Below are 43,502 nucleotides of genomic sequence, written 5' to 3'. Positions count from 1 at the left end.
GGGGTATCACCGGGATGAAGCCAAAATTCCCCCACGAAACACAGTAAATCATTGATTTATATGGATTTACATGAAATATGCTAGGACAGCAGATCAGGGCTTATCGTGGGGGTGGGTTTCGATGTGCAACTTGAGTTCGAACGTATTAAATATTCAGCAAAACCCATAGATTTTTTGCAGTTGTAGCGAATAAATAATGCGGTTAGCAGTCGAAGAACCGCCGTCACGCTTTCATTTATCGCGCCGGCGCTGATCCATCCAGGCCAACCAGCCTACCCGATGGGCTTGGGCGTCGTACAAAGCATGGTGCCAGGGGCGTGCCTTCGTGTGGTATTCGCAACCGCTCGGTCGAAGACCCCGGTGTCAATCAGGGGCCGCAGGTCGAACCATCCGGCTAGGTTGTTCGGCCACTCGCCATCTAACGCATCGGCCAGCAGGTCGCGATCATGCTGAGAGTCACAGGCGATCGTCACGCTGCGCGGCAGCGTGGCAAACCAGTCTCGCAACCGGGCTTGCACGTCCACCTTGCGTACGATGGCCTCCTCGATGCGGCCGAGCTGCGACCATACGGCCGATTGGACGAAGGCATTGCACTTCGATCGGTCGAAATCCTGCACTTCCAGGTACAGTTCGTGCCTGCCGTCTTCGCCAACCATGCCGATGCTGATCAGCTCACAGTCGATGAAGTCGGTGAACTCGGTGTCCAAAAAGATCAGCATCGGCATATCCAGATAGGGTCATCAGCTTGCCCCTGCCGGGGCATGGACTTGGCTCCGCCGATCACACCGGCAGTCCATGTTCTATTGCACGGATGATCCGCCGCACTTGTGCGGTGCCGATCGCCGTATCCACCAGCGTGATCGGCCGGCATTCCAGCTCGTCGTGATGGCACGTCAGCCATTCGACAGCCCGTTCCTTGCTACCCAGCGCTGTTTGCATTTCGCCCACCAGTGTCACCAAGCGTAACAGCCGCTCGCTGGCGGCTGAATCAAGCCGTCCTTCTTTGGTAAGTTGGCGTGTGAATGTTCGCTCCGCCACGCCAATGACCACGCACAGCTCCTCGAGCGGCAACCCCAAGTCTTCCTGCACGGCGGCCAAGTCCGCCGTGGACAAACCTTGGCGAATAGCAGCTACCTGCATCGCGGGCCCCGCCTTCACCAGTTCACACACCGTCCCTTGCATTCTCGTCTCCCTTCGATCATGTCGTTTTTTTTTTTTACGGCTTACCGTTTGGATCGATGGCGCGGTCCGCGCCGTTAAACAGATCCATAGTGATCTCACCCTCGTTGCCCTGCGTGTTAGGGATGACCGATTCAGATTTGCCTTGGAGTAGTTGCCACAGCTCGTCGCGACTGGCACTGAGCTGCTGTAGACGTTCGTTCAGTGTAGCAACACTCGTCTCCAGATGAGTGGCGTGCCCCTGAAGCACGTCGCGTGCCTTGCCAGCGTTCTCCGCTGCCTGCTCGCTGCGGCGTAGCTCCTTGCGGGTGGCCACCAGCTCGGCACCGGTACGGGCCGCGTCCTGGTAGGCGTGAGTCAGCTCGTTCTGCTTCACGATCAGCGTCTGGTTCAGCGTACGCAGTTCGGCCTGCAGCTGCTGCACCTGCTGTTCGTGCCGGCGCTGCTCCTGCTCGCGCTGCTCCTTGACCGACTCGCGGTAGTGTTCGAGCGCTTCGCGCGCGTGGCGGTGCTTGTCTTCGAGCGATTGCCGATGTGCTGCGTTTTCGGCCAGTCGCTCCTTGAGGTCGGCTACCTGTTGTTCGAGTTGGGCATTCAACAGTGTGGCGGCCTGCTGTGCTTGGCGGGTTTGCTCGTGCGCCGCTTGCTCGGTCTGCAGGGTGGCTTCGGTACGCTGCAAGTGGCTGCTGAGCCCTTCTATTTCCTGTTTCAGCTTGGCCACCGCCTTGTCGTGCTGCGCGAGCTGCTCGACATGGCGAGCTTGAAGCTCGCTGACGCGCGCCTCGGCCTCTTCGTGCAGCCGTGCGGCGAGCCGCCCGACCAGGTCCTGGATGGCCTCACTGACGGCGACGCCGCGGCCGAAGCCGGCGCCTTCCTCCTCCTCGAGCTCTTTCAGATAGCGGTGGATCGTGGTCTTCGAGCCGGTATTGCCTAGCTCGGCGCGCACCGCGTCGATTGAGGGGTTGATGCCTTGTGCCAGCAAGGCATCACGCGCTTTTTGGACTTCGGACTTGTAGATGCCGGCTCTGGCCATGATGCCACCTCTGACTCGAATTTCGTACTGTGGTACGTACCATGTAAATACATACCAATAGCCCGGCAATTTCAAGGTGATTCTGGCACAAAATAAGGCGTGATAATCAGGACTTATCACGCCTTAGCCTAAAAACTACCTGGCTCCCCACCGCATGGCGGTGTACTGCCTAGTTCGTAACTATGTCACATGGTCGAATACCAGCCCGATCCCGATACGCCTCCATCCAGTGTTCCGATAGCCTGACGGGTATCGCCATCGGCGATGTGGACACAGCCGCAGTAGCTGCACCGCATGGCACCAGCCGCTTCTTCGACCCTCTTCTGGGCATCTATGCTGAGCCTCATCAACTGGCCCACCGACAACGCACTTTGCCGATTCGCTCCGCCACCGGAACAGCTCCGCGGACAATGGGCATGCATAGCTATTTCTCCAGTCGGGCCATCAAGCGCCGCACTATCTCCATGGTATTGGCGAGAGCGCTCGCTTCATCGCAGTTCAGCCACTCCAGATACTGCTCAGCCCATGTCTTGGGCAACGAGTCTGGCAAGGGTGGACTCGCTGGCGCCGAGGCACCGATTACCGGCTGCCAGTAAAACGTCAGCCCATGGCTCGACGCATCCTGCAAAAAAATACTCGGGTTAAGCATCTGATCCTTGATCACCTCGTATTTCATGTGGATGCCGGTTAGCCAGCGGGCTACCCATACTTCCTCGCCCATGTCGGGCAATCGCTTGGACGACTTGATCCAGCCGTCAGCCGCTGCCCAGTCAGAGTGCTCAAATTTATAGCCCATGGATGCCGCTTTTCCTGCTTATTGCGAAAGGTCATGAATGCCTGCGGTTAGCTCCTTACCGATGAGATCGGTCAAGGGCTGGGCCACACGGAGCACTTCCAGTAGCTCAAGGAAGGTATTAGCGACCAGTGTGGCAAACAAGGAACTCTGACCAAAAATCTCAATGTAATATAACGGTTTACCTTTCTGCAGGGCGCGGTCAAAAGCACGGTACAGGCAAATGCTGGACTGGGCCCACCCCGTTTCCGGCTCCGTCGTCAGTTCCAGGCCGTAGCCATTGGCGACGATATTGGTGTGTGCATCCGCATGTTCTGGGTAAATCTCGATGGGGCATGCAATTTCCACCAAGGTCCCATTTTTCAGTGCATAGCATTCGTTATGGTTGACGACAGTAGTGATGGCTGTTTCGTTCATTACGTGTTCTTTCGTCTTGATTGGTTAAAGCGGCTATGCCGTTTTGACACTCTGTTTTCGGGACGGAGTCATGCCGAATTGGGCGAGGTCCATGTGGTTAGTCAACAGCGAGCTGAAAATCGTCTACCTGTACTCACTCTCGTGCCAGCACATCGATGATCGGGCATGAGGTCTCGCCATCGCCCGCATGGCACTGTTGTACCAGCCCGCCCAAGACATCCCGCATGGCGGCCAGGTCGGCGATCTTCTGTTCGATCAGCGCCAGCTTACGGAGAGCCAGTGCCTGCGTTTCCGCACAGGCGCACCCCCCATTCAACTGAAGGAGCCCGCTGACTTCGGTCAGCGTGAAGCCCAGTGCTTGTGCCCGCTTGATGAAGCGTATCCGTTTCACCTGATCTGTCGTGTAGCGCCGATGACCTCCCTGCGGCTTGGCAGGTTCATCCAGCAGACCACGCCGCTGGTAATAACGGATCGTCTCGACATTGACTCCTGCCGCATCCGCCAACTTGCCGATCGTCAGGTCTGCTACCATCAAAATACCCCTTGATTCCGTACCTTAGTACGGAATTTATAGTAACACTATCAAGGTGAGTTTGAAGGAAACAGGCATGGCACCGAGCAATGGGAAAGGTCCCCTCATCGCCGGGGTACTGGCCGCTATCGGTGGGTCGGTGTGCTGCATCGGGCCGCTCGTGCTGCTGGCGCTGGGCATCGGCGGGACGTGGGTCGGCAGCCTGACGGCGATGGAACCGTACCGGCCCATTTTCATCGGGTTGACGCTGCTGTTTCTCGGGCTCGCCTGGCGCAGGCTCTATCAGATGCCGCGGGCCTGCGACCCGAAGACGCCTTGCGCTAATCCACGCACGATCAGACGGCAGCGGCTCACATTCTGGATTATCTCCGTGTTGCTGCTCGGCCTACTCGCCGTGCCGTCCTTGGTACCGCTGTTCTACTGAAAGGAGCTTCCCATGCTCAATCGTCTGACTGCTGCACTTATTGCCCTTCCCGTTGCAGCATTGGCCGCGCCCCCGAAGACCGTCACGCTCGAGGTGAAGAACATGACGTGCAGTCTCTGCCCCATCACGGTCAAAAAGTCACTGGAGAAGGTGTCCGGGGTGAGTGACGTCAAAGTGGATAGCGACAAGAAGACGGCCATCGTGACCTTCGACCCCGACAAGACCCAGCCGGAGGTGCTGACCAGAGCGACCACGAACGCGGGCTATCCCTCCACCCTGCAGAAGTGAGACTGCGATGAGTGCTATCGTTCTCGAATCCGTGCTGACCTGCCCCCACTGTGGCTTCGCCAAACGAGAAACCATGCCCATGGAGGCCTGCCAGTTCTTCTACGAGTGCAGCAGCTGCAAGGCCTTGCTACGCCCCCATCCGGGTGACTGCTGTGTGTTCTGTTCGTTCGGCTCGGTGAAATGTCCGCCGATCCAGGCGCAGCGCGGGTGCTGTGGGTAGTTGTCAAACCACGCCGCCGGCACCCCGAGCCATCTTTGATAACGGCAAGGCGGATGAAACAGCCGGCGGCGTCCGAACTATGAGTCGGTATCCCCGGCGGGAATGGCATCACAGGAGGAAGGATGCACGAGGATGCTGCAGGAACGTCCACGGCAACATTTCTCGTCAAGAACCGCACCAGGTCATTATTCGTCTGGAAATTGGCCCAGCAATAAACGAACCAGCTCTGCTGCCGGGATTCCACCAAGCCAGCTTGGCTGGACGCCTTGAGCTGGAAGGATATCGTCGCTCGTTATCGCAGGCTCAGACCCTGAAGGGCACCTCGAAAAACTCCAGTTCATGGCATGATGGAGACATGCCCCTTCGGACCGTTCTCGCATGATCAAGAACAGCCTTTTTGCCGGACAAGAACGAGAAGCCAAGCTCGACAGGCTCGGAGATGTACTGCGTACCCTGCAAGAGCATGTCGACTTTGCCGCCTTGGCCGCCGAGATCGACCGTGCCGCACCTCGCCCCAGTCGTGAACGAGGTGGACGCCCGCCGTTTCCCACCGAACTGATGGTGAGGATCCTGCTGATTCAGCAACTGTTCAATCTCAGTGACGAACAGATGGAATTCCAGCTGCTGGATCGCCTGAGCTTTCAGCGTTTCGTCGGCTTGCGTGACAGCAGCCAGATCCCGGATCGCACCACAATCTGGATCTTCAAGGAACGCCTGATCGCCGCCAACGCCAGCGAAACCATCTTTGCTGCCGTTAATCGGCAGCTCAATTAGCATGGCTATATCGCCCGCGGTGGCCAGATGATCAATGCCAGCATCGTCCCCGTGCCGCGCCAGGGGATTACCGCCGAAGAGAAAGAGCTCGTTCAGCAGCAGGCCACTCCGGCCGACTGGCCGCCAGCCAAGCGTCGGCAGAAAGACACCAACGCCAAATGGACCAAGAAGCATGGCAAGTCCTACTTCGGCTATAAGCTATCCGCCAGCACCGACAAGCGCTACAAGCTGATCCGGCGCATCGTGGTTGCCACTGCCAGCGAGCACGACACCCTACACTTCGAGGCGGTGCTCGATCCGGGCAATACGGCCCGTGATGTCTGGGCCGACAAAGGCTACGTCGGTCAGCAGCGTGAAGCCCGCCTGACCGGCCAGAGCTGGCGTCTTCACATCCAGCGCAAAGCCCAGAAAAAGTGCCCGCTGTCCGAGTGCCGGGAAGGGAGAAACCGCCGCATCGCCAAGACCCGCGCCCGTATTGAGCATGTCTTTGGCGCCCTCGAACAGCAAGGCGGCAAGGTCCTGCGCAGCATTGGTCTGGCCAGCGCGACCTTGCATCTGAACTGGAAGGTGGCCAGCTACAACCTGCGCCGGCTGTGCTTCCTGAAAACGGCAGGCGTGACGGCCTTAACGCCCAAATGGCGCCTGCGGTGGCTCAAATGGCCACCGGGGCGCAAAAATTAAGCAATAACTGGTGCTAAAACGCATTGGCCTTGCCTCAAGTGGCGGGTTTGTACGTCACGCTCCGCCAAGAATTGGATAATTCGAGGTGCCCAACAGTCTATTCAAACAGAGCTACATTTTTTTGTTATTGCCTACTCATCTAAGACGCAGTTGATGCTTCTTATTCAGCAGTACAAGGTACGCTCAGAAAGTATGAATACAAGCGCTCTGAAGACCAATCTCTGGAACTGAGGGGAAAAACACCCTAAGCTCAATATGGCATAGTGCTATTAAATACGACGTTTTTTGGGCGGGCGACAACCGTTATGTGGCACCGGCGTTACGTCAGAGATACTGATTATGCTGAAACCTTGCTTATTAAGCGAACGGACAGCAGATTCACGACCTGGGCCAGGGCCTCTGATACGAACAGCGAGGTTTTTCACACCATATTCTTTGGCAACGTTACCGGCATGTTCGGCCGCAATTTGCGCAGCAAAGGACGTGCTCTTACGCGAACCCTTAAAGCCAACGCTGCCAGAAGTTGCCCAAGACAGTGCATTGCCGTGTCTATCGGTGATCGTAATGATCGTGTTGTTGAATGATGCATGTACGTGCACAACCCCATCGCTTATCATCTTACGAATTTTTTTACTTACTCGAACAGTCGACTTTGATTTAGCCATTATCTGTATTCCATTATATTTTGCATGGGCGTACCTATTGTAATATTATACGCCAATCTAGATGTATTTAACGGAGTTGAATGACCATCAAGAATTGATATATAAAAATCATCTATCGCATCAAAATAGTCCAGCTCGCCATATTTTACTCACCAAACTATGTCAATGGTGAACATGGCTACTGCCACTAAATTTCTCTCCACAGACGCTTACTTCGCGGGTTGCATTGCATAGTTTTTTGGCGCAATTTTATGTAGCCTACTAAACTCGCTTGATGGCAATGGTTGCATTTGTCCCTCCGAAACCAAAGGAGTTGGAAATGGCGACATCAATTTTCATTTTTCGCGCCTCATTTGCGCAGCAATCAAGATCACACAATTTGTCCTGATTAAAGATGTTGATGGTAGGAGGTGAAACCTGATTGTAAACAGCAAGAGTTGAAAATACTGACTCAATACCACCAGCCGCACCTAACAAATGCCCTGTCATTGACTTGGTCGAATTAATAACCAACCTCTTTGCGTGGCCATCAAATGCACGTTTGAGTGCAATAGTTTCCGCCCTGTCACCGAGTGGCGTTGAAGTACCGTGAGCGTTGACATACTGTACGTCCTGTGGATTCAGTCGAGCATTATGCAATGCGTTGTTAATACATCGCGCTGCTCCATCTCCATTTTCGCAAGGAGCCGTCATGTGGCTTGCGTCAGCACTCATTCCGAAACCAGCCAACTCGGCATATATTTTGGCGCCACGCGCTTTGGCATGCTCGTATTCTTCAAGTACCACGACCCCAGCTCCCTCTCCTAGTACGAAACCATCACGATCCCTATCCCAAGGACGACTTGCCGTTTTCGGGTCATCATTGCGAGTAGAGAGTGCACGTGCAGCACTGAACCCACCAATTCCCAGCGGGGAAATAGTACATTCAGCCCCGCCAGCTATCATGATGTCAACGTCACCATATTCGATTAAGCGACCGGCATCACCAATGCAGTGCGTGCCTGTCGAGCAAGCGCTGACTAACGCGATACTAGGCCCTTTAAATCCATACATGATCGATAGGTTGCCTGATATCATATTTATGATTGAACCAGGAACAAAGAATGGAGAGATTTTTCGTACCCCAGCCGCTACGAATTCATCACGAGTGGTTTCAATCATAGGCAAACCACCAATACCGGAACCAATCGATACACCAATACGTTCGGCATTGAATGGTTGAGCTTCAATCCCAGCATCTTTGATCGCCTGAATGCCCGCAGCCATACCGTAATGGATAAAAGTATCCATGCGGCGGGCATCTTTCGTTGATAAGTACTGGGTGATATCAAAATCTTTGACTTCACCTGCAATCTGCACCGGAAGAGCGGAAGTGTCGAAACGTGTTATCCGATCAATCCCGGATTGCCCAGCAAGTATATTTTGCCAGGCTTGTTCGACAGTATTGCCGACTGGGGAAATAATCCCCAATCCGGTTATTACAACTCTGCGACGTGCCAATTTATTCTCCAATCAGGGTAAGATAAGTGATATTCATAGAAAACTCTGAAAAATATTTTCTCTTGCGATTAATGAGGCTCTCAATGACTTAGCAAAAATTGACGATCTTGCCAGTCAAAATCTCTGGAATTTTGAACGCTTTCACTAATCGATAAACCATTAAAACTCAAGCAATACAGCTCCCCAAGTGAAACCTCCGCCAACACCAACAAACATGACTTTCTGTCCTCGCTGAATGCGCCCATCACGAACCGCTACATCAAGAGCTAAGGGTATGGATGCAGAGGATGTATTACCATGACGATCAACTGTCACAATGACATTCTCCATTGGAAGCCCGAGTTTCTTTGCTGTCGATTCAATAATTCTGGTATTCGCTTGGTGAGGAATTAGCCAGTCAACGTCAATTGATGAAAGTCCTGCCATTTCAAGACACTCAATAGCCACGTCGGCTAATGCGTTGACCGCAAACTTGAATACAGCTGGCCCATCCATGCGCAAAAATGGATCACCGATAATTTTTCCATTGCTGACATTGCCTGGGGCTGATAATATTTTATGATACGAGCCATCAGCATGTGACGCAGTAGCAATAATGCCTGGATTCTCGGAAGCTTCGAGAACAACCGCGCCGGCACCATCACCAAATAGTACGCATGTAGCACGATCCTCCCAGTCTAGAGTCCGTGAAAATACTTCGGCACCTACCACTAGAACTTTTTTATGACTGCCAGAACGAATAAATTTTTCCGCGATGCTTAAAGCGTAAACAAAGCCACTGCATACAGCCTGAACATCGAAAGCCATAGCTCCATGATTACCAAGTTTTGCCTGTAGTAGGCAGGCGGTACTTGGGAAGATAAAATCTGGCGTCGAGGTCGCAAGAATGATCAGGTCAAGTTCTCCAGAATGAATTCCTGCCGAGAGCAACGCTCGATGGCTTGCCTCTAGTGCCAGGTCACTAGATGTACAGCCTATCTCTGCTAGGTGACGTGACTTTATACCCGTTCGAGAGACGATCCACTCGTCAGTAGTATCGATACCTCGTCGAATAAGTGAATAATTACTTACGGGTTGCCCTGGTAGATAACTACCTACCCCGGTGATGCAAGCAAACATAACAATGCGCCCTCTTGGAATCGGTAATGGAGTTATTTCAAATAGTGTCATCCAGCGCCACCGGCACAAGGCAGTCGATTTCACCCGGCGCAGCATTTTCACCTTCGAACGAGTGGTCGGCGTCCTGTTGGCTACTTTGATGCGCTCCCTCCAGGTCGAACTGGATCAGTTCTTCGCCAATGCCTCCCTTCCAGATGGGCGGATGGCACGCAAGTGGCTGAACGCCTCCGCGTTTACCGAACTCAACCAACAGATCGTGGCCGAGGTGCCAACCCACGCTCGATGGCACGGCGACCGCTTCCTGGCGGCCGATTCCACCACCCTGAAACTCCCCGCAACTCACCCCGATACGCGCTCGGAGGAGAAGGGGTTCAACTGCTATCACCACCCCAACGGGGTCTACAGCCTGGCACGCGGCGCCGGTTTATGCGACACCGCAACCGGCCTGATGCGGCGCGCCGACATCGCCGCCGACGCCAAAGGGTAGCGCGAGATGCTGGTCGAACAATTGGACAGCATGAACCGCGACGACTTGTTAGTGCTGGATCGTGGCTATCCCGCCTAATGGCTGTTTGCCCTGCTCAACCAGCGTGACCGGGCCTTCTGTATGCGGCTCGCCACCTCGTTTAGCCCGCAGGTCCGTGCCTTTGTGGCCTCTGGCCACGCCTCGGCGGACGTGATCGTCCAACCGGTTAGCACTGTGGACTGCCCGGATTCCTGTAAGGATTCCTACCTGGGAACTTCAACTTCCAATGCTTTCAAGGCGTACCTTCCCCTGCAATTCAAAGCTGAAATGTGTTCTAGATGCACATATAATGTGTATATTTCGAACTAGGAACCTTATCCCAACATGGAAACCAAGACTGCTCGCCTGACGGTGCTCATTGATCCGGTCAAGAAGAAAGCCTTCGAAGAACTCTGTGCAGCACAAGATCTTACGCCGTCTCAGGTTGTTCGCCAGCTGATTCGTAACTATCTCGAACAGCATCAAGTCGAATACGCAACCAAGAGTCGTTACAATGCCAATAAGTTGATTGAGTCGAAGTGACGCAAGCTACTCTCGATCAGAACGGAGGTATCTGCTGCTGACCTTGAGGACGTTTGCTGCATGCTCACTCAAATGAACGTGACAGGATAGTGAGTCCCCGAACAGGGCTATCGTACTTGCATGTTTCAGTAATGTTGAAAATTCGTCGGCATAATCTTCGGGTTTGATGAACTCCAGGATGCCGACTTTCCAAAGCTTGGCTCTGACTCTATGGTTGGCTTCGCATATCATGACGCGTACATGCCGCTTCTTCAGCTTGCCAATCACTTCATCGAGAGTTTGCAAGCCCGTGATGTCCATAAAAGGCACCCTACGTAGCCGCAAGATCAAGATGCGAGGGTCGGTGTGAGTTTGCAGTAGGGCTCGTTCAAAGTTTTCTACAGCCCCAAAAAAGAACGGCCCGTCAATTTCGTAGACCAAAACTCCGGCCGGTAAGTTGGTCAATCCTTGATCGAGCAGTTCTCTTTTAAGCTTCTCTTCCCCCATCTGTTGTACTTCTACCGCCGCCGCCATTCGACGCAAGAACTGCAGGATTGCCAGTATTACGCCGATGTTAACAGCGACCACCAGGTCCGTGAACACGGTTAGCAGGAAAGTAATCAGCAGGATCACCACATCCGCCCGAGGGGCACGCTTAACGATATGGGTGAAGTGCTTCAGTTCGCTCATGTTGTAAGCGACCACAAAGAGGATGGCAGCAAGAGATGCAAGTGGGATGTTGGCAGCCATGGGTGCAAAGAACAGGACAATCAGCGCCAGGGTCAGCGTGTGGGTGATGCCCGCCAAGGGGCTCGTACCACCATTGCGGATGTTAGTGGCTGTCCGTGCGATGGCTCCGGTTGCCGCAAAACCGCCAAACAGGGGGGCTACGATGTTGGCCAGTCCTTGGCCAATCAGCTCCTGGTTCGAGTCGTGCCTAACCCCTGTCATCCCATCTGCAACTACGGCGGAGAGGAGCGACTCGATCGCCCCCAGCATGGCAATGGTAAACGCAGGCCCCATCAACTCAATGACGCGTTCGGGTGTCACGGAGGGAAAGGAAAAATTTGGCAAACCTTGTGGTATGCCGTCAAAGGCGCTTCCAATCGTTGCAACGCCTTTAAAGTGAAAGATCGACTGCAAAAAAGTGGCCGCCACCATGGCCACCAGCGGCCCGGGAACACGTTGCAAGCCACGGATTCGGGAGGAGAACATCACCAGCAGCAGGCTGAAAAGGGCTACCCCAGTCGTGGCAATATGCAGATGCGGCAGCGCCAGTAGTAACTGCCAAAGCTTCTCGTGGAAATGGTCGCCAGAAATCTTTGGCAGGCCCAAAAAGTCACGCCACTGTCCAACCCAAATAATGACTCCGATCCCCGTGGTAAACCCGACGATTACGGGGGCGGGTATGAATTTAATCACTCCACCTAGCTTGGCCATCCCCATCAGCACCAGCATCAGCCCGGCCATCAACGTTGCAATCTGCAGTCCATCGATGCCATACCTTGCCGTCACGCCCGACAAGATGGCAATAAATGCACCGGTAGGACCTGCGATTTGAACCCGGCTGCCCCCTAATGCAGACACCATAAAGCCGCCGATGATGGCGGTGTAGAGCCCCTGTTCAGGACGGGCGCCGGAAGCGATCGCAAAGGCCATTGCGAGCGGGAGCGCCACCACGCCGACGATGACGCCGGCAATGATGTTGGGCAATAACTTGCCCCGCCCGAATTGCCCCGCCCGTTTGGCTTCAAGAATTGTAATCATCCTGCCCCGCAACAGTTTTGTCACACTTAGTCATGTGCATGCTATGTATTTTAAACACATACAGTATTATAATACAATTATAACAAAATGCACTGCCAGCATGTAGATACGTCTTCGAGCCAAAGCGGAGGCGCTCCTGCGGCACAGGAGGATCTACTGATGTCCCCCATGCCGAGTCGACTCGCTGGGTAAGATGCTTGTTCGGCCGACATTGCGGCCGTTTGGTTCTGAAGGCGAACGTTCTAGTTGGCGGAAGAGGACACAAATGGACGTTGTTGTACGAGAGATGTGTGGCGCCGATTACCCGGCCTGCTTGACTTTATGGAACCGGTGCGAAGGATTGGTGCTGAGGGAGCAGGAAGGCCCTGCCTCAATACTCCGCTTTTTAAAGCGTAACCACGGGATGAGCTGGGTTGCCGTTAGCCAGGGGGGGCTGATTGGCTGCATCCTGTGTGGCCATGACGGTTTAACAGGGTATCTATATCACTTGGCCATTGATCCAATGAGCCGACGACAGGGTGTCGGCGCTGTACTTGTCAAGCATGCCATTGATCGACTCGCCAACCAAAAGGTTGCACGAGTCAAGGTTTTTGTCTCAGCCAATAATATTGCGGGACAGTTGTTCTGGGCGCAGCAAGGATTCAACAAAGGTGATAGTGTTGATATTTATAGTCAAGAAATCAGCACACGTGTGAAGTGGTGGAACAATCCGGCTAGCTGGCAATAATAATATTGTAGGCCAGGCAAGAAAGATTAAGGAAAATGAAAGACTTCGCGCTGAAAGATTTTATTAGTGCAATGATTAAAAACCAAAGCGCACCAGGGGCGCCTTTTGTTTTTGAACACAATGATTCATTGTCTTTGCATTTTGACCTGTGTGCGATACAGAGTCAGATGTCATTTAAAGAACCAGACCGATTGGTGCTAAGTTATACAAGAACAATGATGGGCTTTTTGCTGCTCAATGCCTCCCCAAAACGAATAGGCATGATCGGACTGGGAGGTGGCTCGATGCCTAAGTATTGTTACCGGCACCTTCCCGATTGCCATGTCACGATCGCCGAGATTAATCCTGATGTAATTGCGTTGCGTGAAAAGTTTCAGGTGCCGCCCAATAATAGTCGCTTTGAAGTGCTCTGCATGGATGGGGCGGCCTATGTACACCATCAGAGCGGTTCGCTGGATGTGTTGATTGTCGACGGTTTCGAGGGGAGTTGTGTTCCGTCTCAGCTTAGCAGTCAGTCATTCTACGACGACTGCTATGAATGCCTTGAAGACGGCGGCGTTATGGTGGCGAATCTTTGCAGGGAGGATGCAAAATTTAGCGCCTATGTTGAGCGAATCAGAAAGTCTTTCGAAGGGGCTGTTACAATCGTTCTTTCGGAGGATTGCTTCAATAGGGTTATATTTGCCAGAAAAGGGAGTGGGTTGTTTTTGAATGAAGAAGCCCTGATCGAGCGTGCGGAGAAGCTGGAAATGATGCATGACCTTCGCTTCCTGTATATTGCCAAACAGATAATCCGGAACAAGTCGATCAATCTCTCCGTCGTGCAGTAATAGTATTTTGCTCAATACCGTCCAACCCATTAAGGTCGTTATCAGATTAGTATGAGTGCCGATTCCCAGCTTTACAAGATAACAATAACAGGAATGCTAGATAAATGCTGGTTTCCCTACGCTCTTGCCAGGAAAGCCTTTCATGATGGGTTCATCTTGGCGGATGCACAACATGCACCAGATAGATCGGTGGTTGTTGTGAAATGCTCTGGTGATATTGCTGCTCTTCTCGACTGGCTAATACATGGGGCAATACCGGCAACCAAAATAGCGAATGCTCACAAGGTTAAGCTATCTAAGGATGAAGCCAAAACCCTTGCCGTTGAGGCGTAATTTTAAGTTCAACGTTATTTTGTATGTATATTAAGTCAAAAAACATAGCTCGCTGGGAGAAGGGCACCAAATATTACATGACCTGGATCCAGCAGGATCTCTTTGGGGATTGGTATGTTTTTAGGGTGTGGGGAGTAAAAAACTCATTGAACGGGGAGGAATGCTATGACTGGGCTGAAAACGAGGCTGCGGCAAACAGGCGGCTAGATTCACTTATGAGAATGAGATTGCGAGATGGGTATCATTTGGCAAGCCCATAAGGCACGGCGATAAACTCATACGTCCCCATTGATTGGGAGAAAATGCTGCGACAACATTCTTCAATAAATGTTATCGCAGCGAATTTTTATTTGAATTTTATTATATGCTCCTCCTCTGGGCTTGTTATTTCACTAGCTGTGCGTCAACACAGGCCAGTGCAACCATATTGATGATGCGGCGAACAGAAGAAATGGGCGTGAGGATATGAACTGGCTTCGCCATGCCCATCAGAATCGGGCCGATCGTCACGCCATCGGCCGCCGAGACCCGCAGCAGGTTGTAACTAATATTTGCGGCTTCCACGTTTGGCATGATTAAGAGGTTAGACGAGCCCTTGAGCGTCGTCTCGGGCATGATCTGCTGACGAATCGTTTCTACTAGAGCTGCGTCTCCCTGCATTTCTCCATCGACTTCCAAACCAGGCAGGGCTGTTTGGATCAACGCCAGAGCTTCACGCATCTTAGACGCAGAAATAGTTCCCAGACTGCCAAAGCTCGAGTTAGACAGCAACGCAGCTTTCGGTTCAAGACCAAACCGCTTCATTGAATCGACTGCTAGAGCAGTAATCGTGGCCAACTGTTCTGCGTTCGGGTCAGCATTGACATAAGTGTCCGTAATGAAAATGTTGCCGGCCGGCAGGATCAGTGCATTCATCGCTGCGGCAACTTTATCCTTGCCGGCGTAGCCCAGTACGGTCTCCACGATGTCAAAGTGCTGGCGATAAGAGCCATAGGTGCCACAAATCAGCGCGTCAGCCTCGCCACGGTGAACCATCAGTGCACCAATTAGTGTGCTGTTACCAATCACCCGGCGACGTGCCTGCTCTTGGCTGACGCCTTTACGCTTGGTCAGCGCATAATAATCCTTCCAGTAATCACCAAAGCGTGGATCGGATTCGTTATTGACGACTTCAAAACCCTTTCCAACTTCCAGTTTCAATCCCAGTTTGGCAATGCGCTTTCCGATCACGGCCGGACGACCAATCAAGACTGGATGGGCAAGGCCTTGCGACACTATCTCCTGCGTGGCGTGCAACACCCGTTCATCTTCGCCTTCAGCCAAGACAACGCGCTTCATGTTTTGTTTGGCGGCGGTAAAGACAGGCTTCATGAACAAATTGGTCTTGTAGACAAACTGGGCCAACTGCTCGATGTAAGCATTCATATCGGTGATTGGGCGTGAGGCGACACCAGAATCCATCGCGGCCTTGGCCACCGCCGGGGCGATCTTTACTATCAACCGTGGATCGAACGGTTTAGGTATCAGGTATTCCGGGCCAAACGACAATTGTTCGCCACCGTAAGCCGTTGCCACGACATCGTTCTGCTCTGCCATCGCGAGGTCGGCGATCGCACGCACGCAGGCCAGTTTCATTTCCTCGTTGATGGTGGTCGCACCGACGTCCAATGCTCCCCGGAAAATAAAGGGGAAGCACAGGACATTATTCACCTGGTTCGGGTAATCCGAGCGGCCAGTGCAGGTAATGGCATCGGGCCGGGCGGCCTTTGCCAGCGGCGGCAGGATTTCCGGTTCTGGGTTGGCTAGCGCCAGGATAAGGGGGTCACGGGCCATGGACTTGACCATGTCTTGGGTGACCAACTTGGGCCCGGACAGGCCGAGGAAGATGTCAGAACCGACTATCGCGTCGGCCAACTTGCGCTGGCCATTGTCCTTGATTGCATAACGCCTCTTGGACGCATCCATCGTTTCGTCGCGATTTTCAAAGATCACCCCCTTCGAATCACAGACAGTAATGTTTTCGCGCTTCACTCCCAGTGCTACCAGCAGATCCAGGCAAGCAATCGCCGCAGCGCCGGCACCGGATGTCACCAGGCGCACTTCCTCAATGTTCTTGTTGATAACGCGTAGGCCGTTAAGAACAGCGGCGCTAGTGATGATGGCGGTGCCATGCTGGTCGTCATGGAACACCGGAATGCCCATGCGCTCGCGACACTTCCTCTCGATATAAAAGCACTCCGGCGCCTTGATGTCCTCCAGATTGATGCCACCGAAGGTCGGTTCCATTGAACAGATGATGTCGACCAACTTATCCGGATCATTCTCATTCAACTCAATGTCGAACACGTCGATGCCAGCGAACTTCTTGAACAGAACGCCCTTGCCCTCCATGACCGGCTTACCGGCCAGCGGACCGATGTTGCCCAAGCCAAGAACGGCGGTACCGTTGGAGATGACGGCAACCAGATTGCCACGAGCCGTGTACTTGTAGACGTTAAGGGGATCCTCCACAACAGCATTGCAGGCGGCGGCGACGCCAGGAGAGTACGCCAAGGCAAGGTCGCGCTGAGTAGCCAGCGGCTTGGTGGGGGCGACCTGAATTTTGCCTGGGGTGGGGTATTGATGATACTCGAGCGCACTTTGGCGTATTTGCTCGTCCATTTGCAGCGACTCCTTAGGCGGCGTACTCATTTCGGCGTGTTGGTTGCCAACTGCAACGTCTCAACATCGACCGGAGAAAAGGCCCTGGCATCCAATCTGTCAGTGGTCTCGTATCTTGTTCGAAGAAAGGCTGACAACCCGTCTCTGTGACGGATGTTGCCCAGTCATTAGGTGTCAGTGACCATGGCATGCCTCTCCCGTGCATATGCACAACATTATCATGTAATGGTAATGTAAGTAGCATTGTGGACGCGTTCGATGCACAGATCAAGCGCGGCATGTTCCAATACCAATGTGGGTGTTGCCCATGCCCATCCTCGCTGGGTGAAGCGTCGACCTCCCCGGCGATGCAGTGCTCACCGTCCTTGCGAAAGAGCTATTAACTTGCATAGTATGAACATGATATGATCTGTGAACACATACATGATTAACATAGGATGTTAATTGTTTTGAGGCTTTGCATGGAAAATCGAACCTCTCGGCTGTCTGTCCTGGTCGATCCGAAAAAGAAGGCCGCTTTCGAGCAGCTGTGCATGGAAGAAGACATGACCCCTTCCCAGGTCATCCGCCGGATGATGCGCGATTTCATCGAATGCCGGCTGGGGGAGACATGGAAGGACCAGGTTTTTGCGGACGGGAAGGTGGACGGATGAGTCCCGACATTTCTTTGCGCGCCATGACCATCCGTGACATAGATGCTTGTCTTGCTCTGATGCAAAACCCAAAAACCGAGGAGTTGCGCCACTGGATAGGCATGGAGTTATGGCGATTGCTGTCGCGCAACCCCACCCTCTGCTGGATCGCCCAAGAAAATGCACACGTCATTGGCGCCGTGTTCTGTGGCCATGATGGCTGGCGTGGTTATCTATATCACCTTGAGATTGCCGCTTCTTGCCTCCGTGCGAATGTTGCTTCGTCGCTACTGAGGAAAGTGAAAGAGCAGCTGGCATCGCTCAATATTCACAAAATGCATGTTCAGATCGAACAGGAGGATGCCGCGCGCTCCTTGTTCTGGCTGGACCAGCAGTGGGAAAAACGCGAGGACATCATGGTGTTCTGTACCGAACTGCCACGGCGGGTCAAACGGTGGGCCTCATGACGTCGAAGTCGCTCCCCATTGAGGTGACCGAATCGTTGAGGGTCACTGGCGGCCGTCAGGGCGAGCACTGGACCGTGCGTCTCAATGCACTTTGCCACCAAATGAATTTGCCTTACTGGATTGTTCGGGAACGTCCCGAAGAGATCGAGTTGGTGGTACAAGGATCGCTGACAAAAATCGAAGAGCTTGGGCAGGAAATTCTTGACGGTGCTCTCGGTTTCACGCCGAAGTCTGTTTCTCTCCAGAAACAGCAGTCTTTCTTGTATTTTCTACGACGCAAGCCGGATGCTACATGAGTCACTTTCCACCTCTTCACCGATTTGCAGATTTGCTGGCGGGCAGCCTAACCGGCAAGCCTTTCCTCTATGAAGAGGGTGGCAAGCTGTCTCTCTCCTTCGATATTTCTACCGTGCAGAGTCGTATGGACCCGGCACAACCGGACAGTCTGGTTCTGGGGTATACCCGCACGATGATGGGATGCTTGCTATTCAACCCCAAACCGAGACGCATCACCATGATTGGGCTGGGCGGTGGCTCACTGGCAAAGTATTGCCATCGTTACCTGCCGGATGCAGACATTTCCATTATCGAAATCAGTCAAGAAGTTATTGGATTTCGGAATGAGTTTGCGATACCTGCCGATAGCGCACGTTTCCACATCCATTGCGGAGACGGGGCAGAGCATATCACTAACTCCTCAGCAGAGATCGATATCCTGATGGTGGATGGTTATGATATTGACGGTCAGGCAAAGTCACTGTGCACTCAGCGTTTCTATGACGATTGCTTCGACGCCTTGGATGCACAAGGGGTCATGGTTGTAAATATGTGTGGGGGCGATCGACAAATTGGGAGTTATGTCTCCCGCATACGGCACAGCTTTAATGACAATACCGTAGTTGTTCAATCGGAAGATTGCACTAACAAGATCGTCTTCGCGATGAAGGGGAATGGCCTACGTTTTTCAGAAAAGCAGTTATTAGCGCAGGCACGATATCTGGAGAAGCATCACCCGATTTCCTTGCAGACCACCGCGCGCATGCTCACGGCAAGTCTTCGCAACGGTTATTTCTTGTCTAGGCAGAAAAACCATGGCTATCAAATATCTTCGTAGACTAACCGGTCATAAGCGAGATCTGCAGGCAGATCGCCATTTAGGCTACTCCTTGGCTTTTATTGCTGGAGCAATGAATGCAGGTGGCTTTCTTGCCATAGGACAGTACACATCACATATGACGGGGATTGTCTCAAGCATGGCGGATGCAACCGCCCTGGGAGAATCATGGGTGGTGCTCGCTGGATTCGTATCTGTTCTGGCCTTCTTGGCAGGGGCGGCCACTACAGCGCTCCTGATCAACTGGGCCAAGCGGCGATCATTACGAAGCCGCTATGCGCTCAGCTTGTTGCTGGAAGCGGCTCTCCTTCTCTTGTTCGGTCTGGCTGGTGCATATTTGGCGGAGGTCCGCGAGTTCTTAGCGCCAGCGACAGTGCTGCTGCTCTGTTACATCATGGGCTTACAGAATGCCATCATTACCAAAATCTCCGGCGCCGTTATACGTACCACTCATGTCACAGGGCTATCGACCGACATCGGAATCGAACTTGGGAAACTATTCTACGTTAATCGCAAGTCCACGCCACAGCCAGCAGTACTGGCTAATCGAGACAAGTTAAAGCTGCATACTATTCTGCTAAGCAGTTTCTGCGTCGGAGGTATCGTTGGGGCGGTTGGATTCAAGAGAATAGGATTTATTGCCACGATTCCGCTGTCGGTATGGCTGATGGTTCTGGCGACAGTACCTATCCTGGATGACTTTCGTTATCGTTGGCGTCTGTTATATCGTCGTCGTTGAGATCCAAACGCAGTATGTTTATGTCGGAAATTATTCATTTCATTATTCAAATAGGTCTTGGTACTCAATTGCAATGAATCTAATCAATCCTCAAATACAGGCCTGCGCCGAAGCGATGATGAGCTTCTCACTATTTATTTCCGAACCCAAGGATATCTTGATAGTCGGTGGAAATAATAGTTTTTTACCAATATTTTGTACGCAATGCTTTCCTGATGCCATTGTCACGATGCTGGAAGTGGACAAGAACACCTTGGCAATGCGAAATGAAGAAGCTGCGTCAAGCAATCTTGACAATCTCCGCGTGATTAACGCCGATGCAGGCATCTATCTAAGCCACAAGAGCAATGCTGTCGATGCGATCCTTTTGGACGTCTATAGCAAAAAAACCGTGTCTGCACCTTTGAGGCGGCAATTTTTCTATGACGGTTGCCATTTGGCATTGCGCGAAAAAGGCATCGTAGTCGCCAACTTTACCGGAGACTTGAAACGTACTGCAGCCTGCCGTGTATATCTAAGAGATACTTTTGAACGCCAGGCCTATCGGATGCTGACGAAAGGCGGGTCAAATTTGATCTCGCTAGCGTTAAAAGGTATGCCTATGCTCGATCTACTTGATATGAAAAAAAGAGCTCAGGAAGTACAGAAGAAAATCGGGTTAGATCTGTTTTTCTATCTGGAGCAGATGCAACAGTTGTGCCAACAAAGCCAGCTACAGAATGTTCAATAAATGGTGATTGCCGGAAAGGCATGCATTTGATGGCCAAGAGTAAAGTCTGGTAGCGATCAGGCGTTTGACTGGTGGCGAAAGATAATTCATGCGACTTTTAGGGAGGCTCTGCCTCCCATTTTTTTAATTTCAAGAAATTGGTTGTTCTAGCCGGCCCGAGAGACGATGCTAAATCTGCAAGAAGCGGTATCTTCGACAAGCCCTCAGAAAAGATGAGGCATCAAACCAATACGTGGCGTGTCTCTACAAAAAATTGATGAATTCGCTCTTCAATTTGTGGGTGAATCATCTTCACTGGACGATTCCCTTTCGGGCAGACGAGTCTTGGTGTCGTACCGAATAGGCGGCAAATCAACGGACGTTCAGCATACACTTCGCATCCGTTGCCAAGGTGTGGGCAGCTCAAATTCGCAAGCGCAATCTCATGATCACGGTCGCTCTTAATTGGAAGTCTTGCCATCTCGTCAGTGGAGGTCGTTACCGGTCCGCAGCAGTCATGGCAGCCCGGTTCACACTCGAAGGACGGAATCTGTGACCGGAAGAAGCGTATTTTTTGACTATTGATTGTCATTAAATGATATCCCTTGAAAAAATAGACTAGATTTAACCTAGACTTGCGATGAATCTGGCAAGGGCCGTTAGTCCGGAGACAAGCAAAACCACTACAATTATACCGGCAATCAAGATGTGCTTGAAGTTAAGCCCCTCAATCGATTTGCGGTGATCTTTGCTTCTGCCAACCCCCGTAAGTGCACGCAATATTGTCCTTACAGAATGAAAGATATTTCCCAAGCTGACCCATAAGCTTTCCACGAGAATTCCTTGATAACTATCACATTTTACGCAGCGATAGGATTAGCACACAAAAAGCCGAAAATCTTTCCGTTATGTTTCGTAGGCCGGTATTTTGCTAGCACTGTCTTTTATTTCACCATGGCAATACCGGAAGCGTTACTGATTGGCTTTTTAAGGGTCATCAAGGCGAGCTGTGAGTCCACTCCAAGGTTGAGCCGCTGCTTCAATGTTGGAGCGAGCACTTTCAGGATCTGTACCGGCAAGGCGCTGGTGAACTTGTAATCGGCGGCTTGCGGCCCGGCCACATAGGCAACCAGCGTGCCAAAATAGTGGTCTCCGAGATAGAACACAAACGCCCCAGAGCGGCTGACCACTCGCTCCGATATCAGCCCCCCGCCCTTAGCAAAAGTCTTGAAGCGGTTGTCACCGGTACCCGTCTTGCCGCCGACCATCACATGAGCGCCATTCGGCAGATTGAAGGCTCCGGCGAGTCGACGGGCGGTCCCTTGGTCGACCACTTCAGACAGCACTTGGCGAACCAGTTGTGGAATCTCGGGCGGCAACACTCGCTCACCCTTGTTTAGGGCATTGAACAACAAGGTGTCATAGGGCGTGTTAGCGGCGAAATGCAGGCTGTCAATGTGTGAGATCGGCAAGTGTACGCCATCGTTGACGACAATTCCCATCAATGCGGCCAAGGCTGCCGGGCGGTCGGCAGAGGCTCCAATTGCCGTTGCATAGGATGGCACCAGTGAATCGAATGGGTAGCCTAGCCGTTTCCACGCTTTATGTACCTGTTTGAAGCCGTCTGCTTCCAATAATTCCTTGATGCGTTTGTCCTGTGCGTGCTTTCGCCTGCTTTTGAACAGCCACTGGTAAACCTCCTGGCGCTCCTCGACGCTGGCTCTGACGATTTCGGAATAGCCCGCGGTCGGGTGAGCACGTAGATAGGCCAAGAGCCAGAGCTCAAGCGGGTGGATCCCGGCCAAGTAACCGCGATCCTGGAGATTGAAACGTTGCGGCGAGTAGTCATCATACAATTTGGCGAGCATTTCGTGATCACCGCCGGCCGTCGGCAGGTAGGTCGACATGAAGACAACGAACTGGTCCAGACTTGCATTCGGTGCAATGCTGCGGAAAATTACCGCGAGCCGCTTCGGGCTCGGATGGATGCCTTCCATCAGGCGGGCTTCTGACTCCTCGATACTCTTGCCTTGGTATTTGTGGTAAAACGCCGACAGAAAAGTGCGACCTTCACGGTCAGCGAATCGCCGCAAATACTCTTGACGCTGCGGGTTGTCCACGTTTTCCAGCAGTTGCTCACTCGAACCGGACGCTGGCTCCATGTAGTAATGCACCACGTCACGCATGAGCCGGATGAACACCAGGTTTACCGAGCGACGCACGGCTTCACGCACGGTGAGGGTTCGGAAGTTGTCGGCTTTGTCAAAGTTCTCGAACGTATGCAACCCACCGCCGGTAAAGAAGCTTTCTCCCGGGTTGGCAGAGTATTGACGCTGCAGCGAAGCTTCCAGCATGGCTGTAAGGCTACGGTCGGAAGCCTGTGCGAGATAATCGATCACCCAACGCCTGATAATTGACTCATGTGGTTCTGCCTGGATCTTTGTCAGTGCCTCCTTGCCAAGGCTGCCGTATTGCTTGTGCAGGTCGGCGATGATTTCCAGATAGTTGAGGAGCGTGCGCAGCTTGGCAGTTGAGCCGAGGTCAAGCTTGGTGCCATCGTTGATATCGAACGGCTGGTCGAAATTGTCAGCCTGTACCCGCACCTTGTTACCTTGCGGCGTGCTTTCAATCAACGTAAAGCTGTAGGTAACACCGTGCGGGTCGCCGTGTTCGAGCAAGTGCTGATCATTAAGGCCGACGGAATAGGCATAGTCCGGGTCACGCAACTTGATTAGCTCTGCCGTCACCTCCTGCTGCAATCTGGAGTCAAGCGTACTATTGACTGTCAGATCCAGACGATCCAGGTCGTACATCTGCGGAACGCCGAGGAGCGCGGCGAGCTTGATACGTACGGCGTTGACCCCCTTTCGTTCGATCGGAGGTTGGGTTGGCAATCGCACGCGTTCTTTCTGCTGACGGAGTGACTGCTTGAGTGCAGCGTCACGCAGCGCGGGAGTAATTACATTGTCTTTAGCCATCAAGCGCAGGTAAGAATTGGTCAGGGACTCGAGCGCCTTCATGTCACCGCTCAGGTAGTAGGACGGGCGGCGCTGCGAAATCATCAGGCTGAGCACCTCCTTGAACACCAGAGCACGCTCTTGCAACGGACCTGCAGGGTCATCGTTGAGTAGCCGGTTCACCTGTTTGAAATCCCGCCCGTACCAAGCCCAGAGCCCATCGCCGACCCCGGCGATTTCCCCGAAGCCGGCACGCGCGGCAAGTGGCACCGTATTGAGGTAATTGACCACTAGCTGCTGCCTCACGACGGTGGTGTCTTCTCCTTGCAGGTAAGCCCGTACCGAGGCCGAAACCATCTGACGCATCTTCTCTCTCGGCGAGTTGGTACGACCATCCGGCGAATGGCGGTATTTCTCGATCTGGGTAGCCAACGTGCTACCACCTGCTGGGTGGTAGCCTGAATACACTAGGTGTATCGCTTCGTCGCTTAACGCCCGGCCAAAGCGAGACCACTCAATTGCCGGATTGCGCTGAGGTGCCCCTTCGTCGAGCAAGCTGTGGTTTTCGATGTAGAGTAGCGCGTTGACCAGCGGGCGCGGCAAGGACTGGAAGTTGGGGTAAATACGCTGCGGAGCGTACGAAGCATAGATAGGCAAATGGTGGCTATCGATTAGCTTAAGCCCGGCCTGATCTTTTTCACGATAGGGCATGAACAGGCCCTGGTCGAACAGTTGCGCCATGCAGGAGGACTGCTGTGCCTGGGCCGCCACGGTAAAGCCCCGCGCCTGCAACCGTTCCACATAGTTCGGCAGGTTGGCGTAGCCGAGGCGCTGATCATACGGTCCGCCCCTCGTAGGGTAGCGGATTGAGTTGCTCTTCCCGGGGGCGACTTGAAAGGTCAGCTCTTGACCCAGACGGGTAAGAAATTTCGCCTGCCACCGCGAACTGTGGAATTCGTCGAGCACCAGAAAGACAACGATTGGTATCGTTACCAACAGGGTAACGGAGACTACTCGTTTTGCGGAAATTGATGATGGTTTCTGTACCTGCAGCTCTTCTTCTGAGGCGGCCATGGTTAGGATTCACCGTTGCTAGACTGATCAAGACTGCTTCGCAGCAGTACGCTACGCACTCCTGCGGCGGCTTCCCATCCCCCTTTGCAGCCAGTGTATCCAAGTTCAGGTTCGGTTATGCGTGCGTACGCAGCAGTACTCAATATTAAGAATAGAAGGTCTTTTGCAGTCGTCAGTCTCGTCGCGACTGGTTGCAAATAATGGTAACTGTATTATCATTTAAATTGCATGTATGGCCAATCGTATGATTGATCCATGATCCAGAATCTACCGCTCACACACCCATGGCAACGGGATTCGGCATGCGGCTTACGCCGACTCCTAACCCACCCGGTTACAGCGAAAACCGGAGATAAGCAGAAGATGATATGCAATTAGTCGATTGGTGGTCAGGCCTTCTGCCGCTGGACTGGATGCTGGTTGTCCTGACCGTTTGGTTGGCCATTGGAACGTTCGGTGTGCTTGCCTTACATCGATTTGCGCTGGTGGCAAAGGTGTTCTTCCCAATGGGGGCTGCCGCGTCGCTGGTACTTTGTGTGGCGGCGGCCAGCGCAATGGGAGGGGCTGCCGAAGTCGCCGAGTTACCGTTCGGCTTGCCTGGACTAAATTTCCATCTTCGGTTGGATAGCCTGTCAGCGCTGTTCCTGATGGTGTTAGGGGGAGTGACAACAGGTGTTTCACTGTTTGCCGCCGGTTATTTTCGCAAGGGAGAAGGCACACCACCAGGCCTACTGTGTCTTCAGTACCACCTATTTCTTGCCAGTATGGCGTTGGTGGTTTTGGCTGACGACGCCTATGTCTTCATGGTGATGTGGGAGACGATGGCGCTATCGTCATTCTTTCTGGTCACCGCCAATCATCGCATCGCCGAAATACGGCAGGCTGGCTATCTCTATCTACTACTGGCACACGTTGGTGCTATCGCGATTCTCCTGTGCTTCGGGGTCTTACAGGCCAATAGTGGTGACTACACCTTCAACAACATGCGCGCACAGCATCTGTCGCCTTTTTGGGCCTCCATAGCATTCTTGCTGGCGCTATTCGGTTTCGGTGCAAAGGCAGGCATCTTGCCACTGCATGTCTGGCTACCGGAAGCGCACCCGGCTGCGCCATCCCCGGTTTCCGCATTGATGAGTGGGGTGATGTTGAAGACAGCCGTTTACGGCCTGTTGCGTGTGACTTTTGACCTGTTGTCCGTTCAGTTGTGGTGGTGGGGGGTATTGCTGCTGAGTGTCGGACTGCTTACCGCGCTGTTCGGGGTGGTGTTCAGTGCGGTGCAGGTCGATATGAAGCGTTTGTTGGCCTACTCGTCGATCGAGAACATCGGCCTGATCATGGTCGGCATGGGCCTCAGTCTGCTGTTCTATGCGTATCACATGTCCGCCTTGGCTGCGCTGGCACTGGCTGCTGCCCTCTATCATGTGGCTAGCCACGCGGCCTTCAAAAGCCTGTTGTTTGTCTGTACGGGTTCAGTGCTGCACGCGACCGGAGAGCGTAACCTCGGGCGACTCGGAGGGCTGATCCGTTACACGCCTTGGGTAGCATGGTTGTCGTTGATTGGCGCACTGGCCAGCGCCGGCTTGCCTCCACTCGGCGGGTTTGTTTCCGAATGGCTACTGCTGCAAAGCTTCCTGTTCACCCCCGGGCTTCCAAATAGTTTCCTCAACATGCTGATTCCGGTGGTTGCCGCTGCCATTGCGCTGATCGCGGCGTTGGCCGGATACACCATGGTCAAGTTTTTTGGCGTGATCTTCCTGGGGCGGCCACGTGAAGAAAAGTTGGCGCAGGCACATGATGCCGGTACGTTGGAGAAAATAGGCATGCTGTGGCTTGTTGCCATCTCCATATTGCTTGGGCTTATGCCTTCACAGATCTTAAAGGCAATCAGCCCTGTAATAAAACAACTCAGCTTATTCGACCTCTCGCCATCTATTGCGGCTAACGCATGGTGGCTCTTGGCTCCGATTTCCGTTGCGCGAGCCAGTTATGGACCGGTTATTTTCCTACTAGGGGTGGCTGCGAGCTGCACGCTCGCCTACATATTAGTCCGCTTGTTCTATCATGGTCGGTTACGTCGATCGGCTCCATGGGACTGTGGTTACCCCTTGCAGAACGCACGTATGCAAGATACCGCGGAAGGCTTTGGGCAACCGATTCGGCAGATATTTGAGCCGTTCTTCCGCATGGAGCGTGAGTTACCGTCACCATTTGATGCCCAGCCACGTTACCGGGTCTTGGTCGAAGACCCTCTTTGGTACTGGTTATATCTTCCGATTGCGCGCTGGGTCGAGCGCATTTCACAGTGGGTGGGAATGCTTCAGAAGGGCCGGATTGCGGTTTACCTGCTGTACAGCTTCCTCACTTTGGTTGCGCTGCTTCTAATGGCAAAACAATGAACCAATATGGAATGCTGTCTCAGTTGCTCGATGTGGTTATGGCTTTGTTGCTTGCACCACTCCTGACCGGCTGGCTGAACCAATGGCGCGCATTACTGCAGAATCGTAGCGCTCCGGACTTGATACAGCCATACAAGGTGCTGCATAAGCTTTTTTTCAAAGAGTCGGTGATCGCCGATCATGCTTCACCGTTGTTTCGTATGGTGCCTTACCTGGTATTTGGCTGTATGACGCTGGCCAGCGCCATTATCCCGATGCTGTCAACCGACCTTCCTCTCGCACCGGCGGCAGATGCGATTGCCTTGGTTGGTTTGTTCGCTATTGCTCGCACGTTCATCTCTCTCGCGGCAATGGACATTGGTACGGCGTTTGGGTCACTGGGAGCGAGGCGAGAAATGCTGATAGGGTTTCTAGCCGAGCCGGCCTTGCTGACTGTCCTATTTACTTCATCGTTGATCACGCGCTCAACGTCCTTGACCAGTATGGTCACGAGCATGAGTCACAATAGTTTTGCCATCTATCCCAGTCTTGCTTTTGCTGGTATCGCATTTGTGATGGTTTCACTGGCAGAAAATGCCCGTATCCCGGTCGACAACCCGGCTACCCATCTAGAACTGACCATGATTCATGAAGCACTAATACTTGAATATTCCGGCCGCCATCTTGCCTTAATGGAATGGGCGGCAAGCCTGAAACTATTTGCTTATTCCTGCATTGGCTTGGCGATCTTCTTTCCATGGGGTGTGTCGACAAGTGCTTCACCGCTTGCCTTGATGATGGCGTTGCCAGTGCTGGTCGTGAAGCTTGCCATTGGTGGCGCACTGGTTGCCGTGATTGAAACACTGAGCGCCAAGATGCGCATCTTTCGCGTGCCGGAATTCCTCGCCACAGCTTTTATGCTTGCCGTGATGGGGATGCTGGTTCATTTCCTGTTAGGGGCGTAATCATGCCAAACTTGGTCGGTCAACTGATCAATCTGCTGGCTTCAATCCTGCTGATTCTGTCTTTCGCCATGCTGTCCCAGCGGCGCATTCTGTCGCTCATCCGCCTATTCACATTTCAGGGCGTCACACTGGTCGCGGCAACGATATTGCTGGGTTATTCGACAAATCAACCTCATTTGTATTACTCGGCAGCGCTGACTCAGGTATTGAAGGTCATGGTAATACCTACCTTGCTACACCGGCTGATTAATCATCTGAACGTGAGATGGGATACGGAAACTTTGATCAACATTCCGACCACTATGATGATCGGCATCATCCTGGTGATCTTTTCCTTCAATCTGGCAGCGCCAATATCCAGCTTATCCACATCCATTGCGCGCAGCACGCTGGGGATCGCACTGGCCTGTGTATTGCTCTCGTTCATGATGATGATAACTCGTGCGAAAGCGGTTCCTCAAGTAATCGGATTCCTGTCGATGGAAAATGGCCTTTTCTTCTCGGCCACAGCCGCCGTATATGGCATGCCGATGGTCGTTGAGCTAGGGATTGCCCTTGATGTTCTAATGGGTATTCTGATTCTTGGTGTGTTCATGTTTCAAATTCGTGAGCGCTTCGACAGCCTGGACATTAGCCATCTGGAGAAATTGAAGGAAGATTAAGATGAATTGGCTGCTACTGATGCTTATCATTCCTTTTGCCGGTGCAGGCGTACTCGCACTATATGGCGGACGTGAGCGCGCACCCGAAGTAAATTCAGCTTTCAGCTTTGCAACCTTTATTGCGGCCGCGATGCTTACCTCCAAGGTCATTGCCGATGGTCCCCTTTATGCGCTTGAGCGGCAGTTCTTCATCGATCCTCTCAATGTTTTCCTGGTTACATTGACCGCTTTTGTTGCATGGACCACGTCACTTTTCTCCGGCCCTTACATGCGCATTGAAAGCGACCACGGCAAGATGACTCCACGCCGCATGCGGCTCTATCATAGCATGTACCAATTGTTTACCTGCGCCATGCTGTTGGCACTTACCACCAATAATATGGGGCTCTTGTGGGTAGCGATGGAGGGGGCAACACTTGCCACGGTGCTATTGGTGAGCATATATCGTACCGCCGCGAGCCTGGAAGCGGCCTGGAAGTATTTCATCCTGTGTGGTGTTGGTATCGCCCAAGCACTGTTTGGCACTATCCTTCTATACTTGGCGGCCGACCGTGTGATTGGTGCGGGTACAGGAGCGTTGCTCTGGACCAACTTGGAACAAGTAAAAACACACATGGAGCCGACCATCCTGTCCTTGGCCTTCGTGTTCCTGCTGGTCGGCTATGGCACCAAGGTTGGCTTGGTTCCCCTGCATAACTGGTTGCCCGACGCCCATGCGGAAGGCCCGACCCCCATCTCCGCCGTACTGTCTGGCCTATTGTTGAACGTCGCACTCTATGCCGTTCTGCGCTGCAAGGTACTGGTAGATGGCGCCCTTCAAAACCACATGGCCGGCAACATGATGATTGGGTTTGGCCTGCTGTCGGTATTGATTGCGGCATTCTTCCTCTCGCGGCAAAAAGACGTCAAACGTATGTTTGCCTATTCGTCTATCGAGCACATGGGCCTCATCACGTTTGCGTTTGGAATCGGAGGCCCCATCGCCAACTTCGCAGGGCTATTGCACATGACCGTTCACTCGCTAATCAAGTCGGCCATCTTCTTTGCCGTTGGCCATGCTGTGCAGAAGGCGGGCACGCAGACAATGAGCCGGATTACGGGGCTTCTGAGCATCAGCCCCACGGTCGGTTGGGGCTTGATGCTGGGCTCCCTGGCCATTCTTGGCATGCCACCGTTCGGCGTGTTTGCCAGCGAATTTTTGATCCTGACCACCGCCATGCGCGAATTACCTTGGGCGACGCCGCTCCTGTTACTCGCCCTCGGTGTCGCCTTCGCGGCGGTTTTCCAACGGGTGCAGCCGATGGTATTCGGTGAAACTACAGCAAAGCCACTCCAACACCCCCCTGCACTGATCCCCGTATTCATGCATCTGGGGCTGGGGTTAATGCTCGGCCTTTATATACCGCCCTACTTGGTTGCGTGGTATCAACAAGCCGCACGCATGATTGGAGGCTAAGTGATGAAACTGTGCGGAGTCGAAGGGCAGTTTGAACGGTTACCGGCGCCGCTGCCTATGTGGCGCGCATCAGTCGATTTGAAACAATGGGTTGGTGCCGCAATGGCAGTGAAGGAAACAGGGGGGCGGTTACTGTCGGTCTGGGGAACTGACCAACGCTCACGGGACGGACACTTCGTAATCTCTGCGGCCTACGCCGTTCAGGAAGGCCTGGTTTGGCTAGCATTGCCCCTAGGGGAGAGTGAAACGGGTTTCCCCGATCTTTCCACCGTATTTCCGGCCGCGTCCCGTATGCAGCGCGCAATGGCGGATCTGCTCGGGGTGCATGCCACGGGGGTGTCCGATACTCGACCGTGGTTACGCCACAATGCTTGGCCAGCCAACTACTTTCCACTGCACGAGGGGGCGACGGGAGATGAACATTTTCCTGAGTATCCCGCCGAAGAATATGCATTCACGCAGGTCGAGGGTGATGGCGTACACGAGATCCCAGTAGGTCCGGTACATGCAGGCATCATCGAACCAGGACATTTCCGCTTCTCCGTCGTTGGGGAAAAAGTTCTACGTTTGGAGGAGCGCCTCGGTTACACCCACAAAGGGGTGGAGAAACGGTTCGAACAGACCCCGCCCTTGCTGGGACATCGTCTTGCCGGGCGCATCTCGGGTGATTCCACCGTCGCCTATGCGTGGGCCTACTGCATGGCGCTGGAGTCGGTTGTCGGAGTCAAGACGACAGAATCAATTCAGTGGGTTCGCGCGTTGCTGCTGGAACGGGAACGGATAGCAAATCATTTGGGGGATCTCGGCGCGCTCGGTAACGATGCAGGGTTTGCTTTTGGACTCTCCCAGTTCTCCTTGCTGAAAGAGACGTGGCTTCGACAAAACAAGAAGCTATTCGGGCATCGGTTCATGATGGATTGCATCGTACCAGGTGGCGCCGATGTCTCATTCAGCAAGGCCTCTCACGACGAATTGTTACGTCAATGTGATGAAGTCGAACGAGACGTGCATTTGTTGCATTCTATTTACGAAGAGCATGGCGGACTACAGGATCGCTTCATTGGCGCAGGCCGGGTTCCTCCATCGTTAGCGGCGGAACTGGGGGTATGTGGCCTTGCGGGAAGAGCCAGCGCTCAATCCTATGATTTGCGCGCCGACCAGCCGTGGTTGCCATATGACCAACTCGATGTACAAATGGTCACCCACCGCAATGGCGATGTCGCCGCACGTGCCATCACTCGATTTGAAGAAATTTATGAATCTCTACGGCTGATCCGGAAAATCTGCGAACACCTACCTCAAATCATGCATCAGACGAAGCATGAGTTTGCCCATTTGCATGGTTATGGAATAGGCTGGGTAGAAGGATGGCGCGGCGACGTTCTGATTGCACTCGAACTCTATAATGGGGAAATCCGGAGATGTCATTGCCATGATCCGTCCTGGCACAACTGGCCAGCACTGGAACACGCCATTATCGGTAACATCGTGCCTGATTTTCCGCTCATCAACAAATCGTTCAATCTCAGTTACTCGGGACATGACCTCTGATGTGGTACGTTCTCAAACAAATCGGTCGCATTGGTATCCGTAGCGAGGATCCGCCCGAAGTCGACAATACCCTCCGTGTTGAGGCTGAGCACATTCAGTCCGCAATCCTTCAAATCATCGGCCAAGCACTGATGATCCGCCAAGTGGATGCCGGCTCATGCAATGGTTGCGAACTAGAGATTCAAGCACTTAACAACCCCTGCTACAACATCGAAGGTTTGGGCATCAAGTTCGTGGCCAGTCCACGACATGCCGATATGCTGTTGGTGACTGGTCCGGTCTCGCGTCACATGGAGACAGCTTTACGCCGAACCTACGAGGCGATACCCGAACCCAAATTGGTGGTTGCCATTGGTGATTGTGGTTGCAACGGTGGCATATTCGGAGAGAGCTATGCATCGTGCGGAGGCGTATCGAATGTTTTACCTGTCGATGTCGCCGTGCCAGGTTGCCCACCTGAACCGATTGAGATTTTGCGAGGGATTTTAACCGCAGTGCAGCGCCGTCCCCCTGATCAATCTAAGAGAAATCGGCTCATGGATGGCCAGTTCTCACCTAGATACAACTAGCGCACAGTTATTGGTTTCCTGTGCTCATATTTTCCCCGCTCGGGAATCGATGGCTTACTAGTTTCGTATCTTTTCCCAATAATATGAGCCATTACATGGCTGACTCGAACGAGATGGATAATGTCACCCCCTATGAAGCCCTTTTTATGTCCAAGACGATGAATAATTGAGCTCGATTTTGTGTAATCGACTGGCGTATGCATGGCTAACCTCCAGCTCGGAACTCCATGACATCTGTTGGCCATTTTCCAATCGGCACGTGTCGGATTTATTCTAAGCCACCGTTGATGAAAAGCAGGAGCTTCTGGATCTAGCCAAAAAAGCCAAGCAGGGGATTGAGGATTGCTACTACCCGGTTGGCCAGTCGGGACACCGTGTAGGCGTTCATCGAACACCTCCTTTTCTTTACCCGGCGCAGCACGAAAGCTGCTTCACGTCCTTGCTGAAAGTTTGCGCCGCGAGCTTCAGACCTTCGACCGTCGTCAGGTAGGGAAACAACTGGTCAGCCAGTTCCTGCACCGTCATTCGGTTGCGGATGGCGAGCACCGCCGTCTGGATCAGCTCGCCCGCCTCCGGGGCCACAGCCTGTACGCCGATGAGTCGTCCGCTTCCTTCCTCGATGACCAGCTTGATAAAGCCGCGTGTGTCGAAGTTGGCTAATTTTGCCCATCCCCCAAAAATGTAAAATCAGCGAATGGAGTAGGATTGGCTGTTGGATTACCGTCTTTTCAGGGGGTGGGGGGTCAATGCCGCGAAATTAAGCCAAGCCGAGCTGGTTTCGCGGTAAAATGTCAACATTAATTCAAAGACTTAATACCCAAAAGCGATGAACACCTCGGCCCCTATATTCCCAATCGATCTATAAAATTACTCAAACCATAGCTTCCGAGGATTTTATTCATCGCCATCGCCGTAAAGAAGTCGACTTCACCCGCCGCAGCCTCTTTACCTTCGAACGCGTCGTCGGCGTTTTGCTGACCACCTTGATGCGCTCACTCCAGGTCGAACTGGATCAATTCTTCGCCCATACCGACCTTCCGGATGGCCGGATCGCTCGAGACGACGCGTTTCGCATGGCGCGCAAGAAGCTGAAGGCTTCCGCATTTACCGAGCTCAACCAGCTCATCGTCGCCGACGCACCCACCACGGCACGATGGCACGGCTATCGCGTTCTGGCCGCCGATTCCACCACCCTGATGCTGCCGGCCACACACCCCGATACGCGCTCGGAAGACAAGGGGTTCAATTGCTATCACTATCCGGGCGGGCTTTACAGCCTGGCACGCGGCGCGGGTTTGTGCGATACCGCCACCGGCCTGATGCTGCGCGCCGACATCGCGTCGGACGCAAAAGGCGAGCGCGACATGCTGGTCGAGCAGCTGGAGCAGGTGAAATGCGACGACCTGCTGGTCCTGGATCGTGGCTACCCGGCCTACTGGTTGTTTGCCCTGCTCAACCAACGTGGCCATACCTTCTGCATGCGGCTCACCACCTCATTCAACACGGCGGTCAAAAGCTTTGTCGCCTCCGGTCGCGTCTCCGCAATCGTGGCCATCAATCCCGGCAAGGAGCAACATCCGACCTTCAAACAGCACGACTTGCCGATCAAACCCTTCTCGCTTCGGCTGGTTCGTGTTCTGCTGCCCAGTGGGCAGATCGAGGTGCTGGCAACCAATCTGCTGGACGACACGGCCTATCCCGCCGCCGACTTCGCCGAGTTGTATCATCGCCGCTGGCGAATCGAGGAAGCCTTCCGCCATCTCAAATCCCGGCTGAAGCTGGAGCAATTTGGTGGCGAAACCCCGCTGGCAATTCGGCAGGAATTCCACGCTACCATTCTGCTACACAACCTGGCGACACTGGCCGCCATGGACGCCCTGTCGCAACGGGGAGAGACGGAAATACATACCTTCAGCGTCAACCTGACGCACGCCAGCCACCTGATTCGCCTGCACTTGCCACGTTTGCTGGCCAGTCCGGAACAGCGCACCTCGCTATGCCAACTTCTGCTGGTGCTCATCGCCAAGAAGATCACCCGCCGCCGGCTTGGGCGATGCGGCACGCTACGCAAGCCGGATCGAGAGAAACCTCACCCACACCGGGCCTATAAGTAATTGTTCCGATAATGGAATCGCTTAATTTCGCGGCATTGGGATCCCCCTCCCATTCTTTTGCACGCCAAGCGAGGCCACAATTCTCCGCCGCGCCTCTCTCTGCATTGTCAAAGCAAGCGGAACGCCAGAATGGCAACGATGGTCGGTGGGATTGCTGCGACAAGCAACCCCATCGGATGAATCGCCTCATCCTCAAAGTTGCCACGCAGGATCGCCACACCGGCGGGGTTCGGCGCATTGGCGATGATCGTCAACCCTCCCCCCGTGACGGCCCCCGTCACCAGCGCATACTTGAACGAGTCGGACAATCCCTCGACCAGTGAGCCAAGATAGGTCAGCGCGGCATTATCTGTGATCGCCGTCAAAAACGTCGCGCCAAAGAATACGGCATCGCTGCTCATCGCCAACAATACCGGCCGCAGCCACCACTGCTGCTGCCCGCCCAGCACCACCAGCCCCGCCAGAAAGAAGGCGACCAGTAAACCTTCACGCAGGATCAAACGATCCTGGTAATCCTGGTAGGCATGTGCAACCCCCAGGAAAAACAGGAACAGGCCGAGGAAAGCGGCGGGATGGTGGGCAAAGGCGACCACCCCCACCAGAAAGAGCAGATGCAACGCGACCATGATCGCCGGTACGCTGTTGTCTTCAGAAGCATCGCGGCCGGATGAAACCCGCGACAACTCCTGCCGGAACAGCCACGTCGCACTCAAGGCGTTGACGATGACGGCGATGGCGGCTTTCCAGCCCAAAGCGGTGATCATGAACCAGATATCCCACCCCCATTTACCGGCCACCATGAGGACCGGTGGCGCCGCGAAGGGCGTCAGGGTACCGCCGATGGATATATTGACAAACAAGACCCCCAGCGTGGTGTAGCGGAGCCGGGTCGACAGCCCCTTGGAAAAGTAGCTATCGCGCAGGATCAAGGCCGCGAGGGTCATGGCCGCGGGCTCGGTGATGAACGAACCCAGCAAGGGAACCAGGGCGAGAATCGCGAAATAGAACGCCATTGAACTAGGCAACGGAATGAACTGGGCGACTGTACGTACGCAGAACCTGGCGAACTGCAAGATAGGCTTGGTCCCGGCGATCACCATGATGGCGAAGACGAACATGGGCTCCGTAAAGTTACGCGAATCCAGGTACTGGGTTGCCGCTGCGCGGCCCTCGACGGCGAACATGCACAAGATCAGGATCATGGCCCAGAAGCCGAACACGACTTCGACTTCGCCCAGCAGATGCCACAGCCCGGCGTGGGTGGGGCGGGTATGTGCCAGCCGCTCAAAAAACTTGGTCGAGAACGTATGCAGGATGGCAACGGCGAATAGCATTGCGCCGATGATCTGGATGATGCTAGGTGTCACAGACTCCCCCTTTGGATGTCGAATTGAAATAGTTCATTAATCCAATGCCTGGTGCTTGTTGTTTCAGAGGACCAGATGGTCATGACGAGACTTTAGCAGTTGCTTGCTCATCGAAGCTGGACGTCAGCTTTGCCATGAGTCGGCAGAGCGCTGTTTTTTTAAAAAACGGGGGCCGAAGCCCCCCAAGGTCGCTTGTTGCTACTGCTCTGTTTGCCCTTGGCCTCGCGGCCCAGAGTGAAATGGTTACCGCAACAGCAACACCGGAACCGGTGCCGTGCGGATCATGTTGGTCGTTGTGCTGCCGATCAGCAGGTGGCGGATACGGGAATGGCCGTAGGCGCCCATCACCAGCATGTCCAAGTCGAACGCACGCAGATAGGTACTGAGTACCATCTCGGCTTCGCCCGCGATCAGGGCGGTGGTGACGTTAACGCCTCCCTGCATCAGTATCGTGCCAGCCCAGCCCAGCGTCTCCTGGTTGGCCGGGGTTTCAGCCCCAGCCATGACCACGTGACATGCCAGTCCTTTGAATAGCGGGCTCGCCGCGATCATCTCGACCCCCTTGCGGGTGGAGGTGCTGCCGTCGAAGGCGATCATCGCCGACTGTGGCGCGTTGAACGTTTCAGGTGCAACGAGAATCGGACGGTGCAGCGCGCGGATGGCACGTTCCAGATTGCTGCCGATGTGGTCCGGTGCCAACTCGGCGGCTTCGCCACGCCGGCCAAGCACGAACAACCGGACATTCGGTTCCATCTCTGACAGCGTTTCCAGCAATCCCCCATGGCACTGACGAGCATCAGATGTCATGTAACCGGCAGTTGCAACCTGGATTTTCCCCGCTTCCAGCAAGCGTCTACCCTGCTCCTGGGCCAACTTGCTCCGCTGTTCATCAAGGCTGGCCAGTTCCGCAAGGAGCGCATCCTGCGCCCCCAGGCCGATGCTGCCGGAATAGTCCTTGGTGCCACTCACCGCCATGCGCTGATCCAGTACGTGCAGCAAATGCAGTGGCGCTATCAGGCGAGCGGCCGCCCAGGCGGCGTACTGACATACGCTGGACTGATAGCGGGAATGATCAATGCATGCCAAGACTCGTGTCGTCATGGTTATCTCCTCAGTGGCCGCCCATCAGGCGTTCAACGGCATCCGGTTTATCGTGTACGGCAAACTTGTCCACCATGGTTGCACTGGCTTCGTTCAAGCCTAGAATCACCACCTCGGCGCCTTCCCGGCGGTACTTGAGCACAATGCGGTCAAGGGCGCTGATTGCCGAAATGTCCCAGAAATGGGCGTGGCTGACATCGACGATGACCTTGTCGATCGCCTCTTTGAAGTCAAAGGCTGCCGAAAAGCGGTCAGTCGAGGCAAAGAATACCTGGCCGGTCACGGTGTAACGTCGGCACCGTCCTTCGTCTTCCAGTGCCGAGCCGATATGGAGAATCCGGCCAACCTTCTGGGCGAAGAACAGTCCACTCAGCAACACGCCGACCAAAACACCCTTGGCCAGGTCATGCGTGGCCACCACCACCACGACGGTTGCGGCCATCACAATGCTAGAACTGAGCGGGTGGGTACGCAGGTTGCGCAGCGACTCCCAACTGAAGGTGCCGATCGACACCATGATCATCACGGCCACCAGCGCCGCCATCGGGATCTGCTTTACCCACGGGCCAAGAAATACCACCATGATCAACAGCACCACGCCCGCGACCAACGTCGACAGACGACCGCGGCCACCTGATTTCACGTTGATCACCGATTGGCCGATCATGGCGCAACCGGCCATGCCACCCAGCATGCCGGAGGCAATGTTGGCGATCCCCTGGCCCATCGCCTCGCGGTTCTTGTCACTTGGGGTGTCGGTAAAATCGTCCACGATGGTGGCCGTCATCATCGATTCCAGCAGACCGACCACCGCCAAGGTTGCGGAATACGGGAAAATGATCGCCAGTGTCTCGAGGTTAAGCGGCACGTTGGGCAGCAGCAACACCGGCAAACTATCCGGCAGCGCTCCCATATCACCTACCGTACGGATGTCGAGGCCCAGTGCCATCGAGACGGCGGTCAGCACAATGATGCAGATCAGCGGCGAGGGAACGGCTTTCGTAAGAAGTGGAAACAGATAGATGATGCCCAAGCCCGCCGCGGTCATCGCATAGACCACCCACGGGACGTTAGTCAGCTCCGGCAACTGTGCCATGAAGATCAGTATCCCCAATGCATTGATGAATCCGGTCACCACCGAGCGAGAGACAAAGCGCATCAGGGAACCAAGCTTTAACACCCCGGCGAGGATTTGCAGCAGGCCGGTCAGCAGCGTGGCCGCCAGCAGGTATTGCAGGCCGTGGTCCTTGACCAGTGTCACCATCACCAGCGCCATCGCCCCGGTGGCTGCCGAAATCATGCCCGGGCGGCCGCCGGCAAAGGCGATAACCACGGCGATGCAGAACGACGCGTACAGGCCGATCTTGGGATCGACCCCGGCGATGATCGAGAACGCAATGGCTTCGGGGATCAGCGCGAGCGCGACGACCAGACCGGCCAAGACGTCGCCGCGAATATTGGAAAACCACTCCTGGCGTAAGTGACTGACAGACATATCTTCTCCATTTGAATGGCCTGGGCCATGGATTGTTGGGATTGCCTGTTGAACCGACATGCCGAAAAGGCGTGCAGCATAGCCCCATCGATACGGTGAACCGTACATTGGGCAGCACAACAGTGACCGCTCAGCGGTCTGAAGCAACGACAAATGACAAACAAGGGGGTGTCCGAAAGGGACGGACGTGCGAATTCGCCTACCGGAACGGTAGGGAAATCAAGAGAGGGGTAAGGCAGCGAACTACATCGGACTGTAGATTCTGTGGCTGAATAGTTTACGAAAGAGCACGGAGTCTAACTGCTAAGCTACATAAGGTCAAAAAAGAATCGCATCAACTCAGGGATATGCATCGGCTACTGGGAGAGCTCATGCAAACCATGGACCGAATCGAAAGAGAAACCAGTGCGATCACATTTCCCGATTTGTAGAACTGGCTTGGTCAGAATGCTCATGCGCTAGCCTCAACATCCCCACCTTGGTAATCAGCCTTGATAGCCTTGGGTTGCACGGCGACTCACAGTACAGTTGTAACCTCTCCTCATCGATAACACCGAGCCAGCACTTCCGGCGGCACCCCCAGAAAATAGGCTAATCTAAGCAACCACATCAGCAAAATGGTGCGCCAAATGCCGCGCGTTTCCCAACGCCGTCCGGAAGTCACCACGGTCGATCGCAGGCACAACGGTGGCGATATGCGCTTGAGGAGGACCGATAGTTCGATATCCTCCATCAACGGCTGTTCCGGGACGCCTCCGATCTCAGCGAATACATCACGTCGAACGAACATTGCCTGATCGCCGGTCGCGATACCCGTTAATCGGGAACGCCAGTTCATCATGTGGGCGATGAGTCTCAGCATGCCTGGCCGGCCTGCAATATGCACGTCAAAGCGCCCCCAGACCTGGCCGCTCTTGGTAAGCGCCGCCAAAATCAGCCGGTCTGCCCGACTGGGCAGAAGCGTATCGGCATGCAGAAACAGGAGCACTTCACCTTCGGCCGCGGCGGCGCCAGCATTCATTTGGTTCGCCCGGCCGCAGGGTGAGTGCAGCAGCCGATCCACCCATGGCACTGCGAGAGCCACGGTGTCGTCACGGCTCCCGCCATCGACCACGATCACCTCCGCACCGTGAAAGCGTAATTCCTGCAGCGCCGACAACGTATGTTCAATTCGTTCGGCCTCGTTCAGGGTGGGCACGATGATTGATAGATGTTTCATACTCCCCACCTCTGCCAAGCATGGTAATGCTCGGCCCAGGCCAGCAGTCTCTGCGGGACGTGCGCTCGCCGCCATTCGCCAGCCGCGTGTTTATTGGCCTCGGCCAAGGTCGGATAAGGATGGATCGTGCTGAGGATCTTGTTTAGCCCGAGTCCATGCTGCATCGCCAGTACGAATTCGGCGAGCAGTTCGCCGGCCTGAGCGCCGACGATGACCACGCCGAGGATGCGGTCCTTGCCGGGCGGCGTCAGCACCTTGATGAAGCCTGCCGCAGCCTCATCCGCAATCGCCCGGTCCAAGTCTTCGATGTTGTAGCGTGTCACTTCGTAAGCGATGCCTTGTTCGCACGCCTCCTGCTCGGACAACCCGACCTTGGCAATCTCCGGGTCGGTGAACGTGACCCAAGGTATCGCCGAATAATCGACCTTGAAGCGTTTGAAACGTCCGAACAGGGCATTGATGCTCGCGTACCAGGCTTGATGGGCAGCGGTATGGGTGAATTGGTAAGGCCCGGCTACGTCACCGCAGGCGTAAATACTGGGATACAGAGTCTGTAAATAGGCGTCGGTTTCGATGGTCTTGCGCCCGGTCATCGGAATACCCAACTCCTCCAGGCCGAAACCTTCCGTTCGCGCTTGCCGGCCAACTGCACACAGAACGACGTCGAATTCGATCGCGACGTCCTCGTTTTCGTGCCGCAGCCACATCCGCTTGCTGTTGCCGTTGCATTCAACTCGCAACGTCCGATGGTCGGTCAGAACCGACACACCATCGCGTTCAAGTGCCGCGCGCGCGTATTGTGAAACCTCTTCGTCCTCGCGCTTCAGCAGGCGCGCCTCCTTTACGACCTGGGTGACCTGGCTGCCGAAACGGGCGAAAGCCTGCGCCAGCTCGCAGCCGATCGGCCCTCCGCCGAGCACGACCAGACGACCGGGCCGCTCGGTCAGCGACCATAAGGTCTCCGAGGTGAGAAAACCCACTTCCTGCAGTCCGGGAATGGTGGGTACGACCGGGCGCGAGCCAGTGGCGAGCACGATCGCGCGGCTCGTGAGCGTGCGACCGTTGACCTCGACCTGCCATGGCGAAGTGATGTTCGCATGCCCGTGGATGACCTCGACGCCCAGTTGCCGGTAACGTTCGACCGAATCATGCGGCTCCACGGTTTTGACCACCCGGGCGACCCGGCCCATAACCTCGGCAAAATCGAATTTCGTTTCGACGGCTTGGATGCCTAGCGCTGAGGCATTGCGGCATTGGTGCAGGAACTTGGCGGAGCGGATCAGCGCCTTGGACGGCACACAGCCATAATTCAGACAGTCCCCGCCCATCTTGTGACATTCGATCAATGTCACCTTGGCCTTGGTCGCTGCACCGATATAAGCAGAAACCAGGCCAGCGGCACCACCGCCTATCACGATCAGATTGCGGTCGAAGCGGCGCGGCTTGCTCCATCTGCGATAGACATGCTGCTGCCGGAACCAGGATAGTGTCTTGCGAGCCAGTAACGGCAATATGCCAAGCGCGGCAAAGGACAGCAGCACGCCAGGCGACAGGATCCCGCGCACGCTGGAGAGCGTTGCCAACTGGGTGCCGGCGTTCACGTATGCCAGCGTTCCCGCCAGCATGCCGATCTGGCTCACCCAGTAGAATGTCCAGGCTCGGATCGGCAATAGGCCGGCCACCAGGTTGACCAGGAAAAACGGAAACAGCGGCACTAGCCGCAAGGCGAACAGGTAGAACGGCCCTTCGCGCGCAAAGCCCTGTTCGACCACCGCCAGCTTGGTACCGAACCGTTGCCGCACGCTGTCGCGAAACAAGTAGCGCGCCAGCAAAAACGCCAACAAGGCGCCGATGCTGGAGGCGAAAGACACCAACAGCGTGCCTTCCACCAGACCGAACAGCGCGCCGCCGGCCAGCGTCAGCACGGCAGCGCCAGGCAGGGACAGGCCGGTGACTGCCACATAGAGTGCTACATACAGTAGCGGCGTTAGCCATGGATGTCGGCCAAAAAACGTCCGGAATGTTGCTTGACTGGCTTTGAGGTAATCGAGGCTCAGATAATGGCCGAGATCCAGCCACCAAAAGGCGGCCAGCAGAGCCAGCAGCACAATCAACAAGGCGAGCTTGGTCGGCTTCATCCAACGTGCTCCCGATTCTCCAGGGCGCCGCCGCAGCTGCTGCCCTGTCCCGCCGTGCAGCCGTAGCAGTGGTCGGCCACCACGATAGGCTGTCCGACCAGGTCCTGCCCCAGCAAGTCGAGCAAGTGCGGATGGGGGACGCCATGCCATTTCATCGGCAAGTGCAGCATCTGGTTGAAGTCACAGTCGTACAGGAACCCTTGCCAATCAACGCTGATGAGGCGGCGGCACATCACATTGTCCAGGTTGGCCGGGCAATAGTGGTCGCGCAGCAGTTGCATGTAACCGGCAAACTGCCCCTTGGAAACCAGCGTGCTGCCGAAGCGCTGGATCGGCATGTTGGCGAGTACGAACAGCTGGTTGAACAGGATGCCGAAGTGCTCGGACAGCTCATGCCGATAGGCCGCCTGCAGCTTCGATTGATCCGGCGGCAACACCGGGCCTTGCGGGTTGTAGACCAGGTTGAGCGCAAGCCCGCTGCCGGGCCGGGCGTAACCGCGTGCGTTGAGTTCTTGCAGTGCCGCGATGCTCTTGTCGAACACGCCGTTGCCGCGCTGACGGTCGACGTTGTCTTTTTCGTAACACGGCATCGAGGCGACCACTTCTACCTGTTCGCGCGCCAGGAAATCGGCCAGATCCTCCTGGCCCGGCTCGAACAGGATGGTCAGGTTGCAGCGGTCGATCACCTTGACCCCGAGCGCGCGCGCGTGGCGTACCAAATCACGGAAATGCGGATTGAGCTCCGGTGCGCCGCCGGTCAGGTCGAGCGTGGTCAGCCGGCGCGCTTTGAGCACGGCCAGCACCAGTTCCACAGTGTCCCGGTTCATCATTTCGGTGCGGTTCGGGCCGGCGTTCACGTGGCAGTGCACGCAAGTCTGGTTGCACTTGTAGCCCAGGTTGACCTGCAAGGTGTCTAGCGTGGTGCGGCGGATGGCGGGAAAGTCAGTTTTCTGCAGCAGTGGCAGCGTGGCATGCATTCAGTGTGCTCCTCTCTTTGTTCTTTGTTACAGCGTGCGCACGGCCAGCGTTGCCAGCCAAGCGAGCACGGCGGCCAACGGCAGGGTGGCTAACCAGGACAGCACGATGTTGTTCACCGTCGACCAATCGATGCTGCGAGCGCCCGCACCGACGCCCGCGATCGCGCCGACTGCGACATGGGTGGTGGACACCGGCAGGCCGAGCTTGCTGGCAAGCAGCACCAAGGCCGCGGTGATCAGGTTAGCGGTCAGACCCTGCGCGCTATCCATCCGCGTCACACGCTGGCTCATCGTGACGGCAACCCGACGGGCGTAGAGCAGCCCACCGGCCGCCATGATCGCGGCGATCGCCAGCACCGAGACCGACGCCTGGAACAGATGCGAGGCCAGCAGCAAGGCGGCCAGCTTCGGCGTGTCGTTCACCCCGCGGGCAAAACAGATCAGCGCGCCGGACAGGGTGTGCACCTGATCGGCCAGGCGGGCGAGCGAGAAGCGCGCCATCGGCTGTGGCAGCGTGTCGCACTGCGCTTGCGGCGCGATGATGAGACCCGGCGCGGCAGCTTGCATCAGCACGGCGCCGTTTTCCGCCGGCTCCGCCAGCGAAACGGGCGGCAGCACGCACGCGCAGTGGTTCTGCATCGCTCGCCGGCGCGCCAAGGGATAGATCACCAGGCCGAGCGCGGCGGCGATCAGCGGGCTCGTCACCAGCGGCAACAAGAAACTGCCTGCCAGTTTGGCGTAATGGATCTCGCCGCCGTGCTGGCCGAGCGCCGCTCCGATCAAGCCGCCGATCAGCGCATGGGTGGTGGAAATCGGCAAGCCGGCGCGGGTGGCGATGAATACCGTCAATG

General features: G+C 54.8%; 44 protein-coding genes and 1 pseudogene (1 of these 45 cut by a window edge). 23 read left to right on the top strand and 22 right to left on the bottom strand.

Translation table 11 applies throughout. The features are described 5' to 3' along the window. Nucleotides 1-272 precede the first annotated feature (272 nt). The 6 genes from B9N72_RS10425 to merR all read right to left on the bottom strand — a co-directional run bounded on the left by B9N72_RS10425 (nt 273) and on the right by merR (nt 3,954). Nucleotides 273-719 (bottom strand): hypothetical protein, encoded by a 447-nt coding sequence (locus B9N72_RS10425; RefSeq protein ID WP_085276335.1) that lies wholly within the window; start codon nt 717-719, stop codon nt 273-275. Between the two features lie 61 nt (nt 720-780). After that, nucleotides 781-1,182 carry an antitoxin Xre-like helix-turn-helix domain-containing protein gene (locus tag B9N72_RS10420; RefSeq protein ID WP_085276334.1) on the bottom strand — a complete coding sequence of 134 codons (402 nt, stop codon included), beginning with the start codon at nt 1,180-1,182 and terminating at the stop codon, nt 781-783. Between the two features lie 34 nt (nt 1,183-1,216). Beyond that, a complete protein-coding gene (locus tag B9N72_RS10415; RefSeq protein WP_085276333.1) occupies nt 1,217-2,212 on the bottom strand; it encodes a DNA-binding protein in 996 nt (331 codons plus the stop codon). A gap of 424 nt (nt 2,213-2,636) precedes the next feature. Next, complete coding sequence (locus B9N72_RS10410; RefSeq protein ID WP_085276332.1) at nt 2,637-3,008, bottom strand: hypothetical protein; 372 nt, start codon at nt 3,006-3,008, stop codon at nt 2,637-2,639. A gap of 18 nt (nt 3,009-3,026) precedes the next feature. Continuing rightward, complete coding sequence (locus B9N72_RS10405) at nt 3,027-3,422, bottom strand: hypothetical protein (protein ID WP_085276331.1); 396 nt, start codon at nt 3,420-3,422, stop codon at nt 3,027-3,029. Nucleotides 3,423-3,555: 133 nt separating this feature from the next. After that, entirely contained in the window at nt 3,556-3,954 is a 399-nt protein-coding gene (gene merR, locus B9N72_RS10400; protein ID WP_085276330.1) for an Hg(II)-responsive transcriptional regulator, read from the bottom strand. A 76-nt stretch (nt 3,955-4,030) separates the two neighbouring features. Here merR and B9N72_RS10395 point away from each other — a divergent pair, with 76 nt between their 5' ends. The 4 genes and pseudogenes from B9N72_RS10395 (at nt 4,031) to B9N72_RS10380 (ending at nt 6,341) form a co-directional block, all read left to right on the top strand. After that, nucleotides 4,031-4,378: a mercuric ion transporter MerT gene (locus B9N72_RS10395; RefSeq protein ID WP_085276329.1), complete on the top strand. Its 348-nt coding sequence runs from the start codon at nt 4,031-4,033 to the stop codon at nt 4,376-4,378. Nucleotides 4,379-4,390: 12 nt separating this feature from the next. Further along, nucleotides 4,391-4,666, top strand: a complete 276-nt coding sequence (merP, locus tag B9N72_RS10390) for a mercury resistance system periplasmic binding protein MerP (RefSeq protein WP_085276328.1) — start codon at nt 4,391-4,393, stop codon at nt 4,664-4,666. 7 nt (nt 4,667-4,673) lie between these two features. Next, nucleotides 4,674-4,886: a GDCCVxC domain-containing (seleno)protein gene (locus tag B9N72_RS21625; RefSeq protein ID WP_085276327.1), complete on the top strand. Its 213-nt coding sequence runs from the start codon at nt 4,674-4,676 to the stop codon at nt 4,884-4,886. Between the two features lie 378 nt (nt 4,887-5,264). Continuing rightward, nucleotides 5,265-6,341: pseudogene (locus B9N72_RS10380) on the top strand (IS5 family transposase). A 269-nt stretch (nt 6,342-6,610) separates the two neighbouring features. Here B9N72_RS10380 and rpsK read toward each other — a convergent pair. The 3 genes from rpsK to B9N72_RS10365 form a co-directional block, all read right to left on the bottom strand. Then, on the bottom strand, nt 6,611-7,006 hold the full coding sequence (gene rpsK, locus B9N72_RS10375) for a 30S ribosomal protein S11 (RefSeq protein ID WP_085276326.1): 396 nt from the start codon (nt 7,004-7,006) through the stop codon (nt 6,611-6,613). 261 nt (nt 7,007-7,267) lie between these two features. Beyond that, on the bottom strand, nt 7,268-8,506 hold the full coding sequence (gene fabF / locus B9N72_RS10370) for a beta-ketoacyl-ACP synthase II (RefSeq protein ID WP_085276325.1): 1,239 nt from the start codon (nt 8,504-8,506) through the stop codon (nt 7,268-7,270). Between the two features lie 159 nt (nt 8,507-8,665). Next, nucleotides 8,666-9,676, bottom strand: a complete 1,011-nt coding sequence (locus tag B9N72_RS10365; RefSeq protein WP_327078290.1) for a beta-ketoacyl-ACP synthase III — start codon at nt 9,674-9,676, stop codon at nt 8,666-8,668. 88 nt (nt 9,677-9,764) lie between these two features. Between B9N72_RS10365 and B9N72_RS10360 the strand changes: the two genes are divergently transcribed. Together B9N72_RS10360 and B9N72_RS10355 are read left to right on the top strand one after the other, a co-directional pair. Then, nucleotides 9,765-10,112, top strand: coding sequence for a hypothetical protein (locus B9N72_RS10360; RefSeq protein ID WP_085276323.1), 348 nt, complete (start codon nt 9,765-9,767; stop codon nt 10,110-10,112). A gap of 363 nt (nt 10,113-10,475) precedes the next feature. Then, on the top strand, nt 10,476-10,673 hold the full coding sequence (locus B9N72_RS10355) for a ribbon-helix-helix protein, CopG family (protein WP_085276322.1): 198 nt from the start codon (nt 10,476-10,478) through the stop codon (nt 10,671-10,673). A gap of 6 nt (nt 10,674-10,679) precedes the next feature. Here B9N72_RS10355 and B9N72_RS10350 read toward each other — a convergent pair whose 3' ends face one another. Continuing rightward, nucleotides 10,680-12,443 (bottom strand): SulP family inorganic anion transporter, encoded by a 1,764-nt coding sequence (locus tag B9N72_RS10350; protein ID WP_234985942.1) that lies wholly within the window; start codon nt 12,441-12,443, stop codon nt 10,680-10,682. A 241-nt stretch (nt 12,444-12,684) separates the two neighbouring features. On the opposite strand from B9N72_RS10350, the gene B9N72_RS10345 reads away from it, so the two are divergent. Genes B9N72_RS10345 through B9N72_RS21735 form a run of 4 tightly spaced genes read left to right on the top strand, consistent with a single transcriptional unit; the run spans nt 12,685 to nt 14,569 of the window. After that, complete coding sequence (locus B9N72_RS10345) at nt 12,685-13,146, top strand: GNAT family N-acetyltransferase (protein WP_159453038.1); 462 nt, start codon at nt 12,685-12,687, stop codon at nt 13,144-13,146. A gap of 35 nt (nt 13,147-13,181) precedes the next feature. Continuing rightward, nucleotides 13,182-13,976 (top strand): fused MFS/spermidine synthase, encoded by a 795-nt coding sequence (locus B9N72_RS10340; protein ID WP_143477802.1) that lies wholly within the window; start codon nt 13,182-13,184, stop codon nt 13,974-13,976. A 51-nt stretch (nt 13,977-14,027) separates the two neighbouring features. Beyond that, nucleotides 14,028-14,309 (top strand): hypothetical protein, encoded by a 282-nt coding sequence (locus B9N72_RS20760; protein WP_143477801.1) that lies wholly within the window; start codon nt 14,028-14,030, stop codon nt 14,307-14,309. A gap of 23 nt (nt 14,310-14,332) precedes the next feature. After that, nucleotides 14,333-14,569, top strand: coding sequence for a WGR domain-containing protein (locus B9N72_RS21735; protein ID WP_143477800.1), 237 nt, complete (start codon nt 14,333-14,335; stop codon nt 14,567-14,569). 124 nt (nt 14,570-14,693) lie between these two features. On the opposite strand, the gene B9N72_RS10335 is transcribed toward B9N72_RS21735, so the two are convergent. After that, entirely contained in the window at nt 14,694-16,970 is a 2,277-nt protein-coding gene (locus tag B9N72_RS10335) for an NADP-dependent malic enzyme (RefSeq protein ID WP_085276318.1), read from the bottom strand. A gap of 461 nt (nt 16,971-17,431) precedes the next feature. On the opposite strand from B9N72_RS10335, the gene B9N72_RS10330 reads away from it, so the two are divergent. From B9N72_RS10330 to B9N72_RS10305, 6 genes are read left to right on the top strand one after another with little or no spacing between them, the layout of a single operon-like run. Continuing rightward, entirely contained in the window at nt 17,432-17,623 is a 192-nt protein-coding gene (locus B9N72_RS10330) for a CopG family transcriptional regulator (RefSeq protein WP_085276341.1), read from the top strand. Continuing rightward, entirely contained in the window at nt 17,620-18,069 is a 450-nt protein-coding gene (locus B9N72_RS10325) for a GNAT family N-acetyltransferase (protein WP_085276317.1), read from the top strand. Before B9N72_RS10330 ends, B9N72_RS10325 begins: the two co-directional genes overlap by 4 nt. Further along, nucleotides 18,066-18,365 carry a hypothetical protein gene (locus tag B9N72_RS10320; protein ID WP_085276316.1) on the top strand — a complete coding sequence of 100 codons (300 nt, stop codon included), beginning with the start codon at nt 18,066-18,068 and terminating at the stop codon, nt 18,363-18,365. The genes B9N72_RS10325 and B9N72_RS10320 overlap by 4 nt, the downstream gene beginning before the upstream one ends. Then, nucleotides 18,362-19,183 (top strand): spermine/spermidine synthase domain-containing protein, encoded by an 822-nt coding sequence (locus B9N72_RS10315; RefSeq protein ID WP_085276315.1) that lies wholly within the window; start codon nt 18,362-18,364, stop codon nt 19,181-19,183. Before B9N72_RS10320 ends, B9N72_RS10315 begins: the two co-directional genes overlap by 4 nt. Further along, nucleotides 19,161-19,922, top strand: coding sequence for a YoaK family protein (locus B9N72_RS10310; RefSeq protein ID WP_085276314.1), 762 nt, complete (start codon nt 19,161-19,163; stop codon nt 19,920-19,922). The genes B9N72_RS10315 and B9N72_RS10310 overlap by 23 nt, the downstream gene beginning before the upstream one ends. Beyond that, nucleotides 19,879-20,652, top strand: a complete 774-nt coding sequence (locus B9N72_RS10305) for a class I SAM-dependent methyltransferase (protein WP_159453037.1) — start codon at nt 19,879-19,881, stop codon at nt 20,650-20,652. The genes B9N72_RS10310 and B9N72_RS10305 overlap by 44 nt, the downstream gene beginning before the upstream one ends. Before the next feature lie 220 nt (nt 20,653-20,872). Here B9N72_RS10305 and B9N72_RS21730 read toward each other — a convergent pair whose 3' ends face one another. The 3 genes from B9N72_RS21730 to B9N72_RS10290 all read right to left on the bottom strand — a co-directional run bounded on the left by B9N72_RS21730 (nt 20,873) and on the right by B9N72_RS10290 (nt 24,662). After that, complete coding sequence (locus B9N72_RS21730; protein WP_085276312.1) at nt 20,873-21,223, bottom strand: YkgJ family cysteine cluster protein; 351 nt, start codon at nt 21,221-21,223, stop codon at nt 20,873-20,875. A gap of 32 nt (nt 21,224-21,255) precedes the next feature. Continuing rightward, entirely contained in the window at nt 21,256-21,465 is a 210-nt protein-coding gene (locus B9N72_RS21725; RefSeq protein ID WP_159453036.1) for a DUF2970 domain-containing protein, read from the bottom strand. Between the two features lie 110 nt (nt 21,466-21,575). Continuing rightward, the gene (locus B9N72_RS10290) at nt 21,576-24,662 is read right to left on the bottom strand and encodes a transglycosylase domain-containing protein (RefSeq protein WP_085276310.1); all 3,087 of its coding nucleotides are present in this window, start codon (nt 24,660-24,662) and stop codon (nt 21,576-21,578) included. Nucleotides 24,663-25,030: 368 nt separating this feature from the next. On the opposite strand from B9N72_RS10290, the gene hyfB reads away from it, so the two are divergent. From hyfB to B9N72_RS10260, 6 genes are read left to right on the top strand one after another with little or no spacing between them, the layout of a single operon-like run. Beyond that, on the top strand, nt 25,031-27,058 hold the full coding sequence (gene hyfB, locus B9N72_RS10285; RefSeq protein ID WP_085276309.1) for a hydrogenase 4 subunit B: 2,028 nt from the start codon (nt 25,031-25,033) through the stop codon (nt 27,056-27,058). A gap of 11 nt (nt 27,059-27,069) precedes the next feature. Then, nucleotides 27,070-28,002 (top strand): respiratory chain complex I subunit 1 family protein, encoded by a 933-nt coding sequence (locus tag B9N72_RS10280; RefSeq protein WP_200810939.1) that lies wholly within the window; start codon nt 27,070-27,072, stop codon nt 28,000-28,002. A gap of 2 nt (nt 28,003-28,004) precedes the next feature. Beyond that, nucleotides 28,005-28,664 (top strand): formate hydrogenlyase, encoded by a 660-nt coding sequence (locus B9N72_RS10275; RefSeq protein WP_085276307.1) that lies wholly within the window; start codon nt 28,005-28,007, stop codon nt 28,662-28,664. Nucleotide 28,665: 1 nt separating this feature from the next. Beyond that, the gene (locus B9N72_RS10270; protein WP_085276306.1) at nt 28,666-30,120 is read left to right on the top strand and encodes a hydrogenase 4 subunit F; all 1,455 of its coding nucleotides are present in this window, start codon (nt 28,666-28,668) and stop codon (nt 30,118-30,120) included. Nucleotides 30,121-30,123: 3 nt separating this feature from the next. Beyond that, a complete protein-coding gene (locus B9N72_RS10265) occupies nt 30,124-31,671 on the top strand; it encodes a hydrogenase large subunit (protein WP_085276305.1) in 1,548 nt (515 codons plus the stop codon). Next, complete coding sequence (locus B9N72_RS10260; protein ID WP_085276304.1) at nt 31,671-32,240, top strand: NADH-quinone oxidoreductase subunit B family protein; 570 nt, start codon at nt 31,671-31,673, stop codon at nt 32,238-32,240. Before B9N72_RS10265 ends, B9N72_RS10260 begins: the two co-directional genes overlap by 1 nt. A gap of 405 nt (nt 32,241-32,645) precedes the next feature. Here the strand turns inward: B9N72_RS10260 and B9N72_RS10255 are convergent, their stop codons facing one another. Further along, nucleotides 32,646-32,921, bottom strand: coding sequence for a hypothetical protein (locus B9N72_RS10255; protein WP_456107095.1), 276 nt, complete (start codon nt 32,919-32,921; stop codon nt 32,646-32,648). 176 nt (nt 32,922-33,097) lie between these two features. Here B9N72_RS10255 and B9N72_RS10250 point away from each other — a divergent pair, with 176 nt between their 5' ends. Beyond that, a complete protein-coding gene (locus tag B9N72_RS10250) occupies nt 33,098-34,354 on the top strand; it encodes an IS4 family transposase (RefSeq protein WP_143477797.1) in 1,257 nt (418 codons plus the stop codon). A gap of 107 nt (nt 34,355-34,461) precedes the next feature. On the opposite strand, the gene B9N72_RS10245 is transcribed toward B9N72_RS10250, so the two are convergent. The 7 genes from B9N72_RS10245 to B9N72_RS10215 all read right to left on the bottom strand — a co-directional run. Further along, nucleotides 34,462-35,721, bottom strand: a complete 1,260-nt coding sequence (locus B9N72_RS10245; protein WP_085276302.1) for a putative Na+/H+ antiporter — start codon at nt 35,719-35,721, stop codon at nt 34,462-34,464. A 243-nt stretch (nt 35,722-35,964) separates the two neighbouring features. Then, complete coding sequence (locus tag B9N72_RS10240; RefSeq protein WP_085276301.1) at nt 35,965-36,822, bottom strand: universal stress protein; 858 nt, start codon at nt 36,820-36,822, stop codon at nt 35,965-35,967. A 10-nt stretch (nt 36,823-36,832) separates the two neighbouring features. Then, entirely contained in the window at nt 36,833-38,377 is a 1,545-nt protein-coding gene (locus tag B9N72_RS10235; protein WP_456107094.1) for a SulP family inorganic anion transporter, read from the bottom strand. Between the two features lie 481 nt (nt 38,378-38,858). Further along, nucleotides 38,859-39,536 carry a TIGR04283 family arsenosugar biosynthesis glycosyltransferase gene (locus tag B9N72_RS10230; protein ID WP_085276299.1) on the bottom strand — a complete coding sequence of 226 codons (678 nt, stop codon included), beginning with the start codon at nt 39,534-39,536 and terminating at the stop codon, nt 38,859-38,861. After that, nucleotides 39,533-41,674, bottom strand: coding sequence for an FAD-dependent oxidoreductase (locus B9N72_RS10225; RefSeq protein ID WP_085276298.1), 2,142 nt, complete (start codon nt 41,672-41,674; stop codon nt 39,533-39,535). Before B9N72_RS10225 ends, B9N72_RS10230 begins: the two co-directional genes overlap by 4 nt. Beyond that, nucleotides 41,671-42,651: an arsenosugar biosynthesis radical SAM (seleno)protein ArsS gene (arsS, locus tag B9N72_RS10220; RefSeq protein WP_085276297.1), complete on the bottom strand. Its 981-nt coding sequence runs from the start codon at nt 42,649-42,651 to the stop codon at nt 41,671-41,673. Before arsS ends, B9N72_RS10225 begins: the two co-directional genes overlap by 4 nt. 27 nt (nt 42,652-42,678) lie before the next feature. Next, nucleotides 42,679-43,502, bottom strand: partial view of an inorganic phosphate transporter gene (locus tag B9N72_RS10215; protein ID WP_085276296.1) — the 3' portion only. 268 nt of this gene lie beyond the right edge of the window; only the last 824 of its 1,092 coding nucleotides appear in the window; its start codon lies beyond the right edge, outside the window; it ends in the stop codon at nt 42,679-42,681.

It is taken from the genome of Pseudogulbenkiania subflava DSM 22618 (genome assembly GCF_900177275.1).
Taxonomy (GTDB): Bacteria; Pseudomonadota; Gammaproteobacteria; order Burkholderiales; family Chromobacteriaceae; genus Pseudogulbenkiania; species Pseudogulbenkiania subflava.
The sequence above is the reverse complement of the archived record's forward strand: the minus strand, read 5'-3'. Positions and strand labels throughout refer to the sequence as shown.

What these genes read in the sequence shown, in the direction of transcription:
- B9N72_RS10425 (WP_085276335.1), bottom strand. Translation starts at nt 719, where the DNA reads ATGCTGATCTTTTTGGACACCGAGTTCACCGACTTCATCGACTGTGAG.
- B9N72_RS10420 (WP_085276334.1), bottom strand. Translation starts at nt 1,182, where the DNA reads ATGCAAGGGACGGTGTGTGAACTGGTGAAGGCGGGGCCCGCGATGCAG.
- B9N72_RS10415 (WP_085276333.1), bottom strand. Translation starts at nt 2,212, where the DNA reads ATGGCCAGAGCCGGCATCTACAAGTCCGAAGTCCAAAAAGCGCGTGAT.
- B9N72_RS10410 (WP_085276332.1), bottom strand. Translation starts at nt 3,008, where the DNA reads ATGGGCTATAAATTTGAGCACTCTGACTGGGCAGCGGCTGACGGCTGG.
- B9N72_RS10405 (WP_085276331.1), bottom strand. Translation starts at nt 3,422, where the DNA reads ATGAACGAAACAGCCATCACTACTGTCGTCAACCATAACGAATGCTAT.
- merR (WP_085276330.1), bottom strand. Translation starts at nt 3,954, where the DNA reads ATGGTAGCAGACCTGACGATCGGCAAGTTGGCGGATGCGGCAGGAGTC.
- B9N72_RS10395 (WP_085276329.1), top strand. Translation starts at nt 4,031, where the DNA reads ATGGCACCGAGCAATGGGAAAGGTCCCCTCATCGCCGGGGTACTGGCC.
- merP (WP_085276328.1), top strand. Translation starts at nt 4,391, where the DNA reads ATGCTCAATCGTCTGACTGCTGCACTTATTGCCCTTCCCGTTGCAGCA.
- B9N72_RS21625 (WP_085276327.1), top strand. Translation starts at nt 4,674, where the DNA reads ATGAGTGCTATCGTTCTCGAATCCGTGCTGACCTGCCCCCACTGTGGC.
- rpsK (WP_085276326.1), bottom strand. Translation starts at nt 7,006, where the DNA reads ATGGCTAAATCAAAGTCGACTGTTCGAGTAAGTAAAAAAATTCGTAAG.
- B9N72_RS10365 (WP_327078290.1), bottom strand. Translation starts at nt 9,676, where the DNA reads ATGACACTATTTGAAATAACTCCATTACCGATTCCAAGAGGGCGCATT.
- B9N72_RS10360 (WP_085276323.1), top strand. Translation starts at nt 9,765, where the DNA reads ATGCGCTCCCTCCAGGTCGAACTGGATCAGTTCTTCGCCAATGCCTCC.
- B9N72_RS10355 (WP_085276322.1), top strand. Translation starts at nt 10,476, where the DNA reads ATGGAAACCAAGACTGCTCGCCTGACGGTGCTCATTGATCCGGTCAAG.
- B9N72_RS10345 (WP_159453038.1), top strand. Translation starts at nt 12,685, where the DNA reads ATGGACGTTGTTGTACGAGAGATGTGTGGCGCCGATTACCCGGCCTGC.
- B9N72_RS10340 (WP_143477802.1), top strand. Translation starts at nt 13,182, where the DNA reads ATGAAAGACTTCGCGCTGAAAGATTTTATTAGTGCAATGATTAAAAAC.
- B9N72_RS20760 (WP_143477801.1), top strand. Translation starts at nt 14,028, where the DNA reads ATGAGTGCCGATTCCCAGCTTTACAAGATAACAATAACAGGAATGCTA.
- B9N72_RS21735 (WP_143477800.1), top strand. Translation starts at nt 14,333, where the DNA reads ATGTATATTAAGTCAAAAAACATAGCTCGCTGGGAGAAGGGCACCAAA.
- B9N72_RS10335 (WP_085276318.1), bottom strand. Translation starts at nt 16,970, where the DNA reads ATGGACGAGCAAATACGCCAAAGTGCGCTCGAGTATCATCAATACCCC.
- B9N72_RS10330 (WP_085276341.1), top strand. Translation starts at nt 17,432, where the DNA reads ATGGAAAATCGAACCTCTCGGCTGTCTGTCCTGGTCGATCCGAAAAAG.
- B9N72_RS10325 (WP_085276317.1), top strand. Translation starts at nt 17,620, where the DNA reads ATGAGTCCCGACATTTCTTTGCGCGCCATGACCATCCGTGACATAGAT.
- B9N72_RS10320 (WP_085276316.1), top strand. Translation starts at nt 18,066, where the DNA reads ATGACGTCGAAGTCGCTCCCCATTGAGGTGACCGAATCGTTGAGGGTC.
- B9N72_RS10315 (WP_085276315.1), top strand. Translation starts at nt 18,362, where the DNA reads ATGAGTCACTTTCCACCTCTTCACCGATTTGCAGATTTGCTGGCGGGC.
- B9N72_RS10310 (WP_085276314.1), top strand. Translation starts at nt 19,161, where the DNA reads ATGGCTATCAAATATCTTCGTAGACTAACCGGTCATAAGCGAGATCTG.
- B9N72_RS10305 (WP_159453037.1), top strand. Translation starts at nt 19,879, where the DNA reads ATGACTTTCGTTATCGTTGGCGTCTGTTATATCGTCGTCGTTGAGATC.
- B9N72_RS21730 (WP_085276312.1), bottom strand. Translation starts at nt 21,223, where the DNA reads ATGACAATCAATAGTCAAAAAATACGCTTCTTCCGGTCACAGATTCCG.
- B9N72_RS10290 (WP_085276310.1), bottom strand. Translation starts at nt 24,662, where the DNA reads ATGGCCGCCTCAGAAGAAGAGCTGCAGGTACAGAAACCATCATCAATT.
- hyfB (WP_085276309.1), top strand. Translation starts at nt 25,031, where the DNA reads ATGCAATTAGTCGATTGGTGGTCAGGCCTTCTGCCGCTGGACTGGATG.
- B9N72_RS10280 (WP_200810939.1), top strand. Translation starts at nt 27,070, where the DNA reads ATGCTGTCTCAGTTGCTCGATGTGGTTATGGCTTTGTTGCTTGCACCA.
- B9N72_RS10275 (WP_085276307.1), top strand. Translation starts at nt 28,005, where the DNA reads ATGCCAAACTTGGTCGGTCAACTGATCAATCTGCTGGCTTCAATCCTG.
- B9N72_RS10270 (WP_085276306.1), top strand. Translation starts at nt 28,666, where the DNA reads ATGAATTGGCTGCTACTGATGCTTATCATTCCTTTTGCCGGTGCAGGC.
- B9N72_RS10265 (WP_085276305.1), top strand. Translation starts at nt 30,124, where the DNA reads ATGAAACTGTGCGGAGTCGAAGGGCAGTTTGAACGGTTACCGGCGCCG.
- B9N72_RS10260 (WP_085276304.1), top strand. Translation starts at nt 31,671, where the DNA reads ATGTGGTACGTTCTCAAACAAATCGGTCGCATTGGTATCCGTAGCGAG.
- B9N72_RS10240 (WP_085276301.1), bottom strand. Translation starts at nt 36,822, where the DNA reads ATGACGACACGAGTCTTGGCATGCATTGATCATTCCCGCTATCAGTCC.
- B9N72_RS10235 (WP_456107094.1), bottom strand. Translation starts at nt 38,377, where the DNA reads ATGTCGGTTCAACAGGCAATCCCAACAATCCATGGCCCAGGCCATTCA.
- B9N72_RS10230 (WP_085276299.1), bottom strand. Translation starts at nt 39,536, where the DNA reads ATGAAACATCTATCAATCATCGTGCCCACCCTGAACGAGGCCGAACGA.
- B9N72_RS10225 (WP_085276298.1), bottom strand. Translation starts at nt 41,674, where the DNA reads ATGAAGCCGACCAAGCTCGCCTTGTTGATTGTGCTGCTGGCTCTGCTG.
- arsS (WP_085276297.1), bottom strand. Translation starts at nt 42,651, where the DNA reads ATGCATGCCACGCTGCCACTGCTGCAGAAAACTGACTTTCCCGCCATC.